This window comes from Pseudonocardia ammonioxydans, from assembly GCF_900115005.1.
Classification (GTDB): domain Bacteria; phylum Actinomycetota; class Actinomycetes; order Mycobacteriales; family Pseudonocardiaceae; genus Pseudonocardia; species Pseudonocardia ammonioxydans.
In genome coordinates this window covers 1-57098 of the sequence record NZ_FOUY01000022.1, presented here as the reverse complement: position 1 = coordinate 57098, position 57098 = coordinate 1, and the positions used below count along the sequence as shown (strand labels likewise).

Genomic DNA, 57098 nt, shown 5'->3' with positions numbered 1-57098 from the left:
AGCACCGGAACGGCCCGGATGGACGAGCCGACCGGGACGAACGGCGGACGGCAGGTCACCGACGGCAGCCGTACGGGGGCGTTCCGGCGTCGCCGAGGTCACGCCCTCAGTACCGCCGGGCGAGCAGATGCAGCCGCGGGGCGACCTCACCGAGGGCCGGCACGGCGGACGCGAGCGCATCGAGTTCGTCCCGCTCGTCCCGGCCGGCCTGTTCGCTCTCCTGGCCCGGTCCCGGCAGCCACACCTCGAGGGTGCCGTCACCCTGCAGCGCCTCGATCTCCAGCCGTCCGGTGTCGGCGGCGAGCTCGCGCAGCAGCCCGGCGTCGAACCGGCGCAGCAGCCGGTCGTCCGGGCCGGTGCGGCCGTCCTCGTCGGTCAGCAGCTGCCGGGCCTCGGCCAACCGGCCGCTGGCGACGCGGCCGATGAAGGCGCCGTAGCGGCCGACGGTCAGCACCGAGACCGCCCCGCCGGGGGCCGCGGCGCAGGCGAGCGCGGTCAGCACCCGGCCCGGCTCCTCGACGACCTCGAGCAGGCCGTGTCCGAGCACCAGGTCGGCGCCGTCGGCCGGGGCCACGTCCGCGAGGGTGTCCACGTCCCCGTTCACCGGGTTGACCAGCTCGGTGACCCCCGCCTCGTCGGCCCGGCGGGCCAGCGTCGCGAGGGCGTTCGGGCTGGTGTCCACGACGGTGACCGGGCACCCGGCGGACGCGAGCGGCACCGCCCAGGTCCCGCTGCCGCCCCCGACGTCGAGCACCCGGGGGGTGCGGCCGGTCTCCCGGCGGACCCGGTCGATCTCCCTGTTCAGCAACCGGAACACGGCGGCACCGCGCGCTGCTCCGGCCTGCTCCCGTGTCGGCGATCCCACGCTCGCAGCCTAGTGGTCACCGCTGCGTGCACCACCCGCCACGCCCGGGTGGGCGCACCGGTGACCGACGGTACGACGCCGCGGACCGCCGGCCCCGGGCGACACGGTAGGTTGCCCGGATGCAGGTCGTCGCCACGCTCAGTCTCAAGGGCGGTGTCGGGAAGACCACGGTGGCGCTCGGTCTCGCCGGTGCGGCGCAGCGGCACGGAGTGTCCACCCTGGTGGTCGACCTCGACCCGCAGGCCAATGCCACCACCGCGCTGGATCCGGAACCGACCACGGCCACGGTCGCCGACGTCCTCGACGAGCCGCGGCGCGCGGTCGTCGAACGGGCGATCGCACCGTCGGCCTGGGGCGAGGGCCTCGACGTGATGGTCGGGGCGGAACAGACCGAACGCCACAACCATCCCGACCCCGGAGCCGCCCAGCTGCACCGGCTGGATCGGGCGCTGCAACGGATCGCGGGAGAGCTCCTCTCCGACGGCGGCGAGGACGGCCCGGGTCAGGAGCGCTACCGGCTGGTGGTCGTGGACTGCCCGCCGTCGCTGGGGCAGCTCACCCGCAGCGCGCTGTCCGCCGCGGACCGCGCGATCCTGGTGACCGACCCGACGATGTTCTCGGTGTCCGGCGTGCAGCGGGCGTTCGACGCGGTGCAGACCGAGCGGGAACGCTCCAACGACCGGCTGCAGCCCCTCGGTGTCCTGGTGAACCGGGTGCGCCCGCGCAACACCGAGCACGAGTTCCGGATCACCGAGCTGCGCGAGCTGTTCGGCCCGCTGGTGTTCAACAGCGTGCTACCGGACCGGTCGGCCGTGCAGCAGGCGCAGGGCGCCTGCCTGCCGATCCAGGCCTGGGACACGCCCGGCGCCCGCGAGGTCGCCGCGGTCTTCACCTCCCTGCTCGGCCGAGTGCTGCGCAGCGCGTCCAGGAACCGCCCGGCAGCCTCGGCCTGACCCGCTCACGCAGCCTGACCCGCTCGCGCACCGTCGAGGTTCGCGCCCGCTCAGTGCGGCAGGAGCAGCTGCACCCGCGCGACGAACTGCTCGGCCTGCCGGAGCAGGTCGTCGGCGCCGCGCCGGTCGACCAGCCGGTCGATCCCGGCCTCGGCTGCTGCTCGGGTCCGCGAGCAGGACGCGAAGAACACCGCCCACTCCTCGAGCTCCGGCGCCACCTCGGCGAGCAGCCGCCAGACATCGCGCGGGGCCCCACGCCGCGGCCGCGGCCGGGCCCGCATCGCCAGCACCGCGGCCCCCGCCCGCAACGCGGCGAGGTACGCCGCCGGGTACCGGCGCACCGGTTCGGGCTCACGGTGTGCCTCCGCGAGCTGATCGGCCGCCTGGCGGAGCAACGCGAGCGCATCCCGGGCGGGCGGCGCCGTGGCTCCGCGACCGGCCGACCTGCGACCGACCGGCCTGCGACCGGCCGCCCCGGGACCGGCTGCCCCGCGAGGAGCTGTCCCACGGGAGGCCGTCCCGGGAGAAGCCGTGCCGGGAGAGGCCGTGCCGGGAGACGCCGTGCCGGGAGACGTTTTGCCCGGAGACGCCGTGCCGGGCGACGCCGCCGCACTCCCCCGACCGGCCGGCCCGCCCACTGACAACTGCCTCGGCACCGCACCGTCCGTGCCCCGCCCGGCCGACGTCGCGCCGTCCGCCCGGCGACGGGCGGCGGCACCGCCCCGACGTGCCGCCGCACGCTCGGGCCGCCGCTCGGGCGGCGGCTCGGGCGATGCCCCGGGCGACGGCTGGGCCGGCACAGCGCCGTCCACCGTGCCCCCGCCCGACACCGCACCGCCCCGGTCCGGTCCGCTCGGGGCCGCGCTGTCCGTCCCGCTCGCGGCCGGGCCCGGGGCCGCCGCCCCGGCGTCCCCGGCGGTCCCAGCCCCACGTGGTGCCGGGACCGCCGTGCACTCCAGCGGCCACAGCCCGTCGGTGGCCGCCCGCGTCCCGGCCCGCCGGGACCGCGGGCCGCGACCGGACCCCGGCCCGGGCGGCGGCGTGCGGGCCACCCGCCCGTCCCGCGCCGACGGCAGCCGCAGGTCCAGCTCCATCGTCCTACCCATCACGCACACCTCCCGTGTCGTGCCGTCTCGTGCCGTGTCGTGGCGTGCAGGCGGGCCCGGGCGGTCACCCCCGGTCGGCCGGCTTCACCAGGTCCCAGACCCCGGGACCGGCCCGCATGCGCAGCACCACCTCATGGGGTGGCTCGTGCGGTTCCTCCACCGAGCGCGCGAGCACCCGCCAGCAGCTCAGCCGGTCGCCACCGATCGGCATCGGTGACGGGAACGGCCACGGCGACTCCTCGATCCACTGGTCGCGCACTCCCGTGATCAGGAAACGCTCCCCGCGGCGCGTGGGGCGCCGCTGGAACTCGACCGGCTCACCGTTCTGCCAGCGCACGTCGATGGCCGCCGGGTGCCGCCCTCGGAACAGTCGCGAGAAGCCGCCCACTACCACCACGCCCCTTCCCGGTCGGCGGGCCTCGGCTCCCGCTCCCCGGTCTCGGTCCCGGGCGCCCGGCGACGGGGTGCTTCCCCCACCCCGCACACCGGACGCCCGGACATCGAACGCGCGTTCGACCTCTCTAGTAGAACGCGCGTTCGACCCGGCGTCAAGTCGGCCGTCCGGGCGTTCGCCGGGCGGCCCGGGCACGCGCCGGGCGACCGTGGCGACCGCCGGGCGCGGCAGCCGGCGGTCCCGGCCCGCGGACGTCGGCCGGGCGTGATGTGATGGGGCCATGCATCCGGACACCGACCGCGCGGCCGGCACCGGCCACGCCGGGCGGTGGGGCTCGTGACCGCGGCTCCGGCCCGCCCACGCCTGGTCGGTCTCGGCCGGGGCGAGTTCGCCGACCGGCTGGCCGAGGCCATCGACGTCTACGTCACCGCCATGAACTATCCGCGCTCCACCGCGCGGCAACGCCGCTCGCTCTGGCTCGAGCACTCCTACCGGCCCGGCTGGCGTGCGGTCGGCTGGCTCGACGAGCACGACCGGCTCACCGGGATCGGCTACGGCTACTGGGGCGGTCCCGGTCAGTGGTGGTTCGAGGAGGTCCGGCGTGGGCTGCGCTCCCGGCGCGGGGATCCGGAGGCGGCCGGGACCGAGTGGCTGACCGACTACTTCGAGCTCACCGAGCTGCACGTGCACCCGGGCGCCCAGGGCTCCCGGATCGGCGAGCGGTTGCTGCGCGCGCTGGCGTCGGACACCGGGCGCTCGCGCATGCTGCTGTCCACGCCCGAGTACGGCCCCCGGACCCCCGGCCGGGCGTGGCGGCTCTACCGCCGGGCCGGCTTCGAGGACGTGCTGCGCGAGCACCTGTTCACCGGTGACCCGCGCCCGTTCGCCGTCCTCGGCCGGGAGCTCCCGCTGCTCCCCCCGGAGCAGGGAGCGGATCACCCGACACACGCCCCGGCGTGACACGGGAGCTGTCGGGGCCGGGTGGCACGATGACCGGCATGCCGTTCCCCAGCACCGCCGACGTCCCGCGCCGCCGTACGAGGGCCCGGTGGAAGGCCGCGGTACTGCTCGCGGTGCTGACCCTGATCACGCTCACCGGTTGCACCCGCGTGCAGGTCGCGATGGCCGTGCAGCCGGACGACACGGTGGACGGCGAGATCGTCATCGCCACCCCCGAGGGGAACGGCCCCGAGGTGACGGTGCCGCCCGAGCTGGAGGACAAGGTCGAGCTCTCGCCCTACGACGAGGACGGCTTCGTCGGGTCGCGGGCGTCGTTCGACGACCTGACCTTCGCGGAGGTCTCCGAGCTGGCCGCGCTGGGCGGGTCCGCCTCGAGCCGGGCGAACCTGGAGATGCGCCGGGTGGGCGAGCGGATCTCGGTGCAGGGCCGGGCCGATCTGACCACCATGGCGGTGGACCGCTCGGACGTCCGGCTGGCGATCAGCTTCCCGGGCGAGATCGTGGAGACCGACGGTGAGGCCGACAGCGGCACCGTCACCTGGAACTTCGCCCCGGGCGAGGTCACTCCGCTGAACGCCTCGGTGGTCTCCACCGATCCGAACGCGCCGTCGGCGGTCGGCTGGACGCTGCTGCTGACGGTGCTGGTCGGGGTGGCGGCCGGCGCGACCGTCCTGCTCGCGCGCCGCGACCGCAACCCTGTGTTGCGGCGGTAGCGGTCCCGTGCGGGGCCCGGTGACCGGACCCCGCACGAGACACGGGGATCAGACCGGCAGGACGGCCTCGGACTCGACCCGGTCCGCGGTCCCGCGCGGCACGGCGAGCCCCAGTCGCTCGACGAGCTCGGTCGTCGCCGTCGAGCGGTTGAGCGAGTAGAAGTGGATGCCCGACACGCCCTCGGCGATGAGCCGCTCGCACAGCTCGCCGGTGACCTCCATGCCGGCCGCCCGGAACGCCTTGGCGTCCCCGGTGTAGGGCTCCAGCCGCTTCACCAGGTCCGGCGGCAACGGCGAGCCGGACAGCTCCGGCCCCTTGTGGAAGGTCTTCTCCGAGGTCAGCGGCATGATCCCGGGGATGACGGGCTGGTCGAACCCGGCCGCGGCGACCCGGTCACGCAGCCGGAGGAAGCCGTCGGGCTCGAGGAACAGCTGGGTCACCGCGAACTCGGCGCCCGCCCGGAACTTCCCGATCAGCCGCTCGGTGTCGGCCTCCAGGTCGGCCGAGCGCGGGTGCCCGTACGGGAACGCCGCCACCCCGACGCAGAACGGCCCGGAGCGCTTGATCAGCGAGACGAGCTCGTCGGCGTACTCCAGTCCCTCGGGGTGCTTGACCCACTCGCCCAGCGGGTCACCCGGGGGGTCACCGCGCAGGGCCATGATGTTGCGCACGCCGGCCGCGGCCAGCGATCCGATCACGTGTCGCAGCTCGTCGGTCGAGTGCGACACCGCGGTCAGGTGGGCCATCGAGCACAACGTGGTGTCGGTGGCGATCCGCTCGACGGTGCGCACGGTGCGGTCGCGGCTGGAGCCGCCCGCACCGTAGGTCACCGACACGTACGCCGGGTCGAGGACCTCCAGCCGGCGGATCGCCCGCCAGAGATCTGCCTCGCCCTGGTCGTCCTTCGGCGGGAAGAACTCCACCGCGAAGAAGGGGCGGTCGACACTGATCCGTTCGGTCACCGTGGATACAGAAGTCGTCGTCACGAGGGAGACCTTACGTGCCGATCCGTCCCCTGTAAGCCCGGAGAAAGATCACCGCACCCCCTTGCGACAGGTCCCACCTGCGGTCGACCGGCGCCCGACGATCTCGCCGGATAGCCTGGAACCGTGGTGCACCGTCCCGCTTCCATGCCCGATTCGTCCGGCTCGACCCCTTTCGTGGGGGCCGGTCCGGCTCCGCTGGACGACGCCCTCCCCCAGCACGTCGAACGCGTACTGGCCGGGTACCTGGACCAGCGCCGGGCCGACGTGCTGGGCGTCGATCCGGCGGTGACCCGGGTCGCGGACGCGCTGGCGGGGTTCGTGCTGGGCGGCGGCAAGCGGCTGCGGCCGACGTTCGCCTGGTGGGGCTGGCGCGGCGCGGGCGGCGATCCGCAGGCCGAGCACGCCCAGGGGGTGTTGACGGCGATCGCGTCGCTGGAGCTCGTCCAGGCCTGCGCCCTGGTGCACGACGACCTGATGGACGCCTCGGCCACCCGCCGCGGCCGGCCGACGGTGCACGTGGAGTTCGCCCGCACGCACGCGACGAACGACTGGTCCGGTCCCGCCGCCCGGTTCGGCGCGGCGGTGGCGATCCTGGCCGGTGACCTCGCCCAGGTGTGGGCCGACGACATGTTCCGCTCCGCGGCGCTGCCCGAGGGGGCGCACGCACGGGCGGCCGAACCGTGGCAGGCGATGCGGACCGAGGTGTTGTCCGGGCAGTACCTGGACGTGCTGGCACAGGCGTCCGGGGACACCTCGGAGGACACCGCACTCAAGATCGACCGGTTCAAGACGGCCGCCTACACCGTCGAGCGGCCGCTGCACCTGGGCGCCGCCATCGCCGGTGCCGACCAGCAGGTCGTGGGTGCCTACCGCCGCTACGGCGCGGACATCGGCGTCGCCTTCCAGCTGCGCGACGACCTGCTCGGCGTGTTCGGCGACCCACGGGTCACCGGCAAACCGGCCGGTGACGACCTGCGCGAGGGCAAGCGGACCATGCTGATCGCCTCCGCGCTGCAGCGGGCCGAGCAGCGCGGGGACCGGGCCGCGCACGACATGGTGACCGGCGCACTCGGCAACCCGGAGCCGGACCTGGAGCGGGTGCGCTCGGCGCTGTCCGAGCTCGGCGCGGTCCAGGCGGTCGAGCAGCGGATCGCCGCGCTGACCGGGTCCGCCCTGGACGCGCTCGACGCCGCCCCGGTCGCCGAACCGGGCCGGCGCAACCTGTTCGAGCTGGCCGAGCGCGCCACCCGGCGGGCCTGGTGAAGCGGATCGAGGGGCGCACCGACCACGTCGTCGTCGTCGGCGCAGGCCTCGCCGGGCTGTCCGCGGCCCTGCACCTGCTCGGGTCCGGCCGCCGCGTGACGATCGTGGAACGCGAGACCTTCCCGGGGGGCCGGGCGGGCCGCCTCGACGTCACCGACGACCACGGCGAGTACCTCCTCGACACCGGCCCCACCGTGCTGACCATGCCGGAGCTGCTCGACTCCGCGCTCGCGGCCGTCGGCGAGACGACGGCCGACCGGCTCGATCTCGTCCGGCTGGACCCGGCCTACCGGGCCGAGTTCGCCGACGGTTCCGCGATCGCGGTGCACACCGACGCCGCGGCGATGGAGCACGAGATCCGCGAGACGTGCGGTCCGGACTCGGCAGCGGGCTACCGGCAGCTGCGCCGCTGGCTGACCGACCTGTACCGGGCCGAGATGACCTCGTTCATCGGCGCGAACATGGACTCCCCGTTCTCCCTGCTCGGACCGGAACTGGCCCGGCTGGCCGCGCTCGGCGGGTTCGGGCGGCTCGGGCGGCGGATCGAGCGGTTCCTGCCCGACGAGCGGTTGCAGCGGATCTTCTCGTTCCAGGCGTTGTACGCCGGGGTCGCGCCCCGGCACGCGCTGGGCGCCTACGGCGTGATCGCCTACATGGACACCGTCGCCGGGGTGTGGTTCCCGCGCGGCGGGATGCGGTCGGTGGGGACCGCGCTGGCCGCGGCCGCGGTCGACGCCGGCGCCGAGATCCACTACGGCCGCACGGTGACCGGGTTGCTCCGCTCGGGCGACCGGGTGGCCGCCGTACGCCACACCGGACCGGACGGGGACGACGGCACGGAGACCGCGTGCGACGCCGTCGTCCTCACCCCGGAGCTGCCGGCCGTGTACGAGCTGCTCGGCGGTGCGCCGCGCCGGCCGGCCGGCCTGCGCTGGTCGCCGTCGGCGGTGGTGGTGCACGCGGGGATGCCCGCGTCCACGCCGGGCACCGCCCGGGAGCACCACACGATCTCGTTCGGCGCCGCGTGGGACGGCACCTTCCGGGAGATCATCGACGACGGCCGCCTCATGAGCGACCCGTCGCTGCTGGTCACCCGGCCCGGGTCGACCGACCCCGGCCTGCAGCCCGCCGGGCGGGAGCTGCTGAGCGTGCTGGCGCCGTGCCCGAACACCGTCGTCGCCCCGGGCGTCGACTGGGGCCGGGTCGGCCCGGCCTACGCGGCCGAGCTGTTCGGGGTGCTCGCCGAGCGCGGGCTGGTCGACTCCGCCGCCGAGCCGAGCTGGACCCGGCTGTGGACACCGCAGGACTGGGCGGACGCCGGGATGGCCGCGGGCACGCCGTTCTCCGCCTCGCACACCCTGGCCCAGACCGGGCCGTTCCGGCCGCGCAACCTCGTGCGCGGTGTGGCGAACGCGATACTCGCCGGCTGCGGCACGACGCCCGGGGTCGGCATACCCCCGGTGCTGATCTCCGGACGGCTGGCCGCCGAGCGGATCACCGGTCCGCGTCCGGCCGAGCGCTCCGACCGGGCCACGAGGCCCCGGGTGGTGCACTGAGGGCTGCGACCCCGCTGCCCAGGGCCGCAGCGATCGTGCGGACCGGCACGTGGGACGATTCACCCACGATGACCGCCCAGCCCTCGCCCCCGCTCCCCCGCCCGGCGGACCCCGGTCCGGCGGTCCCGGCCGGGGACGCGAGCGATCCCCGGGACGGCGCCCCGGCCTCCTCCCGACCGGGTCTCGTCGACCGGCTGGGCCGGCCCCCGCGTGGTGTCCTGCTGCTCGGCCTCGCGGGCACGGTGCTGATGTTCCTCGGTGCCCCCGGCGGGGGCGGCATCCCGATGCGGGACCCGCTCCTGGGCAACTCCTGGCTGTCGTTCTGGCGGTACGGCCACGGCCAGATGCTCGCCTCGATCGTGATCTACGCGGGCCTGGTCCTCATGGTGTGGGCGTGGGTCCGGCTGGGACGGGAGGTCCTCGCCGGCCGGGTCGGCGGGCGCGCGGTGCTGACGCTGTCCGGGGTCTGGGCGCTGCCGATGCTGGTGACGCCGCCGCTGTTCACCCGGGACCCGTACAGCTACCTCGCACAGGGGGCCCTGCCGCTGGCCGGGTACGACCCGTACGTCTTCGGGCCGGACGCGATGGGCGGGATCTTCACCGACAACGTCCACTTCTTCTGGCAGGACACCCCGGCGCCGTACGGGCCGCTGTTCATCCTGCTGGCGCAGGGCATCGTCCTGCTCGTCGGCAAGAACGTGCTGCTCGGCGTGATCGCGATGCGACTGGCGCTGCTCACCGGTGTGGCGCTGCTGATCGCCGTGCTCCCGGCCCTGACCCGGCGGCTCGGCGGGCGACCCGCGGTGGCGCTGTGGGTGGCCGTCGCGAACCCGGTCATGATCGTCCACATGGTCGGCGGGGTCCACAACGACCTGCTCGTCGTCGGGCTGCTCCCGCTGGCCGCGGTGCTCGCCCTGCAGGGCCGGGTCGGATGGGCGGTCGCCGTCGGCTCGCTCGCCATGGCGGTCAAGGCCTCGGCGGGGTTGATCCTGCCGTTCCTGGTGCTGATCGCGGCGGCCCGGCTGTCCGGTGGGTTCTGGTCCCGGCTGGTCCGGGCCGGGGTGCCCTCGGTGGCGGTGTTCCTCGTCGTGTTCGGCGGCTGTACCTGGCTGAGCGGGTTCGGGCTGGGCTGGCTGCCCGCGCTCAGCGCGCCGTCCATGATCGTGAACTGGCTGTCGTGGTCCACCGGGGCCGGGCAGGCGACCGCCGCGCTGGCCGGGATGTTCGTCGAGGAACTGAACGAGCAGGCGTTCGTCGACACCTTCCGGGCGATCGGCGGCGGGGTGCTCGCGCTGCTGATCGTGGGCCTGTGGTGGACGGCGCGCCAGGGCGGCACGGTCGCGATCCGGAACGCGGCGATCGCGATGGCGTTCGCCGCCGTGCTGTCGCCGACGACGCTGCCCTGGTACCTGAGCTGGGGCTTCTGCCTGCTCGCGATGACCGCGTGGAGTGCGCGCGGCATGCAGTGGGTGGTCTTCGGCTCGATCTGGCTGATGATCGTCTACTTCCCGAACGGCGAGACCGCGCTGTACGCCTGGCCGTACCTGGTGCTGTGCGCCGCCGCCGGCGTGTTGGCTGCGGTGTCGCTGCTACGCCCCGACCCGTTGGGGCTGCGCCGTACCCGGCTCCGGGACAGCCCGGCCGATGCCACCGCCGTCCCTGCCGCACCCGCCGACGCACCCGAGGTCCCCACGGTGAACGATGCCCTCCCCGGCCGCGGCTGAGCGGGCCACCCGCGTCGAGCTCGACGCCGCCGGCCTGACCGATCCCGTACTGCGCGAGGCGTACGCCGGCTGTCGCGCGCTGCACGCCCGGCACGGGCGGACCTACTACCTCGCGACCCGGCTGCTCCCGCCCGGACGGCGGGTGGACATCCACGCGCTCTACGGCTTCGCCCGGTTCGCCGACGAGATCGTCGACGACCCCGACGGGGTCGGAGGGGGCGACCCGCACGCCACGCTGGACGGGCTCGACCGCCAGCTCGCGGCAGCGCTGGCCGGGACCCCGCTGTCCGACTCCCGGCCCGAAGTGATCGCGGTCGCCGAGACCGCCCGCCGGCACGACCTGGACCCGCAGCTCTTCCGGGACTTCATGGTCTCGATGCGGATGGATCTCACCGTGACCGACTACCCGTCCGACGCCGACCTCGCCGTGTACGTGCACGGTTCGGCCGCGGTGATCGGCCTGCAGACGTTGCCCGTGCTCGGGACGGTGGCGCCCCGCGCCGAGGCGGAACCGCACGCTGCGCTGCTCGGGGTCGCCTTCCAGATGACGAACTTCCTGCGCGATGTCGCCGAGGACCTCGACCGCGGCCGGATCTACCTGCCGGCCGATGAGCTCGCGGCGTTCGGGGTCGACCGTGAGCTGCTGACCTGGTGCCGACGTACCGGGCGTGCCGACCAGCGGGTCCGCCGGGCCCTGGCCCACCTGGTCGCCCGTACCCGCGCCACCTACCGGCGGGCCGACCCGGGGATCCCCATGCTGGAACCGGTGTCGCGGGCCTGCGTCGGCGCGGCACGAACACTGTACTCGGAGATCCTCGACGAGATCGCCGACGCCGACTACGACGTGCTCGGCCGTCGCGTCGCGGTGCCGCACCGGCGCCGCGCCGCCGTCGCCCTCCCGGGGCTGGGACGGGCGCTCGCCGAGCGAGGACGGCAGTCCACCCGCGCCCGCTGGGGCCGTCTCGGGCGGTGATCCGCTGCGGCCTCGCCGCGCGGCCGGGCACCGCCTCGGTCCACGGCGGTCCGCGCCTCGACGGCACGGTGATCGCTCGGTCCGGCGGGCGCATGGCCTTCGGCGCGGCAGCACACCCAGTCGTCCCGCGGGCCGTGTGATCGACACCGATGCGCCGGCGCGGCGGCCTCCGCAGGTGGCGCCGGGGTCGGTCGCCGATGTGCCGGGGGCGAACCGCGCACACGGGCGCCCCGGTCCGGACGCCCCGCAGGCCGGCGCGTGCTCCCTCCTCGGAAGGCTCCGGGGCTCACGGCGCCCGCGAGCCCGACCGCGCCGGTTGCGGGCCGGCCCACCCGGTCGCCCACCGTCCGTGCGATGGCCTCGGAGCCGCGCCGGGCCGCACTGCACGCGGCGCAAGGTCGTTCGACCGGGTCGGCGGCACCGCGGTCAGAACGGCGGTTCGTCCGGCGGTGCGCGGTCGGTCGCCGCGGACTCGGGATCGGTGGCCGGCGTCGCCGCCTCGGTCGAGGTGGCCGCCGGCTCCTCCGGTTCAGGTTCCTCCGGTTCGGGTTCCTCCGGTGGGGTCGGGAACAGGGGCCGTTCGTCGAACTCGGCCTGCAACGGACTCCCCAGACCCGGCACGGCCTCGACCTGCCCGACCTCGGCTTCGGGGCCGGGTAGCGGGTCGGGTAACGGTGGGCAGACCGGTTCGCCGCGGGCGGTGTAGAACCGGCCCAACGGGCTACGCCACCGGAACACCCCCGGCACCGGTTGCCGCACCCGCCAACGTCCGGCGGTCTTGATCGCATGATGAAACACGCAGAGTGGACCGAGATTATCGCTGGTCGTCGGCCCGCCGTACTGGTGATCGTCCGTGTGGTCCTGCTGGGCCTTCCGCGCCGGACGACGACACCCGGGGAACACGCACGTGCGATCCCGGACCTCGACATGACGCCGCAGCGCCGGGTGCGGGAACCGCTCCCCGGAGCGCCGATCCAACTCCGCCAGCAGGGTGGCGCGGTCGGCATACTGGGCGGCCAGGTCGGCGATCAACGGCCCCCACCCGGGTGGCGGGTCCACAGCGAGCTCTTCGAGCAGGGTGGCGGGGACCTGCAGTTCGACGGTGCCGCCATGAGCCTGCCGGATCAGTGGACGCCCACCCGGGCCGGGAGGTCGGGGTGGGCGGCGGCGGGTGGTGCCGGCCAGAACCAGGTAGCCGTCGGCGTCGGTGATCGCAAAGCGCCACTCGGCGTACTGCTGGCGGGCCAGACAGTCGCGGGCGATGTGGGCGGGAATCGGGCCGAGGCCGGGGATCTCGCCGGGGTGGTCGTCGTGGCCGAGCAGGGTGGACAGACGTAGGCGGATCTCGATACCCGGCCGGGCGCGTTCCGGGATGGGGCGTGCGCCGCCACCGCCGCTGCCGCCACCGGGTCCACCGCCCCGGGGACCACCACCGCCGCCGTCACCATCGCTGGGGCCGCCTGCGTCGGGACCGTCATCGTGGGGGCCGCCGGAGTTGCCGTCGCCGGGGTCGGGGCCGGGGTCGGGGTCGGGGCCGTCGTTGTCGCCGCCCTCGGCATCGCCGGGATGGTCACCGTTGTCGTTGCCTCCGCGGTCACTGTGACCGTCGTCCTCACCCCCGTCGACACCCCCAGAGTCGGAGTCGGAGTCAGAGTTCGGGGCGGGGTCGGAGGCCGACTCGGAGTCACCGGCACCGCTGGTGTCGCCTCCGGCATCGGAACCAGAGGCGCCGGGACTGGTCGCGTCGTCGTCTTCGCCGGGGTTGTCGGTATCGCCGTCGGCCTCGGTGCCGGCCCGGCTCGACCGGCCACTGTCGTCGCTGTCGCTGCTGTCCGCACTGTGCTCGCGGCTACCGCCATGCCGCGCAGCGATCCCGGTGGACCCGGTGCCGGCGTTGGTGCCGGTGTCGGTGGCGGACCCGGATGCTGAGCCGGGGTCGCAGTCGGCGTCGGTGCCGGTGCAGGAAGCCGAGTCAGAGTCGGCGTCGGCGTTCGTATCGGTGCCCGAGTTCGAGTCGGAGTCGTGGTCGGAGCCCTCGCCGGTCCCGGTAGCGGCATCATGGTGCGCTCCAGTCGCGGTCTCCGTGCCGGCACCGGTGTCGGAGCCGGTACCGGTACCGGTACCGGTGGCGGAGTCGAACTCGGAGCCGGTGCCGGTGGCCGCGTCGGTACCGGTGCCGCTCGACTCACCGGTCTCCGGGTCAGGTGCAGTGGCCCGGGCCAGCATCACCGCGATGATCTCGTCGTGGCTCAGCGTGTGCAGACTGCCGTCCTGCAACGCAGTACTCAGATCCGCCCGAATCGCCGGCAACGGCTCCGGATGCCCAGCAGCACGCACCTCACGAGCCAAACCATCCACACGCTCACACGCCGCCTGCGCCGCCGTCGGGTCCAACCCGGTCGCGGTGAGCGTGGCGGTGCCGTCCTCATCGAGGTAGCACACCAGCCGCCGCTGCTGCAGCGCCTTCCGATACCGGCGCCGGGCGGCCTCCGGGTCGATCGCCAACACCATCCGCCGCAACCGCGCCCGCAACTGCCCCGTGGTCAGATCGGGCGCCGGCGGCAGCAGGGCGGCGCAGATACGGGCGTTCTGGGCATCGGTCAAGGGCTCCAGATAGTCGGCGAACAACATCGCCTTCGCCCGATCAATGTTCCCCGCGGTGAGGGAGGCGTGCACCGCTGGCAGCCGGTGGATCAGCGTGTCGGCCAGGGCGTACTCGCGCCAGGCGGTGACCTCGGTCAGCGTCAACGCTGCCGCGATCTCCAACCCGCAGTCGGCGGGTGCCTCCTCGAGCCGGGCGATCCGCCCGGCGGGGGCGAACGGGTCGCAGTGCCCGACCTCGGCCAAGATCGCCAACTCCGCAGCATCACTGTGGGAACGCTGCCGCCGCCACGCCTGCAGCACGGTCACGGTGTCGTGATTGGCGACCCGGGTGGGGTCGATCCCGGCCAGCAACGCACCCAGTTCGGGGCCGGGCGGGAGGTCCGCCAGCCCGTCGGGGAGCACCACCGGCTGCTGCATGGGTCGAACATATCTTCGAGGTCCGACACTTTCGGGGCGTCCGAGGCCGCTGGAGGCGGGATCGACAGAATTTCTTGGTGAAAAGTTCGCGGCGATCCCCGGAACAGCGGGCTGCTCGCGCAGGGAGGCTCTGCTCGAACCCGGCACGGGCACTCGACCGAGCCCGCCCCGCGCTTCGACCTCAGATGATCGTCGGCGTCCTGCGCGGGCTGACCACCGCCGGGCCGCGGGTGCCCGCGGACGTCGGCTGCGGGTGCCCGCGGACGTCAGCGTCGTGGGTTTCGACGACACGGTCCTGGCCGGGCGGGCCCGACGAACGCCCGCCCGGTTCTGCTCGTCGAGGCCGTCCGTGCCGCCGTCGACGGCGGCACGCTGATCTCCCCGGAGGAGCTGTGCAAGCCGTGCTGGACCGGCCGCCCGCCGGCATCAGCGCGACCTCGCCCCACCACCGAACGGATGTCGGGGCACGCGCAGGAGAAGCCCCGGAAGCCGGGCACGCGCAGGACACCGGCCTCACCGGAGTGACCCGGATCGCCACGAACCCGGCGTCGAGGACGGACGCCATGCTGATCCGCCGCCGACGCGGGCCACGGTGGAGCGTGTGTAACCCGGCGAACCCCGAGCGAGTCAGAACGCCATCGCCTGCGCGCGGCGCTTGACCTCCTTGTGCCGCCCCGCCCGGATCGCCCCGATCGGCGAGCCGGGCAACGACTCGTCGTCGGTGAACAACCAGGCCAGGATGTCGCGGTCGTCGTAGCCGCCGTCGCGCAGCACCATGATCGTGCCGGACAGGCCGCGCACGACCTCGTCGCCGTCCAGGAACACTGCCGGGACGACGACCTCGCCCTCGTGCTTGAGCGACAGCAACTGACCGTCGCGCACCAGCTGGATGACGCGGGAGGCGGGGATCGACAGCCGGGCGGCGACGTCGGAGACGGCCAGCGTCTCCTCGGTGACCGCCGCGGGGAGGGACTCGTTCACAGCCGAACACTGTTTCATACGGACCCGCCGCCGCCCACCGTCCGTACCCGCCGGTTCACCCCGTTCCGCGACGCACCGCCGCGTGCGAGCCCGCCACACCCCGCGGACCACCCGCACGGACCGTGACCGACGCTGAAGTAGCCTTCCCGGCGTGAATGCACCGTCCGGACCGGCCGATCCCGGCACGCCGGGTGGGGCCGGGCGGATGGTCGCCGACGGCCCCTCCCCCGCGCTGCTCGACGGCCGCTACCGGATCGGACCGGTGCTGGCCCGCGGCGGGATGTCCACTGTGTACCACGGCACGGACACCCGGCTGGAGCGCGCAGTCGCGATCAAGGTCATGGACCCGCGGATGGCGGGTGACCAGGCGTTCCGCACCCGTTTCGACCGCGAGGCACGGCTGGCCGCGCGGATCGACCACCCCTCGGTGGTGGCGGTGTACGACCGGGGGACGGTCCCCGCCGGGCCTCTGGGCGAGCCGAGCCTGTTCGTCGTCATGGAGCTCGTCGACGGGGGCACGCTGCGTGACGTGCTGCGGGCCCGCGGCGCGCTCGGGCTGCCGGCCGCGGTCCAGGTGCTCGAACCGGTGCTGGCCGGGCTCGCCCGCGCGCACCGGCTCGGCATGGTGCACCGCGACGTGAAGCCGGAGAACGTGCTCATCGCCTCGTCCGGCGAGGTCAAGGTCGCCGACTTCGGGCTGCTCACCGCGGCCGCCGAGGCGGGCGTGAGCCACGCCGGGATGATCCTCGGGACGATGGCCTACCTCTCCCCCGAGCAGGTCGAGACCGGCCGGGCGGACGGGCGCAGCGACGTCTACGCCGCCGGCGTCGTCCTCTACGAGATGCTCACCGGCCAGCCGCCCTACACCGCGGACAACCCGCTGTCGGTGGCCTACCGGCACGTGAACGAGGACGTCCCGCCGCCCTCGGCCCTGGTGCCGGGGCTGCCGCGCGAGATCGACGACCTGGTCGCGCGGGCCACCGCCCGCGACCCCGAGCACCGCCCGGTCGACGCCGAGCACTTCCGCCAGGAGCTGATCGCGGTCGCCGAGCGGCTGGGGCTGCCCCGTACCGGTGTGCCGCGCCCGCCCGGCCCCCCGCCGCCCGACGACGGCGCGACCCTGCCCGCGTCCCCGCGGCGGGTCCGCGCGGACGCCGCCGAGCGACCGTCCGGCACCCGGGTGCAGCCGCGCGGCGCGCACGGCACCGCGGTGACCCCGGCCGGCGAGCCGGAGGCGCTGTCGCGGGGTGAGCTGCGCACGCAGCGCCGCCGCGGCCGGCGGGTGTTCGCGCTGTGGATGGTGCTGCTGGTGCTGCTCGCGGCCTTGGCCGGTACCGGCGCGTGGTGGCTGGGGTCGGGCCGCTGGACCACGATGCCCGCCGTCGCCGGCCTCGACCGGGAACGGGCGGCGACCCTGATCGCGGAGGCGGACCTGACGCCGTCGGTGGACGAACGGGCCGACGACCAGGTCGCCCCGGACGTCGTCGCCGAGGTCGACCCGGCCGCCGAGACCCGCGTGCTGCGCGGCTCGACGGTCACGCTCATCGTCTCGACCGGTCGCCCGGCCGTGCCCGACGTGCCGGCCGGGAGCGCCGTCGCCGACGTCGAGGCGGCCGTGCGGGAGGCCGGGCTGACCCCCGTCCGGTCGACGAGCGCCGAGGAGTACAGCTCGGACGTCCCGGCCGGTGCGGTGATCCGGACCGACCCCGCGGCCGGGACCCGGCTGCCGGGCGGGTCCGCGGTCACGCTGGTCACCAGCAGCGGCCCGGAGCCGGCCCCGCCGCCACCGGCCCCGACCCCGGAGCCCGAGAAGCCGTCCGGGGTGCCGTTCGTGATCGGGGAGTCGGTCGACGACGCCGAGGAGCTGCTCGAGTCGGAGGGCTTCGACGTCGACGTCGAACGCAGCTTCCCGTTCGGGCGCCGTGACGGCCGGGTCGTCGGTCAGGAGCCCGGACCGGGCGACGACGCGGAGCCGGGCGACACGATCACCCTGACCGTCCTGTAGACCGGCGAGTCAGAGCCCGAACGAGGACCGCTCCCGCGCCCCGATCGCCGGGAGCTGCGCCCCCACCACCGTCACCGCGAACGCACCGACCCGGACCGCGTGGCGGGCCGCGTCGGCCAGGGGGTCGCCTGCGGCGAGCCGGACCGCGACCGCGGCGAGGAACGCGTCGCCGGAGCCGGTGGTGTCCACCGGCTCCACCGCGAGCGCGTCGACGACCGTCCGCACGCCGGCGTCGTCGACCACACAGCCCTGCGCGCCGTGCGTGACGACCGTGCGGGCGACCGGGTGCTCCCCGAGCAGCGCGGCCTCGTGCTCGTTGACCACGAGCACGTCGGTGACCTCCAGCAACCCGTCCGGCACCGGGCCGAACGGGGAGAGGTTGAGCAGCACGGTCGTCCCGGCCGCGCGGGCGGCCCGGGCCGCGGCCAATACCGTTGCCTGCGGGATCTCCAGGGAGAGGGTGAGGACCGCGACGCCGTCGAACGGCGGCAGGTCGGCCGCCGAGAGCGTCCGGTTCGCCCCCGGCGACACGACGATCGTGTTGTCCGCACCCGCGTCGACGGTGATCACCGCGGTGCCGGTGGCGGTGTCCGGGCGGGTGGCGACGCGCGCGACGTCGACGCCCGCCGCGGCCACGGCGTCGCGCACGAGCGCGCCGTGCGCGTCGGCGCCCACCGCACCGACCATGGTGACCTCGCCGCCGAGGCGGGCGGCGGCGACGGCCTGGTTGGCCCCCTTCCCGCCGGGACCGACGACGAGGTCGGCCCCCGCCACCGTCTCCCCCGCCGACGGGAACCGTTCGGTCCGCACCACCAGGTCGGCGTTCAGCGACCCGACGACGAGTACCCCGTTCACCGCACGTCCTCCAGCTCCCGCGACTCCCGGCCGTCCGCCTCGGCGGTCGCCGGCCGCGGGATCAGCAGCGACAGCGCCAGCGCACCGGCGGTACAGGCGGCGCCGACCAGCATGCCCGCCGTGTACCCGGCGGCCGTCGCCTGCTCGCTCCCACCGACCGCCACCTGCACGGCGGGCAGGATCACGAAGCTGATCCCGGACCCGAGGTTGAACGCGCCGGCGTTGAGCCCGGGCAGCATCCCCGGGTTCTCCGGCGGCGACAGCACGACACCCAGGCCGTTGAGCACGATGTTCGCGATGCCGGCATAGGTGACGCCGAGCAGCAGGGTCGCGATCACCAGCACGGTGAACGACTGCACACCGGCGAACGCCATGACCAGTGTCGCCAGCACGCTGCCGGCGAGCCCGATCCGCAGGACGAACCGGTAGCCGAGCACCGGTGCGAGCCGCCCGGCGAAGGGCCCGACCAGCCATCCGACCAGCGCGTACGGGGCGAGCAGCACCAGCGCGGTGAGGTCGGCCTCCAGGCCGAACCCGGCCCCGGCGTTCTGGGCGAGCGAGGCGACCAGCCCGTTCACGACGGCGAACACGCCGGTCATGGTCAGCAGCGTGGTGCCCAGCGTGGCCCAGGTGGCACGGCGGCGCAGGTGGCGGGTCGCGATCAGCGGCTGCTCGGTGCGGTCCTGCAGCCGCCAGAACACCACGAACGCGACCAGTGCGACGACCGCGTACCCGCCGACCAGCGGCCAGTCCGCCGCCGCCAGGCCGCCGGCCTCGTCGAACGCCAGCAGCAGCGCGCCCACCGAGACGACCAGCGGGACGACGCCGCGCCAGTCCATCCGGGTCCCGGCCGACGGCGCCGAGTCGACGCCCCACACGGCGACGCACACGAGCGCGACGACCGTCGTCGCCGCGATCACCAGGAAGATCGCGCGGAAGCCGTACGCGGTGGCGAGCCAGCCCCCGAGCAAGGCGTCGACCCCGGCCACCCCGCCGTTCACGGCGGTGATCAGGCCGAGCGCGGCGCCGTAGCGGCGCGGGTCGGCGATCTCGCTGCGCAGCATGAGCAGCCCGATCGGCACCACCGGCCCGGTGATGCCCTGCAGGATCCGGCCCGCGAAGAGCATCCCGACGTTCACCGCCAGTGCGGCGATCACGCTGCCGACGAGCATCACGGCCAGCATCACCAGCAGCACCCGCCGCCGGCCCGCGATGTCCGAGAGCCGCGGCAGGAACAGCGAGAACATCGCCGCCAGCGTGAAGAACATCGTCTGCGACAGGCCGATGGTGGCCTCGTCGGTGCCGAGCTCGCCGGCCATCGTGACCAGCGCCGGGCTGAGCATCGAGGCGTTGAGCTGGAACGCGACGCAGGCGGCCAGGACCGCGACGACCAGGGTGACGACCGGGCGTCGGCCGGTGGCGCTCATGCCGGACGCTCCGACGCGGTCAGGCTCGGCTCGCCGATGCGGGCCAGCGCGCCGGTCACCAGGTCCCAGAACCGCCCGTGGTCGAGCTCGAGCGCCGCGTGCGTGCGGCAGCCCTGCGGGGCCGGGCCACGCAGGTCGGTGACCGTCATGCCGGCGGTGTACCGGCCCGCGGTCTCGACGACGATCGGCGCCGGCACGGTGCGCACGACCGTCGGGTCGATGACGTGCGCGACGGCGCAGGGGTCGTGCACCGGCGGCGCGTCGAACCCCTGCGCGGCGCGGTAGCTGTGCTCGAAGAACTCCAGCAGCTCGTCGACGAACCGGGCCGGTCCGGTCCCCACGGCGCGGATCGCGCGGCGGACCTCCGGCGTGGCCAGGGCCTGGTGGGTCAGGTCGAGCCCGACCATGACGACCTCCCAGCCGGCCCCGAAGACGATCTCGGCGGCCTCCGGGTCGATCGCGATGTTGAACTCCGCGGCGGGGGTCAGGTTGCCGCCGTGCACGGCGCCGCCCATCAGCACGACCCGCCGCACCCGCTCGACGATCTCCGGCGCGCGCCGGGCGGCGAGGGCGATGTTGGTCAGCGCACCGGTGGGGACCAGGGTGACGGTGCCCGGCTCGTGTGCCAGCACGGTGTCGATGATCAGGTCGACGGCGTGGGTGTCGACGACGTCGAACGCGGGCTCGGGCAGCTCCGGCCCGTCCAGGCCGGTGTCGCCGTGGATGTCCGCCGCGACCGCGGCCGCACGCAGCAGCGGGCGGTCGGCACCGGCCGCGAACGGGACACCGGTGATCCCGGCCAGCGTCGCCACCGACAGCGCGTTGCGGGTGACCTTGGGCAGGGTCTGGTTGCCGGCCACGGTCGTGACGGCGAGCAGCTCGATCCCGGGGTCGCCGTGGGCGAGCAGCAGCGCGATCGCGTCGTCGTGCCCGGGATCGCAGTCCAGAATGATCTTCTCCGCCATGCGCGGAACTCCACCTCGTCGTAGATCGGGTCGCCGATCGGGCTGTGGGCCGGATCGGGCGGCGGGCGCCCGGCCGGTCGGGCCGGACGTCGAGCACTGTGCGGCGTCAAGCGCTTGACGTCAAGCGGTTGATGCGTGATCCGCACCCGGTACTCTCGACCGATGGACGGAGCGGGGGCGTCGCGGGTGACCGCGGCGATGGTGGCCGAGCGCGCCGGGACCAGCGTCTCGACGGTGTCACTGGTGGTGAACGGCAAGTCCCGCGGGCGCGTCTCGGCGGCGATCACCGAGCGGGTGCGTGCGGCGGTGGACGAGCTCGGCTACGTCGTCGACCACGCCGCCAGCTCGCTCGCCCGCGGCCGCACCGACCTGGTCGTGCTGCTCGCCCCGGACCTGCCCAACCCCTACTTCGGCCGGGTCACCACGGGCATCCGGGACGGGCTCGGCGACCGGCACCAGCTGATGCAGTCGGTGATCGCCGGGGGTGAGCAGCCCACCGCCGAGGACGTCCGCCGGATCGCGGCCTTCCGCCCGGCCGGGTTGCTGGTGCACGCCCCGGCGCCGTCGTTCCTCGACGAGCTCGACCCGTGCGGCCCGCCGCTGGTGCTGCTCGACGCCCCCGGGTTCGAGACCCGGGCCGCGACCGTCACCTTCGACCTGCGCCCGGGGGTGCGCGCCCTGGTCGGGCACCTCGCGGCGGCGGGGCACCGCACGGTCGCCTACCTGGACGGGACGACGCCGTCGGCCACGTTCGCGCTGCGCCGGTCGCTACTGCGCGAGACCGCCGCCGAGCACGGCGTGACGGTGCTCGACGGCGGCGGTGGCGACGTCCGGGCCGGGCTCACCCTCGACGCCGCCGCCGACACCGCCGTCACCGCGCTGCCCGGCTGGCTCGACGACGGCGCCACCGCTGTCGTCGCCGCCGCGGACACACTGGCCTACGGGCTGCTCGCCGCCGCCCACCGGCTCGGGCTCGACGTGCCCGGTGACGTCGCGGTCGCAGGCTTCGACGACCTGCCGTACTCGCAGGTGACGGCGCCGTCGCTCACCAGCGTGGCGTTGCCCGCCGAGGAGCTGGGCCGGGCCGCGGCGCACCGGCTGACCGCGCTGCTCGCCGGCACGGACACCCCGGGCCCGCCCCCGCTGCCGACCCGGCTGGCGGTGCGGGCCAGCACCGCCCCCTGACCGGAGGGCTCACAGCACGATCACGAGCACCAGCAGCAGCACCGCGCCGATCCCGTATCCGGCGGCCCGCCGGATCGCCGCACGGCTGCCGGTGCGGCCGGCCTCGAGGTGGTCGGTGCGCTCGCCCGCGCTCAGGGTCAGGGGCAGGCCCGGTGCGGCGGCGAGCCGTACCTCGTGCGCGTCGGGGCCCCCACCGAGGCGGGCCTCGCCGACCACGGTGAGCCGGCTGCCCGGCTCGATCCGCCACTCGGTGTGCTCGTGGCTCAGCGTCGTGTCGAGGATCCGGAAGATCCCGAAGTCCCGCTCCCCCGAGTGGTCCGGGTCGTGCGCGTCGCGGCGCCGCTCGGCGACGGGGACCTCGACCCGCGCGTCACGGGGGTCGACGACGACGGTCGCGTCGCCGTCGCGGAGCAGGAACGGGCTGTCCCACCGCCGGTCGCCGACGACCTCGCGCTCGGTGCTGCCCTTCTCGCCGCGGGAGAGCTTCTCCTCGGTGACCCGGAACCACACCGACCCGATGTCACTGACCGGGGCGGGCCGGGTGCCGGCCCCGCCCGGCTCGACCATCCCGGTCAGCGCCACGACCTTGCGGAACGCGCCGGTCCCGAGGTCGACGCGCACCGCCTCGGCCATCGCCACCAGCTCGGCGACCCCGGTGTGCGTCGCGCCGAGACCGCGGGTCCAGCGGGCGTGCGCCGCACGCGCCTCACCGAACGCCGTCCAGGCCCGCCAGCCGAGGATCCCCACGAGGAACAGCAGCACCAGCTCCATGCGCGGAGCCTAGACGGACGAACCGGACACCGGCTCCGTAGTGTTACCCGCGCAGCATCTCCGCGACGAGGAACGCCAGCTCCAGGCTCTGCTGGGTGTTCAGCCGGGGGTCGCAGGCCGTCTCGTACCGGCCGGCCAGGTCGCTGTCGGAGATCCGCTGCGCGCCGCCCAGGCACTCGGTGACGTCCTCACCGGTGACCTCGACGTGGATGCCGCCCGGGTGCGTGCCGAGCGAGCGGTGCACCTCGAAGAAGCCCTGCACCTCGTCGACGATCCGGTCGAAGTGCCGGGTCTTGTAGCCGGTGGAGGCCTCGTGGGTGTTGCCGTGCATCGGGTCGCACTGCCAGATCACCTTGTGCCCGGAGGCGGTGACCTTCTCCACGATCGCCGGCAGCACGTCGCGGACCTTGTCGTTGCCCATCCGGGAGATCAGCGACAGCCGGCCGGGCCGGTTGTGCGGGTCGAGCCGCTCGACGTACTCGACGGCCTGCTCCGGCGTCGTCGACGGGCCGATCTTCATGCCGATCGGGTTGGCCAGCAGCTCCGCGAGCGCGACGTGGGCGCCGTCGAGCTGGCGGGTGCGCTCACCGATCCAGAGGAAGTGCGTGGACAGGTCGTAGAGACGGGGCGGCTCGCCGGTCGTGTCGTCGGCGCGCTCGAGGTCCAGGCGGAGCATGGCGCGCTCGTAGTCGAGAAGCAGCGCCTCGTGGGACGCGTAGAACTCGACCTGGTGCAGGTTGTGGTCCTGCACGCCGCAGGCGTCCATGAAGCGGACCGCGCGGTCGATCTCGGCCGCGACCGCCTCGTAGCGCACGCCCGCCGCCGAGGTCCGCACGAAGTCCTTGTTCCAGTCGTGCACCTTGGTCAGGTCGGCCATGCCGGTGGCGGTCAGGCCACGGACCATGTTCATCGCCGCGGACGCGTTCGCGTAGGCGCGGATCATCCGGGACGGGTCCGGGATCCGGGCCTGCGGGTCGGGGGCGAGCGCGTTGACGATGTCGCCGCGGTAGGACGGCAGCCCGCTCGCGTCGACGGGGCTGCTGCGCGGCTTGGCGTACTGGCCGGCGATCCGGCCGACCTTGACCACCGGCAGGGACGCCCCGTAGGTCAGGACGACGGCCATCTGCAGCAGCGTGCGGATGGTCGCCCGGATGTGCGGCTCGGTGTTGTCGACGAAGGTCTCGGCGCAGTCGCCGCCCTGCAGCAGGAACGCCTCGCCGTTCGCGACGTCGGCCAGCCGCGTCTGCAGCCGGTCCACCTCGGGCGGCAGCACGACCGGCGGCACGGACTCCAGGACCGTCCGCACGTGGCCGACGTTCTCCGGGTCGGGCCACTCGGGCTGCTGCGCGGCGGGGCGGGAGAGGGCGTCGTCCAGCGCGGAGCGCAGGTCCGCCGGCAGCGGCGGCAGCTCCGGGAGGACGTCGATCGGCGCGTCGACGGACCAGTTCACGGCCTCCAGCCTAGGCCCGCGCCCCCGGCGCCGGCGCCTCGGCCCCCGCGGCGAGGACCTCGGAGATCACCTCCCACCGGCGCAGGTTGTGCCGGGCGTCGGCGAGCGCGTCGTGCGCGTCCGGGGGCGGCGGGGGCAGCGTCGGCCGCCCGGCGTCCTCCCAGCGCTGGCGCAGCTCACGGGTGAACCGCGGCATCGCCCGCGGCAGCGCGGGCATCGCGCCCCAGAGCTGGCAGAGCGCGACGTGGTCGTAGGCGGCGATCCAGGCCCACAGCTCGACGTCGCCGGAGGCCGACGTGCAGAACTCCAGCAGCTCCTCGCGGATCCGGGCCCGCGACATCCACGACCGGTCCGACGGCGGCGGCAGCTTGGGCAGCACGTTGGCGCGCACCCACTTGCCGGCCCGCTCCGGGTCGAACTCGGTCGAGACGGCGTAGAACTCGCGACCGTCCTCGCCGACCATGCCGATCGATACCAGTTCGATGGTGGTGCCGTCCTCGATGAACTCGCAGTCGTAGAAGAAGCGCATTCCTGTCCTGTTGCCGGCGGGCGGTCGTGGGCCCGGACAGCGTACGTGCGGGACGCGGTGCTCAGCTGGCGCGGGAGTCCGGCACGTGCGCGTCGCTCCATCCGGACCCCTGCTGCGGGCGGGCCGGCGGCGGGCCGGCCGGGGGCTGGGTGGGCGTGGGCTGGGCGGCGAGTGCCTTCTCTTTGACCGACGCCGCGTAGAGGTCGACGTAGGTCTGCCCGGACAGCTCCATCAGGTTGTACATGATCTCGTCGGTCATCGAGCGCTCGATGAACCGGTCACCGGCCATGCCCTCGTAGCGGCTGAAGTCCATCGGCTCCCCGATGACGATCTTCACTTTCCGCGGCCGCCACATCTTCGAGCCGATCGGGTTGACCTTGTCGGTGCCGACCATCGCGACCGGGATCACCGGGACACCGGCCTCGAGGGCCATCCGGGCGACACCGGTCTTGCCCTTGTACAGCCGCCCGTCGGGCGAGCGGGTGCCCTCCGGGTAGATGCCCAGGAGCTTGCGCTCGCCGAGCAGCCGCACCGCGGTGTCCATCGCCGCCCGCGCCGCGGACCCGCCGGAGCGGTCCACCGGCACCTGGCCGACGCCGGTGAAGAACTGCTTCTTGAACCAGCCGCGGATCCCGGGCTCGGTGAAGTACTCGCGCTTGGCCAGGAAGGTCACCCGCCGGGGCAGCATCAGCGGCAGGAAGAACGAGTCCGCCACCGCGAGGTGGTTGCTGGCCAGGATCGCGCCACCGCGCTCGGGCACGTTCTCCGCGCCGCGGACCTCGGGTCGACAGAACATCCGCATCAGCGGGCCGAGCAGCACGAACTTCGACCACCAGTACAGCACCCTGCGCTGCCTCCCTACCGACGTCGGCGACAGCCTACGGAGCGTCCCCGAATCCTCACAACGGGGCCGTGATCAGGCCCTCGCCCGCGTGCCCGGCGGGGGGTGGCCACGGCGGCGCGGCATGACAGGATGGGCGGGTCACGAGCCGGAAGGACGGGCATGGAGCCAGCACGTGGCCGCGGGCCGGACGACGAGTTCGAGTCGATCGTCGCGGGCTGGCGCAGCGAGGGGTCGGTCCCCGACTGGCCGACGGAGCGCACCGAGTCCGCCGAGCCGCCCGCCCGGCCGGGCGACGTCCCGGTGCACCGGCCCGGGCCCGCGGAGCCGATCGACGCCGACGAGGACCACTACCACCCGCCGGAGCCGCCGCCGCTGCCCCGGCCGGGCCCGCCGGCCGTCGTCGGCGGCGGTCTGATCCTGCTCGGCCTGCTGCTCTGCGTCGCCCCGGGCGTGCTGGGCGCGGGCGGCACCTGGCCGCTGCCGCTGGGCCTGGTGCTGATCGCGGCCGGGCTGGCCTGGCTGGTGCTGCGGCTGTGGACCGCCGACCCCGACGACGAGGGCCCCGACCCCTACGACGACGGCTCGCGGCTCTGAGGGGCGCTCTCCCGGGCGAGCGTCGCCGCCCCCACGACGGCCGCCATCCCGCCGAGCTGCGCGGTGCGGATGCGGGCCAGCGGCCGGTTCGCCGCCCCGGTCGCGATCCGGGCGTAGTGCTCGCGGGCGGCGTCGAGGAACTGCGGCGCCGAGGCCGAGACCCCGCCTGCGACGACCACGAGTTCCGGGTCGAAGACGTCCGCGACCAGTGACAGCCCCTCCCCCAGCCAGCGGCCCAGCTCGTCGAGCGCGGCCCGGCCGACCGGGTCGCCCTCCCGGGCGGCGGCGGCGACCCGCCTGCCGGTGATCCGGCCCGGGTCGCGGGCGGCCTCCCGGGCGAGCACCGACGGCCCGGGCGTGCGGCCCGCGGAGATCAGCTCGCACGCGGTGGCGGCCAGCGCGGTGCCGCTGCAGTAGCGCTCCCAGCAGCCGCGCTTGCCGCACGGGCAGGCGCGCCCGTCCGGCACGACGCGCAGGTGCCCCAGCTCGGGGGCGACGCCGTGGGCCCCGCGGAACAGCTCCCCGTCGAGCAGCAGCGCACCGCCGATCCCGGTGCCGATCGCGACCAGCACGACGGTGGCCACCCCGGCCGCGGCCCCGTACCGGCGCTCGGCCAGCGCGGCGGAGTTGGCGTCGTGCTCGACGACGACCGGCAGCCCGCCGAGCCGCTGCGACACCCGCTCGGCGACCGGCGCGTCGCGCCAGGACAGGTGCGGGGCGTAACGGACCAGGCCGCGCGGGGCGTCGACGAACCCGGCCAGCGCGAGCCCGGCGGCGCGGACCCGGTGTCGGCCGCGGAGCTCGTCGACGGTGCCGGCGATCGCCGCCTCGAGGGCGTCGTCGGTGCGCGGGGTCGGGGCGGTCGCGGTGTCGAGCACCTCGCCGTCGGTGTCGACCACGCCCGCCCGCACGCTGGTCCCGCCGACGTCGACCCCGATCGTGAGCTCGCGCGTCACGTCCGGTGCACCACGATGCGCTGCACCGAACGGCCCCGATGGTGCGCACGGTGCCCGTTCGCCGAGTGCCCGTTCGCCGGGTGCCCGTTCGCCGAGTGCCCGTTCGTGGGCCGGCCGGTCGTGGGCTGCCCGTCGGACCGGTCGCTCGCCGGCGTCCCGGCCTCCTCCAGCGCCGTGACCAGCACGCCCAGCAGGCCCGTGGTGTGCTCGGCGAGCCGCGCGGCCAGCTCCGAACGCTCCCCGCGCAGCACGGCGAGCAGCGCGCACACCGGGCACGCGGTGCAGGAACCGGGGCCCGGTTCACCAGCGGCGTCACGTCCGGGGCCGGAGTCCGGGGCGGGGTCGGCGGTAGGGGCGGGGCCGGGGGCCGCCAGCGGTTCCACCACCGCCCGCACCCGTTCCAGCAGCTGGAGCGCCGTGACCCGCAGGTCGTCGGGGATCCCCGCGTGGGTGCCGCAGCTGCGATCGCTCACGAGGTCATCCAGGTACCCGGGTCGGGGACGAAGCTGATCACCAGGCGGGCCTCGGCGCCGGAGCCCTCCAGCCGGGCGCCGGTGGCCTCGCAGCGGCGCAGCACCGACGGCAGCGACACCACCCGCCGGGAGAACCCGATCCCGACGACCATGTCGTCGCCGATCCGGGCCAGGTCCAGCGGGGCGTCCTGGGCGCCGGGGAGCGCGATGTCGAGCTCGAACTCGGTGTCGGAGGAGACGCCGTGCCCGGCGGTGCGGCGCATCTCCATCAGCGGGCGCTCCGGGGCGTCCTCCGGGGCCCCGGCCGGGTCGGCGTCGCCGTAGATCGAACGGCCCAGCTCGCGCAGCGACCCGACCCCGGTCGGCTCGGCCGCGGTGTAGCGCACCGCCGTCACCGGGACGTCCGCGCCGAGCTCGCCCAGCTCGGCCAGCACGGCCTGCTGCTCGGTGGCGCGTTCGCGCAGCCAGCGCGCCGCGGGCCCGCGCAGCGACGGCGGCGGGCCGGGCATCACCCGGTTCGCCATCAGCGCGTCCACCCGCAGCTCGTGCAGGGCGAGCGCGGTCAGGGTGCGGCGGGTCTCCGCGGCGACCACCCGTTCCGGGGTGAGGACGAGCCGGATCGAGGTGCGGGTGCGGTCGGCCAGCAGCGCGCGCAGACCGGAGAGCTGGTCGGCGAGCCCGCCGAGCGCCTCGACCGTGCGCTCCCAGCCGCCGTTGTCGCCCTTCGCCCCGGCCAGGTTCGCCACCAGCCCGCGGACCGCCCGCCGGTGCGCCGGGAACAGCCGCTCCAGGTAGTTCGACAGCGCTTCGGGCAGGGTGAGCAACCGCAGCGTCTCGGCGGTCGGGCCGCAGTCGACGACCACGACGTCGTACTCCCCCGAGTCGGCGAAGCGCTGCACCTCCACCAGCGCCAGGAGGTCCTCGACGCCGGGCAGCACGGTCAGCTCGTCGGCGACGAGCTCGTCGACACCGGCCCCGGCCAGCATCGTGCGCAGATGGCCCTGCAGCTCGCCCCAGGCGCCCTCGAGCAGGTGGCGGGCCTCGATGTGGGCGGCCCACAGGTGGTCGGCGACCTTCGTGGGCTCGGCACCGACCTCGGCGTCGAGCGCGTCACCGAGCGAGTGCGCCGGGTCGGTCGACACCACCAGCGCGGAACGCCCGGACCCGGCGACCAGCGCGCCGGTCGCCGCGGCGAGAGTGGTCTTGCCGACCCCGCCCTTGCCGGTGAACAGCACGACGCGCACGGGCGGAGGGTAACGATCGTCGCGGAGCCCGCGCCCGGGACCCGCCGGAAGCGGCCCGGTACCGGCGCGCCGACCCTCGACCGTGGCCCCTCAGGCCTTCTCGACGCGCCGCTTCAGGCCCTTCAGCGCGGCGTCGATGATCACCTTCTCGGCCTTGCGCCGGAGCATGCCGATCATCGGGAAGTTCACCTCGACCGAGAGCTCATAGGTCACCGTGGTGCCGGAGCCGTCCGGCTCGAGCCGGTAGGCGCCGTCCTGCGCCTTCTGGATGCCGCCCTTGACCAGCGTCCAGGACACCGAGCGGTCGTCGTCGGCCCAGGTGTAGTCGAGGGTGTAGGAGTCCTTGATCGCCCCGGCGTCCATCGAGAACCGGACCTGCTGTGCGCGCTCGCCCGATCCCGGGTCGAGGATCTCCACCGCGGTGATCTGGTCGGTCCACTCCGGGTACGACGCGAAGTCCGCGATGACGGCCATCACCTGCTCCGGCGGGGCGTCGATGTGGATGGAGGAGGTGGTCGCGTCGGCCATGGCGGCGAGGTTATCCGGTGCCTAGAGGTGCAGCACGTAGGGCCGCTCCAGCGCGCGGAAGTGCCCGACGTTCACGCACTCGGTGCGCCCGACCCGGGCCCGGCGCGCCAGCGGCTGGTGGACGTGCCCGAACAACGCGTGCGTCGGCTCCTCGGCCCGGATCCGGTCGGTCAGCGGAACGCTCGCGATCTCGCCCCGGCGGGTGACGACGTCGTAGGTCAGCACCGGGTGCTCCGGCGGGACGTGGGTGCAGAGCAGGTCCGCCGGTCCGAGCGCCTCGAGCCGGGCGGTCCAGTCCTCGTGCTCGAGGAAGTACGGCTGCCACGGCCCGGCGCGGCGCGGGTCGATCCCCGGCGGGAGCGGGACACCGCCGAGGAAGCCGACCCGCCGCCCGGCGATCTCGATCACGCGGCCGTCCGCGGGGAGCACGCCGTCGGTCTCCGGCCACGCGCCGGGCATGTCGACGTTGCCCGGGATCGCCCACACCGGGACGCCGAGGCCGCCCAGCACGCCGAACAGTTCCGCGTACTGCTCGCGGACGGCCTCCTCGACCGCACCCGCCGGGTCGCTGAACCGGGCCCAGGACCGTTCCAGCAGGCCGAGCACCTGCGCCCGCGGGGCCCCGATCCGGCGCATCCGGCCGAACTCGGCGGAGACCGCCGTGCCGAGCAGCCGGGCGACGATGCCGTTCTGCGGGTCGCGGTAGTCGATGAACTCGAGCAGGTCCCCCAGCACGATCAGCCCGTCGGCCCCGTCCGCGGCGCGGGCCAGCGCGGCGGCGTTGCCGTGGACGTCGGAGACGACGTGCAGCCGCATCAGTGTTCGCCGCCCGCGGGGGCACCGCTCCCGGCCGGGGCCACGCCGGCCGGGCGCCCGCCCTCCAGCCGACGCTTCAGCGCGAACGCGTGCGCCTTGAACTCCCGGTGCCGCCGGTCGCTCTCGGCCCGGTTCCCGCGGCGGCGCGGCGGAGCCTCGGCCCGCAGGAAGAAGTGCAGGACGGTGCCGTCGAGCACCTGTTCGCACCAGACCTCCATGGTGCCGGTGAGCGCGCCGGTGACCGTCCAGCGGATGCCGGCGGGCCCGCGGTCGTGCGCGATCTCCGGACGCAGGTCCGGCCAGTACGACGGCCACCGCGCGGGGTCGGCGAACTCGGCCGCGACCCGCTCCCGGGGCACGGCCAGGAACGTCTCGTCGATCACGTCGACCGAGGGCGCAGCCGGCACGGCGATCAGCGTGCCACCCGGCCCGCCGCACGCCGCCGGGGGTACCGTCCCGCGACGAACAGGGTCGTTCCCCACCCGTTATGCCCCTTTCGGTGTACGCGCCCCCTACCAGCCGGTAAGTTGGGGGCCCAGCAGGTCGGCGTGCCCCTCGCGCCGGCGACTACAGCCCTGTCGAGGCCGCCAGGAGGTCGATCCCCGTGCGTGAGTACAGCGTCCCCGCCACGGTGTCCGTGGGTGCCGAGGAATCGCTCTCCGACGCCGTGTTCGCCAACGCCGCGCAGCACCCCGCCGACGTCCTCTACCGCCGCAAGGGTGCGGACGGCACGTGGACCGACGTCACCGCGCGGGAGTTCGCCGAGCAGGTGACCCGGGTGGCCGCCGGGCTCGTCGCCGCCGGGGTGCAGGCCGGGGACCGGGTCGCGGTCCTCTCGCGGACCCGCTACGAGTGGTCGTTGTTCGACTACGCGATCCTCGCCGCCGGCGGCGTCACCGTGCCGATCTACGAGACGTCCTCGCCGGACCAGATCGCGTGGATCGTGTCCGACTCCGGCGCCGTCGGCATCGTCGTGGAGACCGCCGAGCACGCCGCGTCGGTGGACAAGGTCCGCGCCGACCTGCCGGAGCTGCGCACCATCTGGCAGATCGAGCCGTCGCCGGCCGCGCCGGACGCACCGTCGGCGGTCGAGCAGCTGACCGGGCTCGGCTCGGACACCCCCGACGACGTCGTGCACGAGCGCCGCAACGCCGTCCGCGCCGACGACCTCTGCACCCTGATCTACACCTCCGGCACCACCGGCCGGCCCAAGGGCTGCGAGCTCACCCACCGCAACCTGGTCACCGAGATCCGGACGATCGCCACGACGATCCCGGACCTGCTCGTGCACGGCGGCTCGGTGCTGCTGTTCCTGCCGCTCGCGCACGTGTTCGGCAAGGTCATCCAGTGCGGCGCGCTGACCACCCGGACCACGGTCGGGCACACCCCGGACGTGAAGAACCTGCTGCCCGACCTGGCCGACTTCAAGCCGACCTTCCTGCTCGCGGTCCCGCGGGTGTTCGAGAAGGTCTACAACGGTGCCCGGCTCAAGGCGCACAACGAGGGCAAGGGCAAGATCTTCGACGCCGCCGCGGACACCGCGATCGCCTACTCCGAGGCGCTCGACACGGGCGGGCCCGGGCTGGTGCTCAAGGCCAAGCACGCGCTGTTCGGCGCGCTGGTCTACGGCAAGCTGCGGGCGGCCGTCGGCGGCAACGTCGTCGCGGCCGTGTCCGGATCGGCCCCCCTGGGCGCCCGGCTGGGCCACTTCTTCCGCGGGATCGGGCTGCCGGTGCTGGAGGGCTACGGGCTCACCGAGACCTCGGCCGGCATCACCCTGAACACGCTCGACGCCCAGCGGGTCGGATCGGTCGGCCGCCCGGTGCCCGGGTGCGCGGTCCGGATCGCCGAGGACGGTGAGGTCATGCTCCGCGGCGACATCGTCTTCCGCGGCTACTGGCACAACGAGCAGGCCACGCAGGACGCGATCGAGAGCGACGGCTGGTTCCACTCCGGTGACCTCGGGGAGCTCGACGACGCCGGGTTCCTCACGATCACCGGCCGGAAGAAGGAGATCATCGTCACCGCGGGCGGCAAGAACGTCGCCCCGGCGGTGCTCGAGGACCGGCTGCGGGCGCACCCGCTGGTCGGGCAGTGCATCGTGATCGGTGACCAGAAGCCGTTCATCTCCGCACTGGTCACCATCGACCCGGAGGCGCTGCCGGGCTGGCGCGAGCGCAACGGCAAGCCGGCCGGTGCCGGTGACTCGGCCTCGGACCTGATCGACGACCCGGAGCTGCGCGGTGAGATCGCGGCGGCCGTCGAGGAGGCCAACCAGGTGGTGTCGCGGGCCGAGCAGATCCGCAAGTTCCGGATCCTGCCCACCGACTTCACCGAGGCGGGCGGCGAGCTGACGCCGACGCTGAAGGTCAAGCGCAAGGTCGTCGTCGACGCCTACGCCGAGGACATCGAGTCGCTCTACTCCGGCACCACGGCCGACCGGAGCTGATCATCCACCTGCGGGGCCGGTCGCCGCGGCGGCCGGCCCCGCAGGAACGCGTGCAACCGGTGTGCCGCCTCCGGGCTGCCCCAGATCCGCCGGACCCGGTCCCGCCCGGCCCGGCCCATCGCCGTCGCGCGCTGCGGGTCGGCCAGCAGGGACGCGACCCGGTCGGCGACGGCCCGGGTGTCCCGGCCCGGCACGACGTGGCCGGTGACGCCCTCGGCGACGGTCTCCGGCGCCCCGCCCGAGTCCCCCGCGACCACCGGCAGGCCGGACGCCGCGGCCTCCAGCAGGGCGATGCCCAGTCCCTCGACGTCGAGGCCGCCCAGGTGGGTGCGGCAGGGCAACGCGAAGACGTCGCCGGCCGCGTGGTGCGCGGCCAGCTCGGCCGCCGGCACGCCACCGGTGATCACGACAGCGTCGGCGACCCCGTGCCGGTCGGCGAGGGCCCGCAGCCGGTCCCGGTACGGTCCCCCGCCGACCAGCAGCAGCCGGGTGCCGGGGACCTGCCGCCGGATCCGCGGCAGTGCCGCGACCAGCACGTCCTGGCCCTTGCGCGGGACCAGCCGGGACACGCAGCTCACCACCGGCGCGGCGCCGAGGCCGTACCGCGCCCGGACGGTGGCCCGGGCGGCCGGGTCCGGGGCGAAGCGGGTGGTGTCGACGGGCGGGGGCAGCGGCTCCAGGGCGGCCTGCGGGCCGAACGCGGCGGCGAACCGGTCGCGGGTCCAGCGGGAGACCGTGGTGACGACGTCGGCGTCGGTCCCGATCCGGCGCAGTGCCCGCCGCGCACCGGGCAGCATCGACCAGCCGACCTCGTGGCCGTGCGTGGTGGCGACGACCCGGGCGATCCCGGCCCGGCGCCGCAGCGACGGCCCCAGCAGGCCGAGCGGGGCGGCCGCGCCGAACCAGACGGCGTCGGCGTCGTGCTCGCGGGCCAGCTGCGCGGCACGGCGGGCGACCGCGGGGACCGGGAGCATCAGCGAGGTGGGATGGCGGTGCACCGGGAACGGCAGCGTCGCGTCGAACTCCCGGTCGCCCCGCCAGGACGGGGCGTAGACGGCCAGCTCGCCGGCGGGCAGGGCACGGGCGAGATCGTGCAGGTAGCTCTGGATCCCGCCGGGGCGCGGCGGGAAGTCGTTGGTCACCAGCAGCGTGCGCGCCACGGTCGCCGACCGTAGCCCGGCCACGGCTCGGTCACCCGAGGGGCCGGGACGGCGACCGCACGCGTCCGGGGACGCGTCGGGGACGCGGACCGCCGTCCGGCCTCTCGGGGAGCGGACGAACCGCTCACCCCACCGGCTCCCCGGGCGTGGTGCCCGTCGGGGCGGGACCACCGGGGCCTGCCGTCCGGGTGGCGGGGGAACCACCGGCGGCACGACCGGTGAGGAGGTCGTGCTGTTCCGGTGAACGAGCGACGGGCGGCCCGGGTTACGGATCGACAACGAAAAGGTCGTCCGGCGGCCCGGGCCGGACGGCGGCGACCGCATTCTGTCGGACCCCTCCCCTAGCGTCCGCCCCGATCGCACGAACGCTCCACGAGGGAGGCGCAATGATCGTCGACTGCGACCGCTGCGAGGTCCGCGACACCGCCTGCGGTGACTGCGTGATCGGTGTGCTCATGAACGTGCCGGAGATCGACCGGCCGATCCCGTACCTGCCGGTCGCGCTGCCCGGTGAGGCCACCGGGCCGGGCGGCGCTCCCGGGGTCACGGGGCGGCCCGCCCGGTGGGTGGACCGCCGGGCGGCGGCCGGTGGCCCGGTCGACGGCCCGGTCGAGTTCGCCGAGCCGGAGCGGCGTGCGCTGCAGGTGCTCGCCGACCACGGCCTGATCCCCCAGCTGCGGCTGGTGGAGGCGTCCGCGCGCCCGGAGCCCCGGGCGGACCGGCCGATGCTCCCGGTGCCGGTGGTGCCGCCGCACGCGGCACGCCACCGTGACGCGGGGTGAGCCGGCGGGCTCCTCAGCCGCCGAGCCGGCGCAGCAGGACGGCCGAGGGCACGGTGTGCGCCCCGCGCCGCCGGACCGAGCGCACGACCTCCTGATCGGAGGTGGCGACGAGCAGCGGGCGTCCGCACGGCTCGGCGGCGACGAGGTCGCGCACCACGTCGTCGGCGATGACCCCGGCCTCGCTGAACAGGACCCGCACCCCGCGGGTGCCGCGCAGCGGTGCCGCGTTGACGGCCGCGCCGTCGAACACGACGGTGACCTCCACCCCGGTGCGGGCACCGAGCGCGCCCAGCTGGCCGACCAGCCGGGAACGCTGGTCGGCGAGCGGCAGGTCCGGGTAGCCGGTCTTGCTGACGTTGTAGCCGTCGACGATCAGGTGCACCGACGGCATGCCGAGCAGCGTGTCGAGCGCGGCGAGCCCGTCGACCGGCAGCCCGGCGCGGCCGTGCCCGACGGCGCCCGCGGCCTCACCCGCGGTCCCCGCGACGAAGTCCGCCGGGCGCGGGCCACCGGCCCCGACGTCCAGCTCCCGGCGCAGGCCCGCGATCGCTCCGCCGACGGTGTCCAGGAGCAGCTCCAGGCGCACCTCGTCACCGCGCCGGGCGTCCCGTGCGGCCTGCCGTGCGGCAGCCACCTCCCGGGCGGCGGCCTCGGCCCGGTGGTGTTCGCGCTCCGCGCGCTCACGCTCGGTCTCGCACGCCGCACGGGCCTCGGCCAGCCGGTCGTCGGCGCCGGAACGCAGCCGGGCGACCTCGGCCTCCAGCTCACCGCGGGCGTCGAGCGCCGCACGCAGCCTGGCCCCCTGCTCGCTGACCCGGCGCCGCATCTGCTGGTACTCCGCCTCGCGGTCGGCGCCCCGGGCCTGTGCCTGCTCGCGTTCCTCGGTGAGCTCCGCCCGGGCCCGCTCGAGCTCGGCGGTGACCTTGTCGACCTTGGCGAGCGCCTCGTCCCGCTCGGCCCGCAGCGCCGCGATGTCACCGGACTGCTCGACGTCGGCGACCCGGCGTCCGGCCAGCGGGTCCCCGGTGAGCAGCGCGACCGCGGCGGCGTCGAGCTTGTCGACCGGAGCGGGCAACCGGCCGGAGCCGGCGGCGGCCCCGGTCGCGGTGACCGGGCGGGAGCCGGACGCGGGCCCCCGCACGAGAGCCGGACCGGGGCCGGACGCGGAGCCTGCGTCGGGATCGGAATCGGATGCCGGGTCAGGGCCGGAGCCGGTCACGGGATCGGCGCCCGCCATGGCCCCGGAGCCGGCCCGGGACTCGGAGTGGGGCGTCGAGGCGGAGCCGGTGCCGGCCCGGGAACCGGCCGTGGGCCCGGAGCGGGTCGTGGGCCCGGAGCCGGTCGCGTACGCCGAGTCGGCCGTGTGCGCCGTGTCGGTCGTGTGCGCCGTGTCGGTCGCGGATTCGGAGCCGGTCGCAGCATCGGGGGACACAGCATCGGGGGACACAGCATCGGGGGTCGCCGCTCCGCCCGACCGGTCGGCGGGCCGGTCCGGGCCGCCGGGCACCCCCTGCTCCGCACCGGTACCGGAGCGGGCGGGGAGCTCCAGCTCGCCCGGACGGTGCTCGGCCCACCAGGCGACGACCGCGGCCCGGAACGCCGGGTCCTGCTCGAGGCGGGCCACGATGAGGTGACCGCCGAGCCGGGCCCGCTTGGCGGGCGTGAACTTGGCGAAGCGCCGCAGCGGCGCGGGCACGTCGGGGGGTGGCATGCCGCCCAGCGCGGTACCGCCGATCTCGGCGAGCCGGGCCCGCAGCGGGGGCGGCAGTGTCGGCCACGGAGCGTCCGGCGCCGCGCCATCGGAGTGCGAACCTTCGGAGTGCGAACCTTCGGAATGCGAGTCCTCGCCGTGGCAACCCTCGGCGTCGGAGGCCTCGGCGTCGGAGCCCTCCGCGTGCGGGCGCTCGGTGCGGGTGTCGTCGACGCTCCCGGCCCTCCCGGCCCGGTCCGCGGCATCACCACCGCCGGACCCTCCGGCCGGAGCACCGGCGGCGGTGCCGTACACGGCCTCGGCCGCACCCTCGGTACCCTCGCCGCCCGCCGGCCGGCCCGGGCGCGACGGGGCGCCGGTGCCCGTGGGGCCCGGTGTCCGTCCGTCGTTGCGCGCCATCGGTCCAGGCTATCCCCGACGGCCCCGGCCCGCCGATGCGCGCGCCGCGCCCGGATCGCGTGCGCCCCGATCCGGTCGTCGGGTCTCCGGCGCCCCACCTTCGAACATACTGTCGGACGTCGGCGCTACCGTGCGTGCGTGACCACCTGCTCCCCCCAGCTCACGTTCGACGAGCTGGGCACCCCGTTGCGCGACGTCACGTTCTGCGTCCTGGACCTGGAGACCACCGGCGGAAGCCACCGCACCGACGCCATCACCGAGGTGGGCGCGGTCGCGGTCCGCGGCGGGCAGCGGATCGGCGAGCTGTCGACGCTGGTCGATCCCGGCGCACCGGTCCCGGCCGACGTCACCCGGCTGACCGGGATCACGAACGCCATGCTCGCCGGGGCACCACCGCTCGGCGCGGTGCTGCCGTCGGTGCTCGACCTGATGCGGGGGTCGGTGCTGGTCGCGCACAACGCCCCCTTCGACACGGGCTTCCTGCGCGCGGCCTGCGCGCGACACGACCGCCCGTGGCCCGCCCCGCCGGTGCTGTGCACCGCCCGGCTCGCCCGGGCCGTGCTCACCCGCGACGAGTGCCCGAGCGTCCGGCTCGGCGCCCTCGCCGGCCACTTCGGGTGCACCACCACGCCGGACCACCGGGCCCTCACCGACGCCCGGGCCACCGTCGAGGTGTTGCACCACCTGCTCGAACGCATCGGGAACCTCGGGGTGCAGAGCCTCGAGGAGACCCTGCAGCTGGTGAAGGACCGGGCACCGCACCGCCCGACGACCGCGCAGCGCCGGCGCCGCCACCTCGCGGACGACGTCCCCTCGGCACCCGGGGTGTACCTGTTCCGCGGCGGCGGCGAGGAGGTGCTCTACGTCGGCACCAGCGGCGACCTGCGCCGCCGGGTGCGGTCCTACTTCACCGCCGGTGAGCGGCGGCGCCGGATCCGGGACATGGTGGCGCAGGCCGAGCGGGTCGACACCGTCGTCTGCGCGCACGCCCTGGAGGCCTCCGTCCGCGAGCTGCGCCTGATCGCCGCGCACCGCCCCCGCTACAACCGCCGCTCCCGCAACCCGGGCCGGAGCTGGTGGGTGGCCCCGACCAGCGAGGCGTTCCCCCGGCTGTCGGTCGTGTCGGCCCCGCGGGAGGGGGCGCTCGGCCCGTTCCCCGGGCGCGCCGCCGCGACCGAGGTCCTCGACGCCGCGCTGGACGCGGTGCCGCTGCGCCGGTGCACGATCCGGATCCCGCTCCGCAACCCGTCCGGCACGCCCTGTGCCCTGCACGAGCTGGGACACTGCGCCGCCCCGTGCGCCGGGCTGCAGCCCCCCGCCGACTACGCGCCCGCCGTCGGTGCCTGGCACGACCTCGTCGCCGGGCGGGACGATGCCCCGCTGCGCGCCCTCGCCGCGGCCGTCGAGGTCCGCTCGGCCGACGGCCGCTACGAGTCCGCCGCCCGCCTCCGTGACCGGCTGGCCGCGCTGGCCTCCGGGATCGACCACGGCGGCACGCTGGCGGCGCTCGCCGCCCTGAAGGAGGTCGTCGGCGCCCGGCCGGACGGCCACGGCGGCTGGGAGCTCGCCGTGCTGCGCCACGGACGCCTGGCCGCCGCAGGGAACGCGCCGCGCGGGGTACGCCCGATGCCGGTCGTCGAGTCGCTGCGGGCGGGGGCTCAGACCGTGCTGCCCGGGGACGGACCGCTGCGCGGCGCCCCGCCGGAGGAGGTGCGGCTGCTGTACCGCTGGCTCACCAGCGGCGGCACCCGGCTCGTGTACAGCACCCCGAACTGGTCCGAGCCCGCCCGGGGCGGCGGCCCGTGGCGGGCGTGGGCCGAGCGCGCCCGCGCCGCCGCGCACCGCACCGGCGACCGCGCGCCCGACGAACCCGCCCGCTCGGCCTGAGAACGCCGACGGGCCCCGCCGGAGAACGCTCGGTTCTCCGACGGGGCCCGTCGTGCGTGGCTGCGTGCTACTCGGTCGGCTGCTGCGGACGACCACCGTCGTCCGGGCGGCCGGCGAGCTCCGACTCACGCGCCTCCAGCTCGCGACGCCCGGTGCGGCGCTCCTCGAGTTCGCTCAGCTCGCGCTCGTGCTCCTCGTGCCGGGCACGGGCCAGCGCCCGCGACTCGTCGACCGGGTCCGGCTTCAGCAGCGAGCCCGCGACGGGCTCACCCGCCGAACCGAGCTGGTTCATCCGCTTCGGCACGGACGCACCCTGGTACTCCAGCGGGATGGCGTGCCCGTGGTCGTCGACACCGCCCAGCGGCTGGTGCACCTCGATGAACTCACCGTGCGGCAGCCGCTTGATGATGCCGGTCTCGATGCCGTGCTCGAGCACCGCACGGTCCGACTTCTGCAGGCCGAGGCACCAGCGGTAGGTCACCCAGTAGACGATCGGCGGGATGATCAGCAGGCCCAGCCGGCCGGCCCAGGTCGTCGCGTTCAGCGAGATGTGGAAGAAGTACGCGATCCAGTCGTTGAACCCGCACATCACCAGCCACAGGTAGAACGAGATCGCCATCGCGCCCAGCGCGGTACGGACCGGCACGTCCCGCGGCCGCTGCAGCAGGTTGTGCAGCGCCTCGTCCCCGGTGAACCGGCGTTCGATGGCCGGGTAGGCGGCCGCCAGCACGAACAGCACCGGCAGGAAGCCCGCGGTCGGGATGAACGCGGACGGGATCGTGTACTCGCCGAACAGGTAGAACTCCCACGGCGGGAAGATCCGGCCCATCCCCTCCGACCACAGCATGTAGAAGTCCGGCTGCGACCCCGCGGAGATCTGCGCGGCGTCGTACGGGCCCAGGTGCCAGATGCCGTTGATCTGGAACAGGCCCGAGATCAGCGCCAGCACGCCGGCGACGACGGCGAAGAACGCACCGCCCTTGGCCGCGAACTGCGGCATGATCCGCACACCGACCACGTTGTTCTCGGTGCGGCCGGGGCCGGGGAACTGGGTGTGCTTCTGGTACCAGACCAGCCCCAGGTGTGCCGCGATCAGCGCGAGGATGATCCCGGGCAGCACCAGGACGTGGATGATGTAGAGCCTGGGGATGATCTCCGTCCCGGGGAACTCCCCGCCGAACAGCGCCCAGTGCACCCAGGTGCCCAGGATCGGCACGGTCATCGTGATGCCCGAGGCGATCCGCAGGCCGACACCCGACAGCAGGTCGTCCGGCAGCGAGTAGCCGGTGAAGCCGTTGAAGGTGCCCAGCAGGATCAGCACGATGCCGATCGTCCAGTTGGCCTCACGCGGCTTGCGGAACGCGCCGGTGAAGAACACCCGGAACATGTGGATGATCATCGCGGCCATGAACAGCAGCGCCGACCAGTGGTGCAGCTGGCGCATGAACAGGCCACCGCGGACCTCGAACGAGAGCTCGAGGGTCGACTCGTAGGCGCGCGACATGTGCACGCCGCGGAGCGGGTCGTACGGGCCGTTGTAGACGACCTCCTCCATCGAGGGGTCGAAGAACAGCGCCAGGTAGGTGCCCGACAGCAGCAGGATGATGAAGCTGTAGAGCGCGACCTCGCCCAGCATGAACGACCAGTGGGTCGGGAAGACCTTGTTGAACTGCTTGCGCAGCCCGGACGCCGGGTGGAAGCGCTGGTCCAGCTGGTCGAGGGCCTCGGCGGCCTTCGCGGACGAGCCTCCCGAGGGGCCCGTCGGAGTCGTGATCGAACTCATGTCGTCTTCGGCCTCTCCCAGAACGCGGGTCCGACGGGCTCGACGAAGTCGCTCCGGGCGACGAAGTAGCCCTCCTCGTTCACCGTGATCGGCAGCTGCGGCAACGGACGGGCGGCCGGGCCGAAGACCGGCTCGGCGTCCAGGGTCGCCAGGAACTGCGACTGGTGACAGGGGCACAGGATGCGGTTGTCCTGAGCCTGGTACAGCGAGGTCGGGCACCCGAGGTGGGTGCAGATCTTCGACCACGCATAGAAGTCCCCGTAGTTGAAGTCCTCCTGGCCGGGGCGCGGAGTGACCTGCGTGTTCGGACGGAGACGGATCAGCATGACCGGCGCGTCGGAGGCACGCTGGGCGTGCAGCAGCTCCTCCTCGTTCCCGCGCTCGCTCTCGCGGAAGGGGAAGACCGTCATCATCGATCCCGGTTCCATGTCCTCGGGCCGCACCCGTGCGATGTCACCGACGATACCGGTGTCGGTGCGCAGGTACACGGTCTCGCCGTTCTCCGGGCGCCAGCCCGTGTGCCACAGCGGGGCCTCGTCGCCCTCGGCCCACGGGTTGCGCACGATCCCGCCGAGCGCGACGACCCCGGTGCCGACACCGAGCACGGCCGCCGAGAGGCCGGCCGACCGGACGATCAGCTTCCGGCGGCCGAGCGTGGTCTTCTGCCCCGCGTCGGCCAGCTGGGCCATGATCGTGCGGCGGTCGATCTCGTCCGACGGGCCGTCGTGGCGCTGCTGCACCGCGACCTCGTTCGGGAACAGCTTCTTGACCGCCTGGATCACCGCGATCCCCAGCGCGAGGATCGAGAACCCGAACGTGAAGCCGATGACCGGGGTGTACAGCGAGTAGATCGCGTGACCGGGCTCGCCGGCGTTGACGTACTCCCACGGCCACCAGATGAAGGCGACCAGGAACGCGAGCCCGGACAGCGCTGAGATCAGGAACCAGAGCGCGACCGAGCGCTCGGCCCGCTTCTCCGCGCGCGTCCCCTCGATCGGGAACGCCGCGGTGTTGTGCACGACGTCGACGTCGTCGAGCTCACCGGCCAGGCGGGCCAGCTGCTCGGGCGTCATCTCGTCGAGCTCCTCCTGGGTCGGGCGGCGGCCCGACCCGGTGCTGACGTCGCTGCTCAACTCTTCGCCCCCAACCAGATCGCGAACCCGACCAGACCGGACATGACGACCATGAAGATGAAGACACCCTCCGCCGTCGGGCCGAGGCCCATCAGCGCATTGCCGCCCGGGTCGTTCGTGTTGTTGACCGACTTGATGTACGCGATGATGTCGCGCTTCTCCTCCGGCGTGAGCTGCTGGTCGGAGAACCGCGGCATGTTCTGCGGGCCGGTCTGCATCGCGGTGTAGATCTGCGACTCGCTGGCCGGAGCCAGGGCCGGTGCGTACTTCCCGGACGACAGCGCGCCGCCGACACCGGTGAAGTTGTGGCAGGACGCGCAGTTCAGGCGGTACAGCACGCCACCGCGACCCGGGTCGTCGCCCCGCAGGGCCTCGCCCGACGCGGCCGGGGTGACCGGGCCGCCGCCGTTCGCCTGGATGTAGGCGCCCAGCGCCTCCAGGTTCGCGCGGCCCTCGGCGGTCTCCGGATCGAAGATCGGCAGGGGTTCCTTGCGGGCGGCCTGCGCCTCCTGGCGGGCCATCGGCATCCGGCCCGAGGAGACCTGGAAGTAGACGGCGGCGTCGCCGACACCGATCAGGCTCGGCCCGCGGTCCTGCTCGCCCTGCAGGTTCGACCCGTGACAGGTGATGCAGGTGTTGTTGTAGAGCTCCTCGCCCTTGGCGATCAGCGCGGCGTCCGGCTGCGCCTGCGCGACCTGCGGCTGGGGCGCGAAGGCGGCGTAGAGGAAGCCGACGGAGAGCAGGCCCAGACCGATGGCGAGGGCACCCGCGATCCGGCGGCGCATCTTGCCGTGCGGACGGGTTCGGGCCGCCGTCTTCTGGTCCGGGGCCGCACGATCCGGCCCGTGGCCGGATGGGGGGTTCTGGGCTGCGGAGTTCTCAGCGCCCTCGGGATTCTCGGTCATCGCTGGGGTCTTCCAACCTCGACGTCGTGGCGGGTGGCTGTCTTCGGGGGACTCGGGACGGGCTCGGCGGGCACCGTCGGCTACCGGATGAAGTAGATGACGGCGAACAGCCCGATCCACACCACGTCGACGAAGTGCCAGTAGTAGGACACGACGATCGCTGCGGTGGCCTGGGCGGGGGTGAACTTGCTCAGCTTCGTCCGGATGATCAGAAAGACGAACGCGACCAGACCACCGATCACGTGCAGGCCGTGGAAGCCGGTCGTCATGAAGAAGACCGACCCGTAGGCGCTGGACGAGATGGTCGTCGCGTGGTCCACGGCCAGGACGTAGTACTCGTAGCCCTGACCGACGACGAAGAAGGTGCCCATCAGCAGGGTCACCACGTACCAGCGGCGCAGCCCGAAGACGTCACCGCGTTCGGCGGCGAACACGCCGAACTGGCAGGTGAACGACGACGCGACCAGGACGATCGTGATCGTCAGCGCGTACGGGACGTTGAGCTCGGTCGGCGGCGGCGGCCAGGGGCCGTCGTTCTGCGCCCGCGCGGTGAAGTACATCGCGAACAGCCCGGCGAAGAACATCAGCTCGCTGGAGAGCCAGACGATGGTGCCGATGCTGACCAGGTTGGGGCGGTTCAACGAGTGGATCCGCGCGCTGATGTTGGGTGCCGCTGTCGTCACGCCGGGCATTATGACCCGAGCCGAACTTCTACGGCTTGTCGGGATACCCATTGCCACATCACGATCGGCGAACGGTGCCCGTGATCAGCGGGTCTCCGGCCGGACGGCGACGCCGCTCACACCGCCCGGAGCGCCGGGTCCGGCGCCGGGCGCTCGCCGCCGGGCCACCGTGTCCGGGCGGGGGATTAGTATCTCCGAGCGTGGCGAGCGGAGCAGCGGCAGAGATCGGCAGCGCGGCCGGATCGGTGACGGGGACCAGCACGGTGCTGGTCTACAGCCACCGCCCCGAGGTCCGCGAAGGCATCATCAACGCGGTCGGGCGTCGCCCGGCGCCGGACGTGGGCCGGGTGCGCTACGTCGAGGCCGGCGGCATCGCCGAGGTCCTCGCCGCCTGCGACGCCGGTGAGGCCGACCTCCTGGTGCTCGACGGGGAGGCGCAGCCGACCGGCGGCATGGGCGTGGCGAAGCAGCTGCGGCACGAGATCATCGACTGCCCCCCGATCGTGCTGACCGTTCGCCGGCGCGACGACCGCTGGCTGGCGACCTGGTCGGAGGCCGACGCGGTGCTGGTTCACCCGCTCGACCCGATCGAGGCCGCCGAGGTGGTCGCACAGGTGCTGCGCGACCACCAGGCCGGCACGCTCACCGAGAAGGAATAGGACACCCCGCGGCGTGACTGCACCGACCTGGCCCTCCGTGATCGGCCGCCTGATGGGCGGCGAGGACGTGACCGCCGAGGAAGCGACCTGGGCGATGGGCCGGGTCTTCGCCGGCGAGGCGACCCCCGCACAGCTCGCGGGCTTCCTCGTCGCCCTGCGGGCGAAGGGCGAGACGGCGGCCGAGATCTCCGGCATGGCCGACGCGATGCTGGAGCACGCGCTGCGGGTGGAGGTCCCGGGCCGGGCCGTGGACGTCGTCGGGACCGGCGGCGACCAGGCCCACACGGTCAACATCTCGACGATGGCGGCGATCGTGGTCGCCGCGACCGGGGCACCGGTGATCAAGCACGGCGGCCGGGCGGCGTCGTCCCAGTCCGGGACGGCGGACGTGCTCGAGGCGCTCGGGGTCGCGATCGAGCTGACCCCGGACGCGGTGGAGCGCTGCGTGGCCGAGCTGGGCATCGGGTTCTGCTTCGCCCAGGCGTTCCACCCGGCCATGCGCTACGCCGGGGGTGTGCGCCGGGAGCTGGGCGTCCCGACGGCGATGAACCTGCTCGGCCCGCTGTCCAACCCGGCCCAGCCCGAGACCGGTCTGATCGGCTGCGCGGACCCGCAGCACGCCGCGACGATGGCCGAGGTGTTCGCCCGGCGGGGCAAGTCGGTGCTGGTCGTGCGGGGCGACGACGGCCTGGACGAGCTCACGACGACGACCACCAGCACGGTCTGGATCGCCGACGGCGGCGCGGTGCGCCGCGAGCGGCTCGACCCGGCGGCGCTGGGCGTGCAGCCGGCCACCGCCGAGGACCTGCGCGGCGGCACCCCGGACGTGAACGCCGCCGTGGTGCGGGACCTGCTCGCCGGCAAGACCGGCCCGGTCCGCGACGCGGTGCTGCTCAACGCCGCCGGGGCGCTCGCCGCCCACCGCGGGATCCGCGGTGAGCTGGTGCCGGCCATCGGCGACGCGCTCGACACCGTCGCCCGGGCGATCGACTCCGGCGCCGGTGCGGACCTGCTGGGCCGCTGGGCGGCGCGCTCCACCGAGCTGGCGCGGGGCTGACCGGCCCGACCGGGCCGGACCTCCCCGGGCGGGACGGATCAGTCGAGACCGATCGAGTACGCCGCGTCGGTGTCGGCCTTCGAGTACGAGCGGAAGGCGATGTGCGTGTCGGTCCCGACGACGCCGTCGACCTTGCTGAGGTGACCGGCGATGACGTCGGCCAGCTGCTCGTGCTCGCGCACCTTGACGATCGCGATCAGGTCGACGTCCCCGGCGCAGGAGTAGACCTCGGCGACGCCGTCGAGATCGGCGATCGCCTGCGCGGTCTCCGGGATCCGGTCGGCGGCGGTGTGCACCAGGACGATCGCGGTGATCACGACGGACTCCCCCTCGGGACGGTGGTCCGGCACGCGCTGCCGGTCGGTCGTGATCAGGCTAGTGCGGACGGCCCCTGTGGCGCAGGCCGCACCCGCTTGCTACGGTGATCGCATGCGCCCCGTCGAGCTCACCCTTGCTCCGAGCGCAGTGTCGGCCGCACGACTTCTCGCGGTAGTAGCACTGCGCGTCGGCTGATCCAGGCCGCCGACGCGCCGCGCCCGATCCAGGCGCACTCCTCTCGTATGCCGAGACCTGGCTCGCGTTCAGAGCATCTCTTCTCGCGCAACGCACGGAGCCTTCGCATCATGAGCATCACCGCCGACCGCCCGACCACCTTCACCTTCCCCGCCGGTTCCGGTGGCCCCGAGGACATCGCGTCCCGGATGCCGCGCCGGCACACCGTCGTCACCGGCGACGGCATGGACGGCGTCATGCGCGTCGCCACCGCACTGCAGAGCTGCGGCCGCATCCTGCGGGAGTTCTGCGTCGACGTCCGCGAGGGCGTCGCCTACGGCTCGGTCACCTGCACGATGTCGATGACGCCGGCCGAGGCCGACGAGTTCGAGAGCCGGATGCTGGCGATGCCGTGCGTCCTGGCCGTCGACCCGTACTGACCCCGGCCGCGTCCGCTCAGCGGGCCGAGGTGTGGCTGCCCCGGGCGGCCTCGAGCATCGCGGCCCGTTCGGCGATCTTGACCCGTTCGGTGCCGCCGCGCCGCTCCCCCAGAGCGATCTCGGCGGCGTCGAGGCGCCGCCAGTCGTCCCACTGCACGGGCTCGATCCCGAACTCGCGCAGGCGTTCCAGCACGGCGTCGCCGCCCGGGCGGGGCGGGCAGCCCAGGTCCGGCAGGTCGGCAAGGACCGAGGCGGCGGTCTCCGCGCCGTCGCCCTTGTTGGTGCCGATCACCCCGGTCGGGCCGCGCTTGATCCAGCCGGCGACGTAGCTGCCCCGGACCGGTTCGCCACCGAGCATCACCCGGCCCGCCTCGTGCGGGACGGTCCCGGTGGCCTCGTCGAACGGCAGCCCGGCGATGGGTTCACCGGCGTAGCCGATGGCGCGCACGACCAGGCCGGCGTCGACGGTGTCCGTCTCCCCCGTCCCCCGCACCCGGCCGTCGTCGCCGACCTCGTTGCGCTCGATCTCGACCGCGGCGACCCGGCCCTCGTCGTCCCCGACCAGCCGGGCCGGGCTGCGCAGGAACCGCAGGTGGATGCGCCGCCGGCCGCCCGCGCCGGGCGGGTCGGCCGCCCATGCGGTGAGCGTCTCGATGTTCTGCCGCATCCGGCGTTCCCCGGGCTCCTCGACACCGGCCGCCAGCAGGCCGTCGTCGTGCACGCGCACCTCGACGTCGTCGAGCTTGGCCAGCGCCCGCAGCTCCGCCGGGGTGAACTTGACGTGCTGCGGGCCCCGCCGGATCAGCACGTGCACGTCGGTGACGGCGCTGTCGCGCAACCGCTCCAGCACCTCGTCGTGCAGGTCGGTGGCGGCCAGGTCCTCCGCCGGCCGGGCGAGCACCCGGGCCACGTCGATCGCGACGTTGCCGGCGCCGACGACGACCACCCCGGACCGGTCGAGCGCCGGGGCGGAGCCGGTCGCGTCCGGGTGCCCGCAGTACCAGGACACGAAGGCGCCGGAACCGACCGAGCCGGTCAGGTCCTCGCCCTCGACGCCGAGGCCGCGGTCGATCGCGCTGCCGATGGCGTGCACGACGGCGTGGTAGTGCTCGCGCAGGACCTCGCCGGGGATGCCGGCGTCACCGACGTGGGTGTTGCCGAGGAACCGGACGCGGGCGGCGTCGTCGAACGTCGTGACCAGCGCGCGGATCACCGACTTCATCTTGAGGTGGTCGGGGGCCACGCCGTAGCGCACCAGGCCGTACGGGGCCGGGAGCCGGTCGATCACGTCGACGTGCAGCTCCGGGTCGCCCTCGAGCAACGCCTCGGCGGTGTAGAGGCCGGACGGGCCGGAGCCGATCACCGCGACCCGACGGGGACGCGCGCTGGGCGGGGACGTCACGATCACACCTCCGTGTACGGATGGTGACGACGCTAACAGCAGGCGCCGTCCCCGGCGATCATGCCAAGTCGCGCATGCCGCCGCCCACCGCCCGTACCGCCGCGCGCCCGTCGGGCAGCAGCAGCTCGGTGCGCACGGACCAGAACCGGCGGCCGTCCCGCACGATCTCCGAGCGCGCGCGCAGTGCGGCGTCGACCTGGACCGGGCGCAGGAACTCCACGGTCAGCGACAACGGCCGGACCGTCCCGGCCCCGGTCCGCTGCAGGTGCGCGGCCTGCGCGGCCTGGGCGAGCCCGGACAGCACGGCGCCGTGGGTGGTGCCGTTGAGGTTCACCGTCGACGGACCCGGGGTGAAGACGACGTCACCGGTCAGGTGGTCGATCTCCAGGCCGTCCGGGTCGAGCCGCGCCGGGTCGAACGGGGGCAGCACCGTGCGGAAGTCGCCACCGTCGGCCGAGCGCGCGTCCGGGTCGACCGCCCCGCCGGGGGTGGCGAGCCCGCCCGGCCGCGCCGGGGCACCGGTGAGCGCCATCGTCACGACGGCGTGCGCGACCAGCACCCCGGTGTCGTCGCGCATCTCGGCCCGGCCGACGCCGATCTCGTCGTCGAGGTGCAGCAGGGCCAGCTCGGCGGTGAGCCAGCGCGCCTCCGGCGCGGGGCTGCCGGCGAGATCGAGTCGCAGGTCCAGGGTGGGGGCGCCGGCGGCGAGCCGGGCCGTGGAAAACACGAGGTAGCCGATCCCGGAATCGGCGAGCAGCGCCGGCAGTACCGGCTGGACGCGGCCGTCGGCGGCGCGGACGCCGTCGTGCAGCCGGGCACGCAGCCGGGTCCGCTCGCGGCTCGACGAGGGGTCGGGCTCCATCCCGAGGCCGATCTCGACCGGCGCCCGGCGCATGCGGTCGCGGGCCGACGGGCCGGGCCGCGCGGTGGCGGGCGCGCCGCTCGACTGCACAGTGCTCGACTGCGCGGTGGTCGGCTGCTCGGTGGTGGACGACGGGGTCGTTCCGGACATGCCCGTCATCGTGCGGCACGCAGCCGCACCACCGGGTGTGCGGGCCCTGTGCCATCGCTCACGCGGGCTGGGCGTCCCGATTGCAGCGGAAGGTGCTGCGGTAGTCGGCCGGGGCCACGCCGAGCGCCCGCCGGAAGTGGTGGCGCAGCAGCGCCGCCGTGCCGAACCCGGCGCGGGCGGCGACGGCGTCCATGCCCAGGTCGGTCTCCTCCAGCAGGGTGCGGGCGTGCAGCACCCGTTGCGCGGAGATCCACCGGTGCGGGGTGGTGCCGGTCTCCTCGACGAACCGGCGGGCGAAGGTCCGCTCGGACATCGCCGCCCGCCGGGCCAGCGCGGCAACGGTGTGCTCGTCGTGCAGGTTCTCCAGCAGCCACGCCAGTACCGGCGCGAGCGAGTCGGCGGTGCACTCCGGGACCGGGAGCTCGATGAACTGGCGCTGCCCGCCCTCGCGCTGTGGCGGGACGACCATCCGGCGGGCGATCCGGTTCGCGACGGAGCCGCCGAGCTCGCGGCGGACCAGGTGCAGGCAGGCGTCGATGCCGGCGGCGGTGCCGGCACCGGTGACCAGGTCCCCGTCGTCGACGTAGAGCGCGTCCTCCTCCACGACCGCCTCCGGGTGGGTGTGGCGCAGCTCGTCGGCGTGCTTCCAGTGCACGGTGCAGCGGCGCCCGTCGAGCAGGCCCGCGGCCCCCAGCACGAACACCCCGGAGCAGACCGAGAGGATCGTCGCGCCCCGGTCCCGCGCCTCCCGCAGCGCGGCCAGCGCCTCCGGCGGGAACTCGCGCAGCGCGGTGGCGGCGACGCAGACCAGGTCGGCACCGGGCAGCGCGTCGAGCCCGTGCTCGGGCGTGACCGTGACCCCGCTCTTGGTGCTCACCGGGCGCCCCGCCTCGAGCCCGCAGATCGCCCAGTCGAACACCGGCAGGCCGTCGTCGGAGCGGTCCACCCCGAACACCTCGCAGAGCACCCCGAACTCGAAGACGGCCAGCTCGTCGAGCACCAGCACGGAGACGCTGCGCAGCATGCACCGACCGTAGGACGGCAGGAAGGCCCGGTCCAGCGAGATCCTGCCGGGCACCGGCGATATCCGGTCAGGTCGATCCGGTCAGGACGCGTGCCAGGCGGCGAGCCGCTCGGCCTCCTCGGCGACGGCACGGCGCTCGGCGGCGCCGGGGTCGGTGAACGGCGCGGTCACGATCCGGCCCTCGCGATGGGTCCAGGTGCCGGCGACCCGCCCGTCGACGAGGTACGTCGGCGCGGAGCGGGGCCTCGTCGTCGCGAACACGTGGTGGCGGTGCTCGGCGGGCAGGATCCGCGCGCGGGCGGCGTGTCCCCCGAGCAGCACGGCGTCGAACGGTCCGAGAAAGCGGACCGGCAGCGGGGTCGACGGCCCGGGCAGCGGCGCCCGGCCGACGTCGACGAGCTCGGTGCCGTCCTCGGCGGCGAACCGGCGCAGCGTCAGCTCGCCGAGCGCGGCCCGGGCGACGCCGACCGGCCAGCCGGCGAACCGGGCGACGTCGGGTGCGGACGCCGGGCCGAACGCGCGCAAGTAGCGGCGGGCGAGCTCGACCTGCTCCGCGCGCACGACGTGTTCCGGGTGCCCAGCGTGTTCCGGGGTCACTGCCTGTTCCGGGCGCACCGCCTGTTCCGGGTACGGACCGGGCTCCGGCCGGGCGTCCGGCTCCGGGCCGCCGCCGTCCGCGGCCAGGCCGTACACGTGCGCCCGCGGTGTCTCCCAGGTCCCGGCGGGCGGCACCCGGACCAGGCGCACCCAGTGCTGCACCCCGGGGAACGTCCCCGCCGGCACCCCGCGCCGGGCCAGCTCCGCGGTGATCTCGGCCTGGCGGAGCGGCCCGCCGGCCAGCAGCTCCCGCACGACGCGGGCCGCCGCGACCATGTCGTCCCCGGTCACGTCGCGGCGCAGCCGCAGCCAGTCGGCCCGCTGCTCGGCCCGGACCGCCGCGGCGAACAGGGCGTGGTCGCGCCGGGCGAGCATGTGGATGGTCGAGCGCATCGCCCAGGCCTGCACGACCCGGCCGTCGTGCAGCAGCCGGGTCAGCTCCGCCCGGTCGAACCCCGTGAGCCGGGCGTGCAGGCCCAGGTAGCCCGACGGCGCGTGCTGGGTCTGCAGCCCGCACAACCGTTCCAGGGCCCGCGGCACCGGCAGGTCGGCCCGGTCGAGCAGCAGCTGGCGGGCGAGCAGGGCCCGCAGCGAGTCGTCCGCGGTCAGGACCCGCACCCGGCTCCTCCTGTGATCGTCCGTCGGGGTGCGCAACGCCCCGTCACGCGCGCCGCGCCCCACGACGGTCGATCATGTCACCGCGTACCGGTTCGCCGGGCGGGCGAGGCCGAACCGGTCGCGCAGCGAGCCGTCGTACGGGGCCGGGACCACGGCGTCCCCGAGCGCGGGCAGCAGGCCGTCGACGATCTCCCCGATGCCCGACGGGAGCGCCAGCGGGACGAACACGAACCCGTCGGCGGCGCGCTCCCCGACGGCGTCGCGCAGCAGCGCCGCCAGCTCCTCCGGCGCGCCGACGTGGCGCAGCGTCGACGGCGCCGGATCGGCACCGGCCGGCGCCAGCGCGTCCAGCCGGCCCAGCCGCTCGGCGGCGTCGGGCCCCAGCAGGGTCTCGACGTCCAGCAGCACCGCGACCCGGTCCGGGTCACGGCCCGCCTCGGCGACCGCGGCACGCACCCGGTCCCGCGCCTGCGCCGCACCGGCGATCGTGTCCGCCGCGACCCGGACGACGTCGGCGTGGCGCCCCACCACCGGCAGCGCCTCGGGCTCGTCACCGCGCAGCACCGTCAGCGGCTGCCCCTGCGGGGACCGCGGTGTGATCGACGGGCCCTTCACCGAGAAGAACTCGCCGTCGAAGTCGATGTAGTGCAGCTTCTCCCGGTCGACGAACCGGCCGGTGGGCGCGTCCCGGATCTCGGCGTCGTCCTCCCAGGAGTCCCAGAGCCGGGCGACGACCTCGATCACCTCGCCGGTCTCGCGCCACAGCGCGGCCGGGCCGGCCGGGCCGGTGCGGCCGAAGAGGTCGGCCTCGGCGCGGGTGCGGGAGACCTCGGGTGCCCAGCCGGCCCGCCCGGTGGCGACGAAGTCCAGCGTGGCGATGGCCTTGGACAGGTGGAACGGCTCGGTGTGGGTGACCGTCACCGTCGGGACGACGCCGATGCCGGGCACCGCGGGCGCCACCCGGGCGGCGATCGCGACGGCGTCCAGGGTGCCGGGCAGCGCGGCCGGGTCGTCCGACGGCGGGAGCAGCGAGTCCGGCAGCGCGACCAGGTCGAGGCCGCCCCGGGCCGCGGTGCGGACCAGGTCGACGTGGTGCTCGGCGCCGAAGAGCCGGTCCGGGTCCACCCCCGGCAACCGCCACGCGCCGGGGTGGCGCCCCGCCGCTCCGAGCTCGACCGCCAGGTGCAGACGTCCGCTCACCGTGCCTCCCGCTCCGTACCCGGCGTCCCGCACCGGGCCCCCGGCGACGGGTCACCGGCCTCGTGTCACCGGTGTGGTCCCCTCGGACCGGGTAACCCGGCCCGGCCGGGCTATGTTCCCGCGACGGCCCCGCGATGTTCCCGCGACGGGCCTGCGACCGCAGGCCGGCACCGGTCAGCGCGGCCGGGCGACGGCCCGCTCCAGCCCGTCCGGCCCCGCGTGCCAGGCGACGATGCGGTGCAGGCGCACCCGCACCGGCTGCGCGAACACCTGCCGCCAGCCCGCCAGGTCCTGGTCGCCGAGCATGTCCCGGTACTTCTCGCCGAAGGCCCGCAGCTCGGCCGGCGCGGGTTCGCCGGACAGTGCTGCGTCGCCGTCGGCGAGGACGACGTCGGTGCCCGACACGGCCGTGTCCAACGACAGGCAGACCCCCGGCCGCGTCCGGATCCGGGCGATCTTGCGGGTGTCCGGGCGGCTGAACAGCAGGATCTCGGGGTCGGTGAACAGGAACCAGACCGGGACCGAGTGCGGGCGCGCGTCGTCGTCCACGGTGGTCAGCCAGGCGATCGCCTCGGCGGCCAGCCGGGCCGCGGCGTGGTCGTGCCGGGGGTCGGCGGGGTCGAGCAGCGGGGCCGTCATCGCCGGACTCCCGCGTCACCGGCGCGTCGCGGATCCGGGGTGATGTGCGTCACGGTGGTCATGCCGCGCATGATTCCTCATCCGGACGCCCGGAGGTCGGCCTCGATCGCCGACGCGCAGTTCCGCAGCTCCGGCAGCACCTCGGCGCGCAGCGCGGCGGCGTCGCGGCGGGACGCGTGGGTGGACACGTTGACCGCCGCGGTGACCCGTCCGGCGCGGTCGTGCACCGGCACCGCGATCGAGCGCAGACCCGCCTCCAGCTCCTGGTCGACCACGCAGTGCCCGTCCGCGCGGACCCGGTCCAGCTCGGCGCGCAGCTCGCCGGCGCCGGCGACGGTGTGCTCGGTCAGCGTCTCGGGGTGCAGCGCGGCGAGGTAGGTCTCCACGGTGGACTCCGGCAGCGCGGCCAGCAGGACGCGCCCCATCGACGTCGCCCAGGCCGGGAAACGGGTGCCGATGGTGATCGTCACCGTCATGATCCGGGAGGTGGGCACCCGGGCGACGTAGACGACGTCGTAGCCGGACCCGGGGTCGCCGTCCAGAACGGACACCGAGGCAGACTCCCCGACGGCCGCCACCAGGCGTTCCAGGTGCGGGGCCGCGACCTCGGGAAGCCCCATCGCGGACAGATAGGACCAGCCGAGCTCGAGGACGCGCGGGGTGAGCGCGAACAGCCGCCCGTCCGTGCGGACGTACCCCTCGTCGGTCAGGGTGAGCAGGAACCGGCGCGCGGCAGCCCGGGTCAGGCCGGTGCTGCGGGCGACCTCGGACAGGGTCTGCTGTGGATGGTCGGCGTCGAACGACCGGATCACGGCCAGCCCGCGCGCCAGCGAGCGGACCTGTTCCCGGCGCTCCCCCGGCGCCTCCGGCGTGGCGGCGTCCGGGTTCATCGCGGCCGTCCCGCGAGGACCCGGTCCACCAGCTCGCCGGCGTGCCCGGAGCCGGACCCCTGCACGCCGGCGGCGAGTGCGAGGTTGCGGGCCATCGCCGTCTCGTGCACCTGCAGCCCCTCCAGGCAGGACCGCAACCGCGACGCCGCACCCGCGGTGACACGCAGCAGGCCGGTCAGCGTCTCCCACTCGGCGTGCCAGGCCCCGGCCGCGCGCTGGAACTCCTGCTCGGCACCCGCCAGCAGGCCTGCCACCAGCCCGGGGGCACGTTGCGCGGACCCCCGCGCGGTCACCGCCGCCGCCGGGTTGCGCTTGTGCGGCATCGACGACGAGTCGCCCGGCGCCGCCTCGGACACCTCGCCGACCTCGGTCGCCGAGAGGAGCACGACGTCGGTCGCGGGCTTGCCGCACGCCCCGGCCGCGACGCCGAGCGCCCCGGCCAGCTCGCCGATCCGGCTGCGCTCGGTGTGCCACGGGACGCCCTGCGGGGCCAGGCCGAGCCGCACCGCGAGCGCGTCGGCGACGGCCGGGCCGTACGGGTGCGACGCGGCGAGCGTGCCGGCGGCGCCGCCGTACTGGACGGGCAGCTCGTCGAGCACCTGCCGCAGGCGCACGCGGGCCCGGTCCAGCCCCGCGCACCAGTTCGCCGCGACCAGGCCGAACGTGGTCGGCAGGGCCTGCTGCCCGAGGGTCCGGGCGGCGCACGGGGTGTCCCGGTGGGCCCGGGCCAGCACGGCCGCGGCGTCGGCACACGCGCCCAGGTCCTCGACCACCCGGTGCCCCGCCCGGCGGGTGAGCAGGACCAGCGCGGTGTCCATGACGTCCTGGCTGGTCGCGCCGGGGTGCACGGCCCGCTCGGCGCCCGGCTGGATCCGCGCGGCCGCCGCTCGGAGCCGCTTGACCAGCGGGATGACCGGGTTGCCACCCTCGACCGACTCGGCGGCCAGCTCGGCCGGGTCCACCCCCGCGACGGCGGCGACCGCGCGTTCCACACCGTCGGCGTCGTCCTCGGAGACCGCGCCCTGCTCCGCGGCGACGGCCGAGAGCGCCAGCTCGACCTCCAGCAGGGCGGCGATCCAGGCGCCGTCGTCGAGCAGCCCGTCGACCCGGCAGGACCCGGAGAGCGGACCGAAGAGCGTGTTCGCCATACGGACGAGTGTACGTAGCACGCACACGACGTCGGGGATACTGGGAGCCGTGCTGACCCACATCCTGCTCGACCTCGACGGCACCCTCGTCGACTCCGCGCCCGGGATCCTCGGCTCCCTGCGGCGCGCCGTCGACGAGGCCGGACTGGACGTCCCCGACTCCGCGCTGGGCACCCACCTGCTCGGGCCCCCGCTGTACCGCTCGCTGCCGCCGATCCTCGGCGACGAGGGCGCCGCGACCGTGCTGCCGATCTACCGGCGGATCTACGGCGACGAGGACGGCTGCCTCGACTGCACCCCCTACCCCGGCATCGAGGAGCTGCTGCGCGCGCTGCACGACGCCGGCGTCACGATGGCGCTGGCGACCAGCAAGGCCGAACCGCCCGCCCACAAGATCATCGCCCACCACGGCTGGACCGACCTGTTCACCGAGATCGTCGGCGACACCCGGGCCGCCGAGCGGCCGACCAAGGCCGCGGTCGTCGGTGAGGCACTGCGGCGGCTCGGCCACCCCGGCGGGGCGTCGGCGCCGGTGATGGTCGGCGACCGGCTGCACGACGTCGAGGGGTCGGCCGAGCACGGCCTGCGCTGCCTCGGCGCGGGCTGGGGGTACGCCGAGCCGGGCGAGCTGGAGGCCGCCGGAGCCGCGACCGTGTACGCATCCGCGGACGAATTGCGGGCGGCGCTCCTCGACTGAGGGAGTGCTCGCGTGGGGGCCGTCGCAGCAGGTAGACACCGTGCATGACGGTCGTGTCGCTGCACCGCTATCCGGTCAAGTCCATGCTCGGCGAGTCCGTGGAACGCTCGGTGGTGACCGGGCGCGGACTGCTCGGTGACCGGGCGCTGGCCGTGTACGACGTCGAGTCCGGCACCATCGCCAGCGCCAAGGTGCCGCGACTGTGGGCCGGCCTGCTGGGCTTCTCCGCCCGGTTCGCCGCCGAGCCGGAGCCGGAGCGGCCGCTGCCCGAGGTCGAGATCCGGTTCCCGGACGGCTCGATGCTGCGCTCGGACGACCCCGGCATCGACACCGCGCTGTCGGCCGCCCTCGAGCGGGACGTGCGACTGATCGCCGAACCGCCGGCGGGCAGCCAGTTCGAGGAGGTGTGGCCCGAGATCGACGGCCTGCCCATCGACCAGCTGGCCCCCGGGAACCTGATCGAGGGCACGACTGCACGGCGCGAGGACTCCGGTGAGCCGGTGAGCCGGTTCGACGTGTCCGCCTTCGGCGCGCCGGGCACCTTCTTCGATCTGTCCACATTGCACGTCCTCACCGAGTCCACCCTGGACCGGCTGCGGGAGCTGGCGCCCGAGGCCGGCTTCGACGCCCGCCGCTACCGGCCGAACGTCGTGCTGGGCGGTGCCGCCCCCGGCTTCGTCGAGAACGACTGGCCCGGCGCGGACGGGACCATCGGCGGCGTCGGCGTGCGGTACTCGTTCGCGACCATGCGCTGCGTGATGACCACCCTCGCCCAGGGTGACCTGCCCCGCGACCCCGACACCCTGCGCACCGTCGCCAAGCACAACCGCATCGAGATCCCGCAGGTCGGCGGGGTCTGGGCGTGCGCGGGGGTGTACGCCGACGTCACCAGCGACGGCGAGATCGCGGTGGGCGACGAGCACTCCGCACCCGCCGTCGCCGCCTGATCCACCGGGGGCGCTCCGTCCCCCACCTGCGCTGCGCCCCGCACCGTGCCCCGCGCCGCGCCCTGCACCGCGCGGTGCTGTGCCACGCCGTGCCATGCCGTGCCCGGCGCGGCGCCCGCTGTGCCGCGCCGCGCCGTGTCACGCCCCCAGGGGCACCCACGTAGCGCCCCACGCCCCGAGGGGCCCCCTGGGAGCGCCCGGCCCGGGCCGCGGCGGGACCTGCGTCGCGGCTCCGCGCCTCCGGGGGCACCCTCGTAGCGCCCGGCGCCCCGAGGGGACCCCTCGCGACGCCCCGCGCCGTGAGGAGCGCCCGTGGCGGCGCACACTGCGTCCCGCCGAGCTCGTTCGCAGCGGTTCCGCGCCGCGCGGGGCACCCCCGTAGCGCGCTACGCCCCCAAGGGGCCCCTGGGAGCACCCGGCCCGGGCCACAGTGGGACCTGCGCCCCGCGTACGCGCCCCCGGGGGCACCCTCGTAGCGCCCCACGCCCCGAGGGGTGCCCTGGGAGCGCCAGGCCCGGGTCGCGACGGACCTCCGCGGCTGTGCCGCGCCGTGTCGTGTCACGCCCCGAGGGTGCCCCTGGGGTGTGTGGCGCGGGATACCGAGGCGCGCGACAGGCACACCCGCGCAGGCTATGCTGTTCGCAGAGCGAACGCTTGTACGTTTCGCGAACGACGCGCTACCCTGTCCGCAACGGAGGTGTGTGATGAACAAGGTGGTGGCATCCGCCGCGGAGGCGGTCGCCGACATCGGCGACGGGTCCTCGCTGGCGGTGGGCGGGTTCGGCATGTCCGGCGTGCCCACCGCACTGATCGCGGCGCTGCTGGAGCAGGGTGCGACGGACCTGGAGACGATCTCGAACAACCTGGGTGTGGACGGGTTCGGGTTGGGCACGCTGCTGGCGGCCGGGCGGATCCGGCGCACGATCGGCTCCTATGTGGGTAACAACAAGGAGTTCGCCCGCCAGTACCTGGCCGGGGAGATCGAGCTGGAGCTGACCCCGCAGGGCACCCTGGCCGAGCGGTTGCGGGCCGGGGGTGCGGGGATCGCGGCGTTCTACACCCCGGCCGGGGTCGGGACGCTGGTCGCCGAGGGCGGGCTGCCGTGGCGCCACCACCCGGACGGGTCGGTGGCGGTGGCCTCGCCGGCCAAGGAGGTCCGCGAGTTCGACGGGGTGTCCTACGTGCTCGAGCGGGCGCTGGTGCCCGACTTCGGGCTGGTGCACGCCTGGAAGGGCGACCGGCACGG

The 57098-nt window shown here is 74.9% G+C and carries 53 protein-coding genes; 19 read left to right on the top strand and 34 right to left on the bottom strand.

The genetic code is table 11. The features are described from left to right. Positions 1 to 106: 106 nt before the first annotated feature. Positions 107 to 865, bottom strand: a complete 759-nt coding sequence (locus tag BM093_RS20605) for a class I SAM-dependent methyltransferase (RefSeq protein WP_245773666.1) — start codon at positions 863 to 865, stop codon at positions 107 to 109. 119 nt (positions 866 to 984) lie between these two features. Between BM093_RS20605 and BM093_RS20600 the strand changes: the two genes are divergently transcribed. Continuing rightward, positions 985 to 1818, top strand: a complete 834-nt coding sequence (locus BM093_RS20600) for a ParA family protein (protein ID WP_093347138.1) — start codon at positions 985 to 987, stop codon at positions 1816 to 1818. A 50-nt stretch (positions 1819 to 1868) separates the two neighbouring features. On the opposite strand, the gene BM093_RS37445 is transcribed toward BM093_RS20600, so the two are convergent. Both BM093_RS37445 and BM093_RS20590 read right to left on the bottom strand, forming a co-directional pair. Beyond that, entirely contained in the window at positions 1869 to 2213 is a 345-nt protein-coding gene (locus BM093_RS37445; protein WP_093347133.1) for an SAV_6107 family HEPN domain-containing protein, read from the bottom strand. Positions 2214 to 2988: 775 nt separating this feature from the next. Beyond that, the gene (locus BM093_RS20590) at positions 2989 to 3321 is read right to left on the bottom strand and encodes a hypothetical protein (protein WP_245773665.1); all 333 of its coding nucleotides are present in this window, start codon (positions 3319 to 3321) and stop codon (positions 2989 to 2991) included. 333 nt (positions 3322 to 3654) lie between these two features. Between BM093_RS20590 and BM093_RS20585 the strand changes: the two genes are divergently transcribed. Both BM093_RS20585 and BM093_RS20580 read left to right on the top strand, forming a co-directional pair. Then, on the top strand, positions 3655 to 4278 hold the full coding sequence (locus BM093_RS20585) for a GNAT family N-acetyltransferase (RefSeq protein WP_177238601.1): 624 nt from the start codon (positions 3655 to 3657) through the stop codon (positions 4276 to 4278). 38 nt (positions 4279 to 4316) lie between these two features. Then, a complete protein-coding gene (locus tag BM093_RS20580; RefSeq protein WP_093347338.1) occupies positions 4317 to 4991 on the top strand; it encodes an LppM family (lipo)protein in 675 nt (224 codons plus the stop codon). Between the two features lie 48 nt (positions 4992 to 5039). On the opposite strand, the gene BM093_RS20575 is transcribed toward BM093_RS20580, so the two are convergent. Next, positions 5040 to 5978: a methylenetetrahydrofolate reductase gene (locus tag BM093_RS20575; protein WP_093347124.1), complete on the bottom strand. Its 939-nt coding sequence runs from the start codon at positions 5976 to 5978 to the stop codon at positions 5040 to 5042. 144 nt (positions 5979 to 6122) lie between these two features. Here BM093_RS20575 and BM093_RS20570 point away from each other — a divergent pair, with 144 nt between their 5' ends. From BM093_RS20570 to BM093_RS20555, 4 genes are all read left to right on the top strand, one after another. Continuing rightward, positions 6123 to 7241: a polyprenyl synthetase family protein gene (locus BM093_RS20570; protein WP_093347121.1), complete on the top strand. Its 1119-nt coding sequence runs from the start codon at positions 6123 to 6125 to the stop codon at positions 7239 to 7241. Continuing rightward, positions 7238 to 8797, top strand: a complete 1560-nt coding sequence (gene crtI, locus BM093_RS20565; RefSeq protein WP_093347118.1) for a phytoene desaturase family protein — start codon at positions 7238 to 7240, stop codon at positions 8795 to 8797. The genes BM093_RS20570 and crtI overlap by 4 nt, the downstream gene beginning before the upstream one ends. Before the next feature lie 68 nt (positions 8798 to 8865). Then, positions 8866 to 10521, top strand: a complete 1656-nt coding sequence (mptB, locus tag BM093_RS20560) for a polyprenol phosphomannose-dependent alpha 1,6 mannosyltransferase MptB (protein ID WP_177238600.1) — start codon at positions 8866 to 8868, stop codon at positions 10519 to 10521. Beyond that, complete coding sequence (locus BM093_RS20555) at positions 10499 to 11494, top strand: phytoene/squalene synthase family protein (RefSeq protein WP_093347114.1); 996 nt, start codon at positions 10499 to 10501, stop codon at positions 11492 to 11494. The genes mptB and BM093_RS20555 overlap by 23 nt, the downstream gene beginning before the upstream one ends. A 426-nt stretch (positions 11495 to 11920) precedes the next feature. On the opposite strand, the gene BM093_RS20550 is transcribed toward BM093_RS20555, so the two are convergent. Next, positions 11921 to 14662, bottom strand: coding sequence for an HNH endonuclease signature motif containing protein (locus tag BM093_RS20550; protein WP_177238599.1), 2742 nt, complete (start codon positions 14660 to 14662; stop codon positions 11921 to 11923). 480 nt (positions 14663 to 15142) lie between these two features. Beyond that, entirely contained in the window at positions 15143 to 15496 is a 354-nt protein-coding gene (locus BM093_RS20545) for an Rv2175c family DNA-binding protein (RefSeq protein WP_245773664.1), read from the bottom strand. Positions 15497 to 15647: 151 nt separating this feature from the next. On the opposite strand from BM093_RS20545, the gene pknB reads away from it, so the two are divergent. Beyond that, a complete protein-coding gene (gene pknB, locus BM093_RS20540) occupies positions 15648 to 17501 on the top strand; it encodes a Stk1 family PASTA domain-containing Ser/Thr kinase (protein ID WP_245773663.1) in 1854 nt (617 codons plus the stop codon). Positions 17502 to 17510: 9 nt separating this feature from the next. Here pknB and BM093_RS20535 read toward each other — a convergent pair whose 3' ends face one another. The 3 genes from BM093_RS20535 to uriH are packed head-to-tail and all read right to left on the bottom strand — an operon-like array spanning position 17511 to position 20748. Further along, positions 17511 to 18356, bottom strand: coding sequence for a ribokinase (locus BM093_RS20535; RefSeq protein ID WP_093347098.1), 846 nt, complete (start codon positions 18354 to 18356; stop codon positions 17511 to 17513). Beyond that, positions 18353 to 19783 carry a uridine transporter UriT gene (uriT, locus tag BM093_RS20530; protein WP_093347093.1) on the bottom strand — a complete coding sequence of 477 codons (1431 nt, stop codon included), beginning with the start codon at positions 19781 to 19783 and terminating at the stop codon, positions 18353 to 18355. The genes BM093_RS20535 and uriT overlap by 4 nt, the downstream gene beginning before the upstream one ends. Continuing rightward, a complete protein-coding gene (uriH, locus tag BM093_RS20525) occupies positions 19780 to 20748 on the bottom strand; it encodes a uridine-preferring nucleoside hydrolase UriH (protein ID WP_093347089.1) in 969 nt (322 codons plus the stop codon). Before uriH ends, uriT begins: the two co-directional genes overlap by 4 nt. A 162-nt stretch (positions 20749 to 20910) precedes the next feature. Here uriH and BM093_RS20520 point away from each other — a divergent pair, with 162 nt between their 5' ends. Continuing rightward, a complete protein-coding gene (locus BM093_RS20520; protein ID WP_093347086.1) occupies positions 20911 to 21933 on the top strand; it encodes a LacI family DNA-binding transcriptional regulator in 1023 nt (340 codons plus the stop codon). Between the two features lie 9 nt (positions 21934 to 21942). Here BM093_RS20520 and BM093_RS20515 read toward each other — a convergent pair whose 3' ends face one another. From BM093_RS20515 to BM093_RS20500, 4 genes are all read right to left on the bottom strand, one after another. Next, the gene (locus tag BM093_RS20515) at positions 21943 to 22704 is read right to left on the bottom strand and encodes a GIDE domain-containing protein (RefSeq protein ID WP_093347082.1); all 762 of its coding nucleotides are present in this window, start codon (positions 22702 to 22704) and stop codon (positions 21943 to 21945) included. Between the two features lie 43 nt (positions 22705 to 22747). After that, positions 22748 to 24154 carry a class II 3-deoxy-7-phosphoheptulonate synthase gene (locus BM093_RS20510; protein WP_093347078.1) on the bottom strand — a complete coding sequence of 469 codons (1407 nt, stop codon included), beginning with the start codon at positions 24152 to 24154 and terminating at the stop codon, positions 22748 to 22750. A 10-nt stretch (positions 24155 to 24164) separates the two neighbouring features. Next, entirely contained in the window at positions 24165 to 24683 is a 519-nt protein-coding gene (locus BM093_RS20505) for a polyadenylate-specific 3'-exoribonuclease AS (RefSeq protein WP_093347075.1), read from the bottom strand. A gap of 61 nt (positions 24684 to 24744) precedes the next feature. Further along, on the bottom strand, positions 24745 to 25527 hold the full coding sequence (locus BM093_RS20500) for a lysophospholipid acyltransferase family protein (RefSeq protein ID WP_093347071.1): 783 nt from the start codon (positions 25525 to 25527) through the stop codon (positions 24745 to 24747). A gap of 159 nt (positions 25528 to 25686) precedes the next feature. On the opposite strand from BM093_RS20500, the gene BM093_RS20495 reads away from it, so the two are divergent. Next, positions 25687 to 26121: a hypothetical protein gene (locus tag BM093_RS20495; RefSeq protein WP_093347068.1), complete on the top strand. Its 435-nt coding sequence runs from the start codon at positions 25687 to 25689 to the stop codon at positions 26119 to 26121. Here the strand turns inward: BM093_RS20495 and BM093_RS20490 are convergent. From BM093_RS20490 to BM093_RS20465, 6 genes are all read right to left on the bottom strand, one after another. Then, entirely contained in the window at positions 26097 to 27077 is a 981-nt protein-coding gene (locus BM093_RS20490) for an ROK family protein (protein ID WP_093347065.1), read from the bottom strand. The two genes, BM093_RS20495 and BM093_RS20490, sit on opposite strands and share 25 nt — an antisense overlap. Then, a complete protein-coding gene (locus tag BM093_RS20485) occupies positions 27074 to 27550 on the bottom strand; it encodes a hypothetical protein (protein WP_093347061.1) in 477 nt (158 codons plus the stop codon). Before BM093_RS20485 ends, BM093_RS20490 begins: the two co-directional genes overlap by 4 nt. Continuing rightward, positions 27547 to 28794, bottom strand: coding sequence for an ArsA family ATPase (locus BM093_RS20480; protein ID WP_093347058.1), 1248 nt, complete (start codon positions 28792 to 28794; stop codon positions 27547 to 27549). The genes BM093_RS20485 and BM093_RS20480 overlap by 4 nt, the downstream gene beginning before the upstream one ends. A gap of 90 nt (positions 28795 to 28884) precedes the next feature. Next, positions 28885 to 29322: an SRPBCC family protein gene (locus BM093_RS20475; RefSeq protein WP_093347056.1), complete on the bottom strand. Its 438-nt coding sequence runs from the start codon at positions 29320 to 29322 to the stop codon at positions 28885 to 28887. 21 nt (positions 29323 to 29343) lie between these two features. Next, positions 29344 to 30138, bottom strand: a complete 795-nt coding sequence (locus BM093_RS20470; RefSeq protein ID WP_177238598.1) for a metallophosphoesterase family protein — start codon at positions 30136 to 30138, stop codon at positions 29344 to 29346. Continuing rightward, positions 30138 to 30545 carry a polyketide cyclase / dehydrase and lipid transport gene (locus BM093_RS20465; RefSeq protein ID WP_093347054.1) on the bottom strand — a complete coding sequence of 136 codons (408 nt, stop codon included), beginning with the start codon at positions 30543 to 30545 and terminating at the stop codon, positions 30138 to 30140. Before BM093_RS20465 ends, BM093_RS20470 begins: the two co-directional genes overlap by 1 nt. 197 nt (positions 30546 to 30742) lie before the next feature. Between BM093_RS20465 and BM093_RS20460 the strand changes: the two genes are divergently transcribed. Then, on the top strand, positions 30743 to 32587 hold the full coding sequence (locus BM093_RS20460) for an AMP-dependent synthetase/ligase (protein WP_093347051.1): 1845 nt from the start codon (positions 30743 to 30745) through the stop codon (positions 32585 to 32587). Here the strand turns inward: BM093_RS20460 and BM093_RS20455 are convergent. Continuing rightward, positions 32557 to 33747 carry a glycosyltransferase family 4 protein gene (locus BM093_RS20455; protein WP_093347333.1) on the bottom strand — a complete coding sequence of 397 codons (1191 nt, stop codon included), beginning with the start codon at positions 33745 to 33747 and terminating at the stop codon, positions 32557 to 32559. The genes BM093_RS20460 and BM093_RS20455 overlap by 31 nt on opposite strands. 386 nt (positions 33748 to 34133) lie before the next feature. Between BM093_RS20455 and BM093_RS20450 the strand changes: the two genes are divergently transcribed. After that, positions 34134 to 34529 carry a hypothetical protein gene (locus tag BM093_RS20450; RefSeq protein WP_177238597.1) on the top strand — a complete coding sequence of 132 codons (396 nt, stop codon included), beginning with the start codon at positions 34134 to 34136 and terminating at the stop codon, positions 34527 to 34529. Positions 34530 to 34542: 13 nt separating this feature from the next. Here the strand turns inward: BM093_RS20450 and BM093_RS37955 are convergent, their stop codons facing one another. Next, a complete protein-coding gene (locus tag BM093_RS37955; protein WP_281248716.1) occupies positions 34543 to 36639 on the bottom strand; it encodes an NYN domain-containing protein in 2097 nt (698 codons plus the stop codon). Between the two features lie 138 nt (positions 36640 to 36777). Between BM093_RS37955 and BM093_RS20440 the strand changes: the two genes are divergently transcribed. Further along, on the top strand, positions 36778 to 38526 hold the full coding sequence (locus tag BM093_RS20440) for a DEDD exonuclease domain-containing protein (protein WP_245773662.1): 1749 nt from the start codon (positions 36778 to 36780) through the stop codon (positions 38524 to 38526). 67 nt (positions 38527 to 38593) lie between these two features. Here the strand turns inward: BM093_RS20440 and qcrB are convergent, their stop codons facing one another. The 4 genes from qcrB to ctaE all read right to left on the bottom strand — a co-directional run bounded on the left by qcrB (position 38594) and on the right by ctaE (position 43039). Then, entirely contained in the window at positions 38594 to 40309 is a 1716-nt protein-coding gene (qcrB, locus tag BM093_RS20435) for a cytochrome bc1 complex cytochrome b subunit (protein WP_093347045.1), read from the bottom strand. Then, entirely contained in the window at positions 40306 to 41442 is a 1137-nt protein-coding gene (qcrA, locus tag BM093_RS20430) for a cytochrome bc1 complex Rieske iron-sulfur subunit (protein WP_245773661.1), read from the bottom strand. The genes qcrB and qcrA overlap by 4 nt, the downstream gene beginning before the upstream one ends. Further along, complete coding sequence (qcrC, locus tag BM093_RS20425) at positions 41439 to 42227, bottom strand: cytochrome bc1 complex diheme cytochrome c subunit (RefSeq protein WP_177238608.1); 789 nt, start codon at positions 42225 to 42227, stop codon at positions 41439 to 41441. Before qcrC ends, qcrA begins: the two co-directional genes overlap by 4 nt. 200 nt (positions 42228 to 42427) lie before the next feature. After that, on the bottom strand, positions 42428 to 43039 hold the full coding sequence (gene ctaE / locus BM093_RS20420; RefSeq protein WP_093347038.1) for an aa3-type cytochrome oxidase subunit III: 612 nt from the start codon (positions 43037 to 43039) through the stop codon (positions 42428 to 42430). A gap of 254 nt (positions 43040 to 43293) precedes the next feature. Here ctaE and BM093_RS20415 point away from each other — a divergent pair, with 254 nt between their 5' ends. Beyond that, positions 43294 to 43689: a response regulator transcription factor gene (locus BM093_RS20415; protein WP_177238607.1), complete on the top strand. Its 396-nt coding sequence runs from the start codon at positions 43294 to 43296 to the stop codon at positions 43687 to 43689. Positions 43690 to 43702: 13 nt separating this feature from the next. Next, positions 43703 to 44746 (top strand): anthranilate phosphoribosyltransferase, encoded by a 1044-nt coding sequence (gene trpD / locus BM093_RS20410; protein WP_093347032.1) that lies wholly within the window; start codon positions 43703 to 43705, stop codon positions 44744 to 44746. A gap of 38 nt (positions 44747 to 44784) precedes the next feature. On the opposite strand, the gene BM093_RS20405 is transcribed toward trpD, so the two are convergent. Next, on the bottom strand, positions 44785 to 45063 hold the full coding sequence (locus BM093_RS20405) for an Lrp/AsnC family transcriptional regulator (RefSeq protein WP_093347321.1): 279 nt from the start codon (positions 45061 to 45063) through the stop codon (positions 44785 to 44787). A 306-nt stretch (positions 45064 to 45369) separates the two neighbouring features. On the opposite strand from BM093_RS20405, the gene BM093_RS20400 reads away from it, so the two are divergent. Next, positions 45370 to 45678, top strand: coding sequence for a hypothetical protein (locus tag BM093_RS20400; RefSeq protein WP_093347029.1), 309 nt, complete (start codon positions 45370 to 45372; stop codon positions 45676 to 45678). A gap of 16 nt (positions 45679 to 45694) precedes the next feature. On the opposite strand, the gene BM093_RS20395 is transcribed toward BM093_RS20400, so the two are convergent. From BM093_RS20395 to BM093_RS20360, 8 genes are all read right to left on the bottom strand, one after another. After that, the gene (locus BM093_RS20395; RefSeq protein ID WP_093347317.1) at positions 45695 to 47080 is read right to left on the bottom strand and encodes an FAD-dependent oxidoreductase; all 1386 of its coding nucleotides are present in this window, start codon (positions 47078 to 47080) and stop codon (positions 45695 to 45697) included. Between the two features lie 58 nt (positions 47081 to 47138). Continuing rightward, positions 47139 to 48092 (bottom strand): PaaI family thioesterase, encoded by a 954-nt coding sequence (locus BM093_RS20390; RefSeq protein ID WP_093347021.1) that lies wholly within the window; start codon positions 48090 to 48092, stop codon positions 47139 to 47141. Positions 48093 to 48150: 58 nt separating this feature from the next. Further along, the gene (locus BM093_RS20385) at positions 48151 to 49116 is read right to left on the bottom strand and encodes a helix-turn-helix domain-containing protein (RefSeq protein WP_093347312.1); all 966 of its coding nucleotides are present in this window, start codon (positions 49114 to 49116) and stop codon (positions 48151 to 48153) included. 81 nt (positions 49117 to 49197) lie between these two features. Then, positions 49198 to 50331, bottom strand: coding sequence for a winged helix DNA-binding domain-containing protein (locus BM093_RS20380; RefSeq protein ID WP_093347017.1), 1134 nt, complete (start codon positions 50329 to 50331; stop codon positions 49198 to 49200). Positions 50332 to 50403: 72 nt separating this feature from the next. Then, complete coding sequence (locus BM093_RS20375; protein ID WP_093347307.1) at positions 50404 to 51531, bottom strand: LLM class flavin-dependent oxidoreductase; 1128 nt, start codon at positions 51529 to 51531, stop codon at positions 50404 to 50406. A 174-nt stretch (positions 51532 to 51705) separates the two neighbouring features. Beyond that, positions 51706 to 52170 (bottom strand): pyridoxamine 5'-phosphate oxidase family protein, encoded by a 465-nt coding sequence (locus BM093_RS36065; RefSeq protein WP_177238596.1) that lies wholly within the window; start codon positions 52168 to 52170, stop codon positions 51706 to 51708. Positions 52171 to 52247: 77 nt separating this feature from the next. Beyond that, entirely contained in the window at positions 52248 to 53060 is an 813-nt protein-coding gene (locus tag BM093_RS20365; RefSeq protein ID WP_093347014.1) for an IclR family transcriptional regulator domain-containing protein, read from the bottom strand. Then, the gene (locus BM093_RS20360; RefSeq protein WP_093347011.1) at positions 53057 to 54208 is read right to left on the bottom strand and encodes a lyase family protein; all 1152 of its coding nucleotides are present in this window, start codon (positions 54206 to 54208) and stop codon (positions 53057 to 53059) included. The genes BM093_RS20365 and BM093_RS20360 overlap by 4 nt, the downstream gene beginning before the upstream one ends. Positions 54209 to 54257: 49 nt before the next feature. On the opposite strand from BM093_RS20360, the gene BM093_RS20355 reads away from it, so the two are divergent. The 3 genes from BM093_RS20355 to BM093_RS20345 form a co-directional block, all read left to right on the top strand. Continuing rightward, positions 54258 to 54905, top strand: a complete 648-nt coding sequence (locus BM093_RS20355; RefSeq protein WP_093347008.1) for an HAD hydrolase-like protein — start codon at positions 54258 to 54260, stop codon at positions 54903 to 54905. Positions 54906 to 54949: 44 nt separating this feature from the next. Then, a complete protein-coding gene (locus tag BM093_RS20350) occupies positions 54950 to 55852 on the top strand; it encodes an MOSC domain-containing protein (protein WP_093347005.1) in 903 nt (300 codons plus the stop codon). Between the two features lie 704 nt (positions 55853 to 56556). Next, positions 56557 to 57098 (top strand): CoA transferase subunit A (locus BM093_RS20345; protein WP_093347001.1); only part of this gene is annotated, 542 nt, incomplete at its 3' end.

Bases quoted from the DNA above. Each gene is read 5' to 3' on its own strand.
- BM093_RS20600 (WP_093347138.1), top strand. From the start codon at position 985: ATGCAGGTCGTCGCCACGCTCAGTCTCAAGGGCGGTGTCGGGAAGACC.
- BM093_RS20580 (WP_093347338.1), top strand. From the start codon at position 4,317: ATGCCGTTCCCCAGCACCGCCGACGTCCCGCGCCGCCGTACGAGGGCC.
- BM093_RS20570 (WP_093347121.1), top strand. From the start codon at position 6,123: ATGCCCGATTCGTCCGGCTCGACCCCTTTCGTGGGGGCCGGTCCGGCT.
- mptB (WP_177238600.1), top strand. From the start codon at position 8,866: ATGACCGCCCAGCCCTCGCCCCCGCTCCCCCGCCCGGCGGACCCCGGT.
- BM093_RS20555 (WP_093347114.1), top strand. From the start codon at position 10,499: ATGCCCTCCCCGGCCGCGGCTGAGCGGGCCACCCGCGTCGAGCTCGAC.
- uriT (WP_093347093.1), bottom strand. From the start codon at position 19,783: ATGAGCGCCACCGGCCGACGCCCGGTCGTCACCCTGGTCGTCGCGGTC.
- uriH (WP_093347089.1), bottom strand. From the start codon at position 20,748: ATGGCGGAGAAGATCATTCTGGACTGCGATCCCGGGCACGACGACGCG.
- BM093_RS20520 (WP_093347086.1), top strand. From the start codon at position 20,911: ATGGACGGAGCGGGGGCGTCGCGGGTGACCGCGGCGATGGTGGCCGAG.
- BM093_RS20515 (WP_093347082.1), bottom strand. From the start codon at position 22,704: ATGGAGCTGGTGCTGCTGTTCCTCGTGGGGATCCTCGGCTGGCGGGCC.
- BM093_RS20505 (WP_093347075.1), bottom strand. From the start codon at position 24,683: ATGCGCTTCTTCTACGACTGCGAGTTCATCGAGGACGGCACCACCATC.
- BM093_RS20495 (WP_093347068.1), top strand. From the start codon at position 25,687: ATGGAGCCAGCACGTGGCCGCGGGCCGGACGACGAGTTCGAGTCGATC.
- BM093_RS20475 (WP_093347056.1), bottom strand. From the start codon at position 29,322: ATGGCCGACGCGACCACCTCCTCCATCCACATCGACGCCCCGCCGGAG.
- BM093_RS20470 (WP_177238598.1), bottom strand. From the start codon at position 30,138: ATGCGGCTGCACGTCGTCTCCGACGTCCACGGCAACGCCGCCGCGCTG.
- BM093_RS20450 (WP_177238597.1), top strand. From the start codon at position 34,134: ATGATCGTCGACTGCGACCGCTGCGAGGTCCGCGACACCGCCTGCGGT.
- BM093_RS37955 (WP_281248716.1), bottom strand. From the start codon at position 36,639: ATGGCGCGCAACGACGGACGGACACCGGGCCCCACGGGCACCGGCGCC.
- qcrB (WP_093347045.1), bottom strand. From the start codon at position 40,309: ATGAGTTCGATCACGACTCCGACGGGCCCCTCGGGAGGCTCGTCCGCG.
- qcrC (WP_177238608.1), bottom strand. From the start codon at position 42,227: ATGCGCCGCCGGATCGCGGGTGCCCTCGCCATCGGTCTGGGCCTGCTC.
- ctaE (WP_093347038.1), bottom strand. From the start codon at position 43,039: ATGCCCGGCGTGACGACAGCGGCACCCAACATCAGCGCGCGGATCCAC.
- BM093_RS20400 (WP_093347029.1), top strand. From the start codon at position 45,370: ATGAGCATCACCGCCGACCGCCCGACCACCTTCACCTTCCCCGCCGGT.
- BM093_RS20390 (WP_093347021.1), bottom strand. From the start codon at position 48,092: ATGTCCGGAACGACCCCGTCGTCCACCACCGAGCAGCCGACCACCGCG.
- BM093_RS20385 (WP_093347312.1), bottom strand. From the start codon at position 49,116: ATGCTGCGCAGCGTCTCCGTGCTGGTGCTCGACGAGCTGGCCGTCTTC.
- BM093_RS36065 (WP_177238596.1), bottom strand. From the start codon at position 52,170: ATGACGGCCCCGCTGCTCGACCCCGCCGACCCCCGGCACGACCACGCC.
- BM093_RS20365 (WP_093347014.1), bottom strand. From the start codon at position 53,060: ATGAACCCGGACGCCGCCACGCCGGAGGCGCCGGGGGAGCGCCGGGAA.
- BM093_RS20360 (WP_093347011.1), bottom strand. From the start codon at position 54,208: ATGGCGAACACGCTCTTCGGTCCGCTCTCCGGGTCCTGCCGGGTCGAC.
- BM093_RS20350 (WP_093347005.1), top strand. From the start codon at position 54,950: ATGACGGTCGTGTCGCTGCACCGCTATCCGGTCAAGTCCATGCTCGGC.